Source organism: Streptomyces callyspongiae, assembly GCF_047200695.1.
Lineage (GTDB): Bacteria > Actinomycetota > Actinomycetes > Streptomycetales > Streptomycetaceae > Streptomyces.
Map to the genome: position 1 here is coordinate 1 of NZ_JBJZOM010000014.1, position 54,404 is coordinate 54,404.

At 68.0% G+C, this 54,404-nt stretch carries 68 protein-coding genes (1 of these 68 running past the window's edge); 54 read left to right on the plus strand and 14 right to left on the minus strand.

Annotated features, from left to right (window positions below):
- The 14 genes from ACL06G_RS14885 to ACL06G_RS14950 all read left to right on the plus strand — a co-directional run.
- Positions 1-597, plus strand: a 597-nt coding sequence (locus tag ACL06G_RS14885) for a hypothetical protein (RefSeq protein ID WP_412836023.1), incomplete at its 5' end; no start/stop codon positions are given.
- Positions 594-995 carry a hypothetical protein gene (locus ACL06G_RS14890; RefSeq protein ID WP_412836024.1) on the plus strand — a complete coding sequence of 134 codons (402 nt, stop codon included), beginning with the start codon at positions 594-596 and terminating at the stop codon, positions 993-995. The genes ACL06G_RS14885 and ACL06G_RS14890, both read left to right, overlap by 4 nt.
- Positions 996-1,166: 171 nt before the next feature.
- On the plus strand, positions 1,167-1,412 hold the full coding sequence (locus tag ACL06G_RS14895) for a hypothetical protein (RefSeq protein WP_412836025.1): 246 nt from the start codon (positions 1,167-1,169) through the stop codon (positions 1,410-1,412).
- On the plus strand, positions 1,409-1,987 hold the full coding sequence (locus ACL06G_RS14900; RefSeq protein ID WP_412836026.1) for a hypothetical protein: 579 nt from the start codon (positions 1,409-1,411) through the stop codon (positions 1,985-1,987). Before ACL06G_RS14895 ends, ACL06G_RS14900 begins: the two co-directional genes overlap by 4 nt.
- Positions 1,984-2,301: a hypothetical protein gene (locus tag ACL06G_RS14905; protein WP_412836027.1), complete on the plus strand. Its 318-nt coding sequence runs from the start codon at positions 1,984-1,986 to the stop codon at positions 2,299-2,301. The genes ACL06G_RS14900 and ACL06G_RS14905 overlap by 4 nt, the downstream gene beginning before the upstream one ends.
- Positions 2,302-2,431: 130 nt before the next feature.
- Positions 2,432-3,283: a ParA family protein gene (locus ACL06G_RS14910; protein WP_412836028.1), complete on the plus strand. Its 852-nt coding sequence runs from the start codon at positions 2,432-2,434 to the stop codon at positions 3,281-3,283.
- Positions 3,273-4,286, plus strand: coding sequence for a hypothetical protein (locus ACL06G_RS14915; protein ID WP_412836029.1), 1,014 nt, complete (start codon positions 3,273-3,275; stop codon positions 4,284-4,286). The genes ACL06G_RS14910 and ACL06G_RS14915 overlap by 11 nt, the downstream gene beginning before the upstream one ends.
- A gap of 167 nt (positions 4,287-4,453) precedes the next feature.
- The gene (locus tag ACL06G_RS14920) at positions 4,454-4,771 is read left to right on the plus strand and encodes a hypothetical protein (protein ID WP_412836030.1); all 318 of its coding nucleotides are present in this window, start codon (positions 4,454-4,456) and stop codon (positions 4,769-4,771) included.
- 74 nt (positions 4,772-4,845) lie between these two features.
- The gene (locus ACL06G_RS14925) at positions 4,846-5,370 is read left to right on the plus strand and encodes a hypothetical protein (protein ID WP_412836031.1); all 525 of its coding nucleotides are present in this window, start codon (positions 4,846-4,848) and stop codon (positions 5,368-5,370) included.
- Positions 5,371-5,446: 76 nt separating this feature from the next.
- Positions 5,447-6,526, plus strand: a complete 1,080-nt coding sequence (locus ACL06G_RS14930; RefSeq protein ID WP_503167850.1) for a tetratricopeptide repeat protein — start codon at positions 5,447-5,449, stop codon at positions 6,524-6,526.
- A 98-nt stretch (positions 6,527-6,624) separates the two neighbouring features.
- On the plus strand, positions 6,625-7,611 hold the full coding sequence (locus ACL06G_RS14935) for a hypothetical protein (RefSeq protein ID WP_412836033.1): 987 nt from the start codon (positions 6,625-6,627) through the stop codon (positions 7,609-7,611).
- Positions 7,612-7,645: 34 nt separating this feature from the next.
- On the plus strand, positions 7,646-8,029 hold the full coding sequence (locus ACL06G_RS14940; RefSeq protein ID WP_412836034.1) for a hypothetical protein: 384 nt from the start codon (positions 7,646-7,648) through the stop codon (positions 8,027-8,029).
- Between the two features lie 100 nt (positions 8,030-8,129).
- The gene (locus tag ACL06G_RS14945; protein ID WP_412836035.1) at positions 8,130-8,396 is read left to right on the plus strand and encodes a toxin-antitoxin system HicB family antitoxin; all 267 of its coding nucleotides are present in this window, start codon (positions 8,130-8,132) and stop codon (positions 8,394-8,396) included.
- The gene (locus ACL06G_RS14950) at positions 8,393-8,761 is read left to right on the plus strand and encodes a fic family toxin-antitoxin system, toxin component (RefSeq protein WP_412836036.1); all 369 of its coding nucleotides are present in this window, start codon (positions 8,393-8,395) and stop codon (positions 8,759-8,761) included. Before ACL06G_RS14945 ends, ACL06G_RS14950 begins: the two co-directional genes overlap by 4 nt.
- Before the next feature lie 124 nt (positions 8,762-8,885).
- On the opposite strand, the gene ACL06G_RS14955 is transcribed toward ACL06G_RS14950, so the two are convergent.
- Positions 8,886-9,833, minus strand: coding sequence for an LAETG motif-containing sortase-dependent surface protein (locus ACL06G_RS14955; RefSeq protein ID WP_412836037.1), 948 nt, complete (start codon positions 9,831-9,833; stop codon positions 8,886-8,888).
- Positions 9,834-10,514: 681 nt separating this feature from the next.
- On the opposite strand from ACL06G_RS14955, the gene ACL06G_RS14960 reads away from it, so the two are divergent.
- The 7 genes from ACL06G_RS14960 (at position 10,515) to ACL06G_RS14990 (ending at position 16,359) form a co-directional block, all read left to right on the plus strand.
- Positions 10,515-11,420 (plus strand): site-specific integrase, encoded by a 906-nt coding sequence (locus tag ACL06G_RS14960; protein ID WP_412836038.1) that lies wholly within the window; start codon positions 10,515-10,517, stop codon positions 11,418-11,420.
- Between the two features lie 13 nt (positions 11,421-11,433).
- The gene (locus tag ACL06G_RS14965; RefSeq protein ID WP_412836039.1) at positions 11,434-11,700 is read left to right on the plus strand and encodes a hypothetical protein; all 267 of its coding nucleotides are present in this window, start codon (positions 11,434-11,436) and stop codon (positions 11,698-11,700) included.
- 228 nt (positions 11,701-11,928) lie between these two features.
- Positions 11,929-12,399 carry a hypothetical protein gene (locus tag ACL06G_RS14970; RefSeq protein WP_412836040.1) on the plus strand — a complete coding sequence of 157 codons (471 nt, stop codon included), beginning with the start codon at positions 11,929-11,931 and terminating at the stop codon, positions 12,397-12,399.
- A 3-nt stretch (positions 12,400-12,402) separates the two neighbouring features.
- Positions 12,403-12,960 (plus strand): hypothetical protein, encoded by a 558-nt coding sequence (locus ACL06G_RS14975; protein ID WP_412836041.1) that lies wholly within the window; start codon positions 12,403-12,405, stop codon positions 12,958-12,960.
- 1,244 nt (positions 12,961-14,204) lie between these two features.
- Complete coding sequence (locus tag ACL06G_RS14980; protein WP_412836042.1) at positions 14,205-14,744, plus strand: hypothetical protein; 540 nt, start codon at positions 14,205-14,207, stop codon at positions 14,742-14,744.
- Positions 14,745-15,158: 414 nt separating this feature from the next.
- The gene (locus ACL06G_RS14985) at positions 15,159-15,875 is read left to right on the plus strand and encodes a hypothetical protein (protein WP_412836043.1); all 717 of its coding nucleotides are present in this window, start codon (positions 15,159-15,161) and stop codon (positions 15,873-15,875) included.
- Between the two features lie 136 nt (positions 15,876-16,011).
- Positions 16,012-16,359 carry a hypothetical protein gene (locus ACL06G_RS14990; RefSeq protein ID WP_412836044.1) on the plus strand — a complete coding sequence of 116 codons (348 nt, stop codon included), beginning with the start codon at positions 16,012-16,014 and terminating at the stop codon, positions 16,357-16,359.
- A 63-nt stretch (positions 16,360-16,422) separates the two neighbouring features.
- On the opposite strand, the gene ACL06G_RS14995 is transcribed toward ACL06G_RS14990, so the two are convergent.
- Both ACL06G_RS14995 and ACL06G_RS15000 read right to left on the minus strand, forming a co-directional pair.
- A complete protein-coding gene (locus ACL06G_RS14995; protein WP_412836045.1) occupies positions 16,423-17,580 on the minus strand; it encodes a protein-L-isoaspartate O-methyltransferase family protein in 1,158 nt (385 codons plus the stop codon).
- 224 nt (positions 17,581-17,804) lie between these two features.
- Positions 17,805-19,412, minus strand: a complete 1,608-nt coding sequence (locus ACL06G_RS15000) for an amidase (protein WP_412836046.1) — start codon at positions 19,410-19,412, stop codon at positions 17,805-17,807.
- Positions 19,413-19,603: 191 nt separating this feature from the next.
- Between ACL06G_RS15000 and ACL06G_RS15005 the strand changes: the two genes are divergently transcribed.
- Positions 19,604-20,269, plus strand: a complete 666-nt coding sequence (locus ACL06G_RS15005; protein WP_412836047.1) for an HNH endonuclease family protein — start codon at positions 19,604-19,606, stop codon at positions 20,267-20,269.
- A gap of 20 nt (positions 20,270-20,289) precedes the next feature.
- On the opposite strand, the gene ACL06G_RS15010 is transcribed toward ACL06G_RS15005, so the two are convergent.
- Positions 20,290-20,424 carry a hypothetical protein gene (locus ACL06G_RS15010; protein WP_412836048.1) on the minus strand — a complete coding sequence of 45 codons (135 nt, stop codon included), beginning with the start codon at positions 20,422-20,424 and terminating at the stop codon, positions 20,290-20,292.
- Positions 20,425-20,559: 135 nt separating this feature from the next.
- Between ACL06G_RS15010 and ACL06G_RS15015 the strand changes: the two genes are divergently transcribed.
- Positions 20,560-21,399 carry a hypothetical protein gene (locus ACL06G_RS15015; protein WP_412836049.1) on the plus strand — a complete coding sequence of 280 codons (840 nt, stop codon included), beginning with the start codon at positions 20,560-20,562 and terminating at the stop codon, positions 21,397-21,399.
- 86 nt (positions 21,400-21,485) lie between these two features.
- Here the strand turns inward: ACL06G_RS15015 and fxlM are convergent, their stop codons facing one another.
- Positions 21,486-22,715 carry a methyltransferase, FxLD system gene (gene fxlM, locus ACL06G_RS15020; protein WP_412836050.1) on the minus strand — a complete coding sequence of 410 codons (1,230 nt, stop codon included), beginning with the start codon at positions 22,713-22,715 and terminating at the stop codon, positions 21,486-21,488.
- Positions 22,716-23,068: 353 nt separating this feature from the next.
- Here fxlM and ACL06G_RS15025 point away from each other — a divergent pair, with 353 nt between their 5' ends.
- From ACL06G_RS15025 to ACL06G_RS15040, 4 genes are all read left to right on the plus strand, one after another.
- Complete coding sequence (locus tag ACL06G_RS15025; RefSeq protein WP_412836051.1) at positions 23,069-23,383, plus strand: hypothetical protein; 315 nt, start codon at positions 23,069-23,071, stop codon at positions 23,381-23,383.
- Between the two features lie 331 nt (positions 23,384-23,714).
- The gene (locus ACL06G_RS15030) at positions 23,715-24,116 is read left to right on the plus strand and encodes a hypothetical protein (protein WP_412836052.1); all 402 of its coding nucleotides are present in this window, start codon (positions 23,715-23,717) and stop codon (positions 24,114-24,116) included.
- The gene (locus ACL06G_RS15035; protein WP_412836053.1) at positions 24,106-24,699 is read left to right on the plus strand and encodes a bifunctional DNA primase/polymerase; all 594 of its coding nucleotides are present in this window, start codon (positions 24,106-24,108) and stop codon (positions 24,697-24,699) included. Before ACL06G_RS15030 ends, ACL06G_RS15035 begins: the two co-directional genes overlap by 11 nt.
- Positions 24,689-24,838 (plus strand): hypothetical protein, encoded by a 150-nt coding sequence (locus tag ACL06G_RS15040; RefSeq protein ID WP_412836054.1) that lies wholly within the window; start codon positions 24,689-24,691, stop codon positions 24,836-24,838. Before ACL06G_RS15035 ends, ACL06G_RS15040 begins: the two co-directional genes overlap by 11 nt.
- Before the next feature lie 664 nt (positions 24,839-25,502).
- Here ACL06G_RS15040 and ACL06G_RS15045 read toward each other — a convergent pair.
- The gene (locus ACL06G_RS15045) at positions 25,503-25,892 is read right to left on the minus strand and encodes a hypothetical protein (protein WP_412836055.1); all 390 of its coding nucleotides are present in this window, start codon (positions 25,890-25,892) and stop codon (positions 25,503-25,505) included.
- Between the two features lie 88 nt (positions 25,893-25,980).
- On the opposite strand from ACL06G_RS15045, the gene ACL06G_RS15050 reads away from it, so the two are divergent.
- Complete coding sequence (locus ACL06G_RS15050) at positions 25,981-26,259, plus strand: hypothetical protein (RefSeq protein WP_412836056.1); 279 nt, start codon at positions 25,981-25,983, stop codon at positions 26,257-26,259.
- Between the two features lie 70 nt (positions 26,260-26,329).
- On the opposite strand, the gene ACL06G_RS15055 is transcribed toward ACL06G_RS15050, so the two are convergent.
- Positions 26,330-27,223, minus strand: coding sequence for a terpene synthase family protein (locus ACL06G_RS15055; protein ID WP_412836057.1), 894 nt, complete (start codon positions 27,221-27,223; stop codon positions 26,330-26,332).
- 502 nt (positions 27,224-27,725) lie between these two features.
- Here ACL06G_RS15055 and ACL06G_RS15060 point away from each other — a divergent pair.
- The 3 genes from ACL06G_RS15060 (at position 27,726) to ACL06G_RS15070 (ending at position 29,739) form a co-directional block, all read left to right on the plus strand.
- A complete protein-coding gene (locus tag ACL06G_RS15060; protein WP_412836058.1) occupies positions 27,726-28,841 on the plus strand; it encodes a tyrosine-type recombinase/integrase in 1,116 nt (371 codons plus the stop codon).
- Between the two features lie 9 nt (positions 28,842-28,850).
- The gene (locus ACL06G_RS15065; protein WP_412836059.1) at positions 28,851-29,384 is read left to right on the plus strand and encodes a hypothetical protein; all 534 of its coding nucleotides are present in this window, start codon (positions 28,851-28,853) and stop codon (positions 29,382-29,384) included.
- A gap of 97 nt (positions 29,385-29,481) precedes the next feature.
- Positions 29,482-29,739: a hypothetical protein gene (locus ACL06G_RS15070; RefSeq protein WP_412836060.1), complete on the plus strand. Its 258-nt coding sequence runs from the start codon at positions 29,482-29,484 to the stop codon at positions 29,737-29,739.
- 62 nt (positions 29,740-29,801) lie between these two features.
- On the opposite strand, the gene ACL06G_RS15075 is transcribed toward ACL06G_RS15070, so the two are convergent.
- The 3 genes from ACL06G_RS15075 to ACL06G_RS15085 all read right to left on the minus strand — a co-directional run bounded on the left by ACL06G_RS15075 (position 29,802) and on the right by ACL06G_RS15085 (position 31,813).
- On the minus strand, positions 29,802-30,194 hold the full coding sequence (locus ACL06G_RS15075) for a helix-turn-helix domain-containing protein (protein WP_412836061.1): 393 nt from the start codon (positions 30,192-30,194) through the stop codon (positions 29,802-29,804).
- A gap of 200 nt (positions 30,195-30,394) precedes the next feature.
- A complete protein-coding gene (locus ACL06G_RS15080) occupies positions 30,395-30,868 on the minus strand; it encodes a nuclear transport factor 2 family protein (RefSeq protein ID WP_412836062.1) in 474 nt (157 codons plus the stop codon).
- Between the two features lie 138 nt (positions 30,869-31,006).
- Entirely contained in the window at positions 31,007-31,813 is an 807-nt protein-coding gene (locus ACL06G_RS15085) for a peptidoglycan-binding protein (protein WP_412836063.1), read from the minus strand.
- A 231-nt stretch (positions 31,814-32,044) separates the two neighbouring features.
- Between ACL06G_RS15085 and ACL06G_RS15090 the strand changes: the two genes are divergently transcribed.
- On the plus strand, positions 32,045-33,541 hold the full coding sequence (locus tag ACL06G_RS15090; RefSeq protein WP_412836064.1) for a ParB/RepB/Spo0J family partition protein: 1,497 nt from the start codon (positions 32,045-32,047) through the stop codon (positions 33,539-33,541).
- Between the two features lie 208 nt (positions 33,542-33,749).
- On the opposite strand, the gene ACL06G_RS15095 is transcribed toward ACL06G_RS15090, so the two are convergent.
- Positions 33,750-34,157, minus strand: coding sequence for a DUF6372 family protein (locus ACL06G_RS15095; protein WP_412836065.1), 408 nt, complete (start codon positions 34,155-34,157; stop codon positions 33,750-33,752).
- Positions 34,158-34,319: 162 nt separating this feature from the next.
- On the opposite strand from ACL06G_RS15095, the gene ACL06G_RS15100 reads away from it, so the two are divergent.
- The 22 genes from ACL06G_RS15100 (at position 34,320) to ACL06G_RS15205 (ending at position 52,664) form a co-directional block, all read left to right on the plus strand.
- Positions 34,320-34,955 (plus strand): hypothetical protein, encoded by a 636-nt coding sequence (locus tag ACL06G_RS15100; protein WP_412836066.1) that lies wholly within the window; start codon positions 34,320-34,322, stop codon positions 34,953-34,955.
- A complete protein-coding gene (locus ACL06G_RS15105; protein ID WP_412836067.1) occupies positions 34,955-35,188 on the plus strand; it encodes a hypothetical protein in 234 nt (77 codons plus the stop codon). Before ACL06G_RS15100 ends, ACL06G_RS15105 begins: the two co-directional genes overlap by 1 nt.
- Positions 35,182-35,703 carry a hypothetical protein gene (locus tag ACL06G_RS15110; protein ID WP_412836068.1) on the plus strand — a complete coding sequence of 174 codons (522 nt, stop codon included), beginning with the start codon at positions 35,182-35,184 and terminating at the stop codon, positions 35,701-35,703. The genes ACL06G_RS15105 and ACL06G_RS15110 overlap by 7 nt, the downstream gene beginning before the upstream one ends.
- 95 nt (positions 35,704-35,798) lie before the next feature.
- Entirely contained in the window at positions 35,799-36,074 is a 276-nt protein-coding gene (locus tag ACL06G_RS15115; RefSeq protein WP_412836069.1) for a hypothetical protein, read from the plus strand.
- A complete protein-coding gene (locus ACL06G_RS15120) occupies positions 36,071-36,490 on the plus strand; it encodes a hypothetical protein (RefSeq protein ID WP_412836070.1) in 420 nt (139 codons plus the stop codon). The genes ACL06G_RS15115 and ACL06G_RS15120 overlap by 4 nt, the downstream gene beginning before the upstream one ends.
- Positions 36,491-37,301: 811 nt before the next feature.
- A complete protein-coding gene (locus ACL06G_RS15125) occupies positions 37,302-37,724 on the plus strand; it encodes a hypothetical protein (RefSeq protein ID WP_412836071.1) in 423 nt (140 codons plus the stop codon).
- Between the two features lie 89 nt (positions 37,725-37,813).
- Positions 37,814-38,137 carry a hypothetical protein gene (locus ACL06G_RS15130; RefSeq protein ID WP_412836072.1) on the plus strand — a complete coding sequence of 108 codons (324 nt, stop codon included), beginning with the start codon at positions 37,814-37,816 and terminating at the stop codon, positions 38,135-38,137.
- Positions 38,134-39,372 carry a hypothetical protein gene (locus tag ACL06G_RS15135; protein ID WP_412836073.1) on the plus strand — a complete coding sequence of 413 codons (1,239 nt, stop codon included), beginning with the start codon at positions 38,134-38,136 and terminating at the stop codon, positions 39,370-39,372. The genes ACL06G_RS15130 and ACL06G_RS15135 overlap by 4 nt, the downstream gene beginning before the upstream one ends.
- Positions 39,373-39,503: 131 nt before the next feature.
- Positions 39,504-41,093 (plus strand): hypothetical protein, encoded by a 1,590-nt coding sequence (locus ACL06G_RS15140; protein WP_412836074.1) that lies wholly within the window; start codon positions 39,504-39,506, stop codon positions 41,091-41,093.
- A gap of 242 nt (positions 41,094-41,335) precedes the next feature.
- Entirely contained in the window at positions 41,336-42,676 is a 1,341-nt protein-coding gene (locus tag ACL06G_RS15145; protein ID WP_412836075.1) for a putative antirestriction adenine methyltransferase, read from the plus strand.
- Complete coding sequence (locus ACL06G_RS15150; RefSeq protein ID WP_412836076.1) at positions 42,666-43,580, plus strand: ParB N-terminal domain-containing protein; 915 nt, start codon at positions 42,666-42,668, stop codon at positions 43,578-43,580. The genes ACL06G_RS15145 and ACL06G_RS15150 overlap by 11 nt, the downstream gene beginning before the upstream one ends.
- An 80-nt stretch (positions 43,581-43,660) precedes the next feature.
- The gene (locus tag ACL06G_RS15155) at positions 43,661-44,257 is read left to right on the plus strand and encodes a hypothetical protein (RefSeq protein WP_412836077.1); all 597 of its coding nucleotides are present in this window, start codon (positions 43,661-43,663) and stop codon (positions 44,255-44,257) included.
- Positions 44,254-47,427: an LAGLIDADG family homing endonuclease gene (locus ACL06G_RS15160; RefSeq protein WP_412836078.1), complete on the plus strand. Its 3,174-nt coding sequence runs from the start codon at positions 44,254-44,256 to the stop codon at positions 47,425-47,427. The genes ACL06G_RS15155 and ACL06G_RS15160 overlap by 4 nt, the downstream gene beginning before the upstream one ends.
- A gap of 126 nt (positions 47,428-47,553) precedes the next feature.
- Positions 47,554-47,841 carry a hypothetical protein gene (locus ACL06G_RS15165; protein WP_412836079.1) on the plus strand — a complete coding sequence of 96 codons (288 nt, stop codon included), beginning with the start codon at positions 47,554-47,556 and terminating at the stop codon, positions 47,839-47,841.
- A gap of 309 nt (positions 47,842-48,150) precedes the next feature.
- On the plus strand, positions 48,151-48,372 hold the full coding sequence (locus ACL06G_RS15170; protein ID WP_412836080.1) for a hypothetical protein: 222 nt from the start codon (positions 48,151-48,153) through the stop codon (positions 48,370-48,372).
- A 70-nt stretch (positions 48,373-48,442) separates the two neighbouring features.
- Positions 48,443-49,333 (plus strand): GNAT family N-acetyltransferase, encoded by an 891-nt coding sequence (locus tag ACL06G_RS15175; RefSeq protein ID WP_412836081.1) that lies wholly within the window; start codon positions 48,443-48,445, stop codon positions 49,331-49,333.
- Positions 49,330-49,740: a hypothetical protein gene (locus ACL06G_RS15180; RefSeq protein WP_412836082.1), complete on the plus strand. Its 411-nt coding sequence runs from the start codon at positions 49,330-49,332 to the stop codon at positions 49,738-49,740. The genes ACL06G_RS15175 and ACL06G_RS15180 overlap by 4 nt, the downstream gene beginning before the upstream one ends.
- A gap of 140 nt (positions 49,741-49,880) precedes the next feature.
- Positions 49,881-50,252, plus strand: coding sequence for a hypothetical protein (locus ACL06G_RS15185; protein WP_412836083.1), 372 nt, complete (start codon positions 49,881-49,883; stop codon positions 50,250-50,252).
- 85 nt (positions 50,253-50,337) lie between these two features.
- Positions 50,338-50,598 carry a hypothetical protein gene (locus ACL06G_RS15190; protein ID WP_412836084.1) on the plus strand — a complete coding sequence of 87 codons (261 nt, stop codon included), beginning with the start codon at positions 50,338-50,340 and terminating at the stop codon, positions 50,596-50,598.
- Positions 50,595-51,395, plus strand: a complete 801-nt coding sequence (locus tag ACL06G_RS15195) for a hypothetical protein (protein WP_412836085.1) — start codon at positions 50,595-50,597, stop codon at positions 51,393-51,395. Before ACL06G_RS15190 ends, ACL06G_RS15195 begins: the two co-directional genes overlap by 4 nt.
- Positions 51,396-51,741: 346 nt before the next feature.
- Entirely contained in the window at positions 51,742-52,443 is a 702-nt protein-coding gene (locus ACL06G_RS15200) for a DUF5753 domain-containing protein (RefSeq protein WP_412836086.1), read from the plus strand.
- A complete protein-coding gene (locus ACL06G_RS15205; RefSeq protein ID WP_412836087.1) occupies positions 52,440-52,664 on the plus strand; it encodes a DUF397 domain-containing protein in 225 nt (74 codons plus the stop codon). The genes ACL06G_RS15200 and ACL06G_RS15205 overlap by 4 nt, the downstream gene beginning before the upstream one ends.
- Before the next feature lie 79 nt (positions 52,665-52,743).
- On the opposite strand, the gene ACL06G_RS15210 is transcribed toward ACL06G_RS15205, so the two are convergent.
- The 3 genes from ACL06G_RS15210 to ACL06G_RS15220 all read right to left on the minus strand — a co-directional run.
- Positions 52,744-52,938, minus strand: a complete 195-nt coding sequence (locus tag ACL06G_RS15210; RefSeq protein ID WP_412836088.1) for a DUF5999 family protein — start codon at positions 52,936-52,938, stop codon at positions 52,744-52,746.
- A 200-nt stretch (positions 52,939-53,138) separates the two neighbouring features.
- Entirely contained in the window at positions 53,139-53,663 is a 525-nt protein-coding gene (locus ACL06G_RS15215) for an NUDIX domain-containing protein (protein WP_412836089.1), read from the minus strand.
- Positions 53,664-53,682: 19 nt separating this feature from the next.
- Positions 53,683-54,404: the 3' portion of an acyl-CoA dehydrogenase family protein gene (locus ACL06G_RS15220; protein ID WP_412836090.1), read on the minus strand. The gene runs 472 nt beyond the window's last position; the window shows 722 of its 1,194 coding nt (coding positions 473-1,194); its start codon lies beyond the right edge, outside the window; its stop codon occupies positions 53,683-53,685.

Genomic DNA, 54,404 nt, shown 5'->3' on the forward strand with positions numbered 1-54,404 from the left:
CCCCGGCAGGCGCCGCGACCGGCCAGCCCACCCGACACCACCACCGAGAAAGGCACCACGGTGACCACCACCGACACCACCACCAGCACCACAGGCGACGAGGAGCAGACCTACTGGGACGACATCTCCGCCCACGCCATCACCTACGCCCACCTCGCCAACCAGCGCGTCGACCTCCACGCCGCAGCCCGCTCCGCCGTCGACCTCCACCGCCAGCACGGCACCGGCGGACTGGTCGACGCCGCCGCCGTCATGCTCTCCATGGCCAGCGTCGGATGCCCCGACCAGCTCCGCGGTTCCGACGGCCTCCCCGACTCCGACCGGCTCACCGCCGAGGCCCACGCAGACCTGACCAGCTCCGCCATGCGCTCCACCCGCACCGGAGCCCGCCGCGCCGCCGACGCAGGCCGGCTCACCGGCCTGCGCCCCGCCATCAGCAGGGCGCTCGCCGCTCACGGCCCCCGCGCCGCGGCCGCCGCCCTCCGCGAAGCCGCCGTCGACAAGGCCACCGTCCTCGTCCTCCTCGCCACAGCCTCCTTCGTGCTCCGTACCGTCGCCCACCACGCACACACCGCCACCCAGGAAGAGAACCCGTGACCACCACCCACCCTCCCGGCACCGACCACTGGCCGCCCGTCATCGACACCGGCACCGTCACCTACCGTCCGCCCACCGGCATCCCCGCGACCCGGATGATGACCGCCTTCCGCACCGGCCACCGCCACGTCACCTGCGTCGTCACCGAGCTCGGGGACGGCATGAGCATCACCAACGCCCACGCCGAGCTGCGGGTCGCCCTCGAGGAGATGTGGCCCAGCGAGCACGTGCGGATCATCGAGCACTACCCGCCCGAATCCGGCTGCGGCCCTGAGCACTACGACCAGGCCGACGCCTCCCGGGACGGCCAGTGGCGCGGCCTGCGCCTGCACACGCCCACCCTCCAGGAAGAGATGGGCCCGAACCTTCCCACCAGCAGCCCGGCCACGTCCTCCTGACCGGCACTCAAGGGCCTGCCCCGGACCGCCCATTGGCGCCGGGGCGGGCCCGTCGTCCTGTCCAGCTCACGTAAACACCCCCGCTGAACATTGAGGAAAGGCAATGCATCACATAGAGTGATGACACAAGGAAACGGACAGCACCCCACCGACCAGGAGAAACACACACCCATGCTGGCAACCATCGACCTCAACACGGTCCCCCTCGACCGCGTCCCGCTCCTGCTGCGCCCCACCAAGAAGAAACTCACCACCACCGGACGCGCCCACTGCATCCACGACAACTACGCCCGCTCCACCTACGGCCGATGGCTCCCCCGCCGCTGCACCCGCGACGACCCTGGCACCCTGTTCAACCGGCTCCGCGAACCGCGTCCCACCCGCGCCCTGACGCTCCCGGGGGAGGCTCCGGCATGACGCGCCACCCCGAGCCACCCCAGTCCGCTACCGCCCTCGGGCACACGATGGCGCACAACCCGTCCCACGGCCTCGCGAACCGCTGGACGTGCACCGCGCACGACTGCGGCGCCTGGGCCGAACAGACCGCAGGCGTCCTGACCGGCTCCAGCCTCACCGCACCATGCCCCGCCCTCGAACCGCCCCCCGAGCCCACGGACCCGCGCCCCGCCCGGCCGCCGCTGATCCCCGTCCACCGAGCTGGCCACGACTCCGTGCCCGCACCTGACGTCCTCCTCGGCCTCTGGTACGCGCCCACCTGCCGCTCCTGCTGCCGTGGCGTCGGCCAGCTCCACGACTGCACGTGCGACGTCCCTCTGTGCAGCCGGACGGGCCTGGCCTGCCCGGACCCCGAGGACGACCCCGGCCACATCTGCGACACCCCCGAGTGGGACGGCTACTGGCCCGGCGAACGCGAGTGCGCCGCACACCGCCTCGCCTACCGTGCGGACGGCACCTGGTTCCCCGACCTCAACCGGCTCCACCGCGAAGGCCGCTGGAACCCGGACCTCCGAACGTGGGAGGTGCCCGGATGAGTACCGACGCCGTATACCGGATCGGAGACGACAGTTGGCGACCCTCCGACCTGGCACGACCCGGAACCGCCGTCATCCGCCCAGCCGTCCTGCACCGCCGCCGCGACAGCGACAGGGCCATCACCAGCACACCGTGCTGCGGTACCGTCCGCCACATCCCCGCCCGCTTCCTCACCCTGGAGAGCGGCGACCTGCCAGGCTGGCCCGAGCAGTGCCCCGGGTGCCGCTGGCACTACAGGCTGGAGCCCGTCCAGACCCGCCCCGGCGGAATGGACACGCTCTACGGCGTGAAGTGGACCTCCCAGGGCTACTGAACGCACGGCGCCCGCCGGGGGGAGTCACCATCCCCGACGGGCGCCAACCGAACCCGACCCTCAACCAACGGCAAGGAGAGCAAAGAGCCGTGACCACCCACAATATCCACCACAGCGGAGGGGGCAACGCATGAGCCACGAGACGATGGATACCTTCTCCGACGAGGACACCCAGGTCCCCTCGGCCCGCCACCACGGCGACGAGCTCCTTCACCAGACGCCTCAGGACGTCGCGGAGGAATCCTCCTCCTCCTACGTCCCTCCGGAGCAAGAACCGGACATCGTCGCCACGGCCGGCTTCAAGGGCGGGATCGGCAAGAGCCGTACTGCCAAGGAGCTCTCCGCCCTCTTCCAGGCAGTTCTCACCGACCTGGAATGGGACTGGGGCGGCGTGACCCGCGGATGGGGGTACTTCGAGGAGAACAGGGTCAAGTCCCCGCTCATCGAAGCCTTCCGCACCGGGAAGACTCCCCGCCCGCTGTCCGGCGGCGGCCGGAAGCCCGACCTGATCCCCGGCCACACCGACTTCGAGCGCAACCAGCCCCGCGCCGAAGTGGTGGCTGAACACCTCAACCGCTGGTCCCACGACCTCAAGCGCCGCCTGGTGGTCGACACCCACCCCGGTGGCAGCGAGTCCACCTACGGCGCCATGGCAGCCGCCCGCGTCACCGTCGTCCCCGCCGTCCTCGGCCGCGACGAGATGCGCGCTCTGGAGGGACTGTTGCAGAACGTCGCGGACTACCCGCTGCTCGTCATCCCCTACAAGATCGGCCGAAGCCCCGCCGCCTGGGCCCTGGACGAACTCGTCAAGTTCAAGGGCAAGTACGGCATCACCATCGGCCCTCCGGTGAGCAACTACACCTGGATCCCCGACCGGAAGAACCGGGTCCCGATCTGCGCGTCGGCCGAGTCCAAGCGCACGTCCCCGTTCATCGAGGAGATGCGGGCCGTGGCCGAGGCGGTGGACAGCTATGGCCGGTGACGGACTCGATGCCCTGAACGCCAAGAGGGCGAAGAACGCGAGGAAGAAGCCCAGCACCAGCAGCTCCCAGAACGCCTCTGGCGACGGTGGGCAGGACAGCGGCAGCTCCGGCACGCAGCAGGACCGCGTACGCCGTCAGCCGCCCCGGCCTCTGCACCGCAAGGCCGAACCGGCTCCCGCTGCGGCCGAGCCTCAGCAGGCTCCGGTGGCCGAGGAGAAGCCTCCGCCGGCACCGGAGCCCGCCCGCCCGGCCGCTCCTCCGGCCCCCGGCCCGGCTCCCGTCACGGAACCGCCGCCCTCCGCACCCAGCGGCCGTACGGCGGAAGCTCCACCGGCACCACCCCGGCCGGAGCCCGAACCGGCTCCCGCTGCGGCCGAGCCTCAGCAGGCTCCGGTGGCCGAGGAGAAGCCTCCGCCGGCACCGGAGCCCGCCCGCCCGGCCTCCGAGCCGTCGGTGACCGGGGCCGAGCTGGCACGCCACATGGCCTCGGCGGCTCCGGCACCCGCGGCGGAGGGCGCCCCGCAGTGGGACCAGTACACGCCGCCTCCGGTGCCGGAAGGGTTCCCCCGCGCGGAGAACGTGCTGCTGCAGCGCTTCATCGACCGGGAACCGCTGAACGCCTCGGTGCCCGAGCCGCTGCAGATCGCTCACCGGTTGCAGCTGCTCAAGGTCGTCTCCCGCATAAACCACATCCCGCAGGGCGACCTTGTGACCGTCGCCCTGGACTGGTGGCTGCGCGGAGGCAAGCCGACCACGTCGGACATCGACCCTCCGTGGAACAGCTACACCGGCCCCGGCACCCCCGGGGACGTCCCCCACGCCGAGGACGTGCTCCAGCAGCGCTTCATCAACCGGGAAACCCTCAAGGCGTCGGTGCCGAAGCCGCTGGAGCTGAACCACCGGCTGACGACGTACAAGGTCCTCAACCGGCTCCACAAGGTGCCCGTCGGGGATGTTGTAGCGGTCGCCATGGACCGGTGGCTGCGCATCATGGGCTTCTGACCAGCACAGAAGTCTCAAGGTGAGCCCGCCGCACTCTGGTGCGGCGGGCTCTTCCCGACGCGTGTCACTAGAAGCACGTCCATTGACATGACTAGAGTTCTAGGTAGTGACATGCGCGTGTCTCTAGTGACACGCGCGCTTCCCCCACCACTCCACAGGAGGACACCGTGCGCACCGGCGCCGACTACGCCCGCAGCCTCCGCGAGATCGCGGACGCCCTCGAGAACGAAGACCGCAGCAGGACACAACCCGACTGGTCCGCCCCCCACCCCGACACCGCCCGCGTCCTGGACTCCCGTCGCGCCACAAAGGAGCAGCTCAACTACTCCGTGCCGCAGGCCCTCGACCTCAAGCGCCGCCTGTTCGCCCTCAACGCCGACCAGGGCAGCCCCGGCGCCGGAACCCTCGTCGCCTCACTCCTGGACACCGCCCTGCGCTCCCTGGGCTACCCCCCGGACCCCGCCCGCCTCCACCAAGAGCATTGAACCGCCCACACGCCCACAGCGCCGCTCCTACGCTCCCTGGGAGTACCGCCCGACGCATCGAGGAGGAACCCCGCATGTACGAACCCGCCGACAGCAACACCCGCCCCGACGCGGAAGATGATGCGACCTGCCACGACGAATCCGGCGCCCGCCGGCCGGGAGAGCAGGCCACCTCACCCGGCCGGACCGGCACGCCGGACGCCGACGACCCGAGCTCCGACACCTCACCCCACACGGCAGATGTTGCGACCAGGGCCGAGGCGACCAGCCGCGATCTGGAGGCGGTCTCCGTTGCCGCCGAGTCACTTCCCTACCTCTCGCACCGCCTGTCCGGCAGCGACCTGAGCAGCGACGAGGCGTTCCTGATGCTCCGCCTCGGGCGCCTGGCGCAGCAAGCCGCGTTGGCGTACCTCACCGCCGCATCCGGCTCGCACGACGCCCATCACGCGTACGCCCTGCGCCTGCTGGGGGAGCGCCGTCTTCGCACCGCCTTGCTGCAGCTCGACCACGGCCACGCCCAACACGGCGACCTGATGCCACCTCACCCGTGCAACGGACGGCCGGAACCCCACGAAAACCCACCCTCTGAATCTATGTAATAAGGTTGGTAAAAGTGCTAGAATGGGTATTGCAAGGCACAACTGGACACCTCACCCTGATGAGGAGAACAGCGCAATGCCCAACAGCCCAGACCCCTCCCTGCCGCGCCGAACTCCCGTACACACACGGCTCCTCGGCGCCCAGACCCAAGGACGTGAGAACTCCATGGAACGACGGAAGCTCCTGAACGCCTTCCTCGCGACCGCCAGCCTCCCCGCCGCCCTCACCCTCACCAACGCGGCCACCGCCCACGCCTCCACCCTGGAAGCCGCCGGCACCACCACCAAGGCGCTGGAACGCCTCCGCACCACCCTGGACCGCATCGCCTCCGACCACATGACCCCCCACTGCAACCCCACCGACCTCACCTCCCGCGCACTCGCCGCCTGGCGCGACGCCACGGCCCTCACCCGCACCCGCCACGACAACATCGCCCGCGTCGCCCAAGCACACGCCGCCGGACTCCTCGCCGGATTCCACACCGACGCCGGCAACTCCTACGAAGCAGCCGCCTGGTTCCGCCACGCCTTCCGCGCATCCCCCGACACCGACACCTCCGCCTGGGTCCGCGCCTGCGCCACCTGGGCACCCCTCTACCGCGGCGACCACGAACGCTCCATCGCCTGCGCCGAATCAGCAGCCGGACTCGCCTCCCGCCGCACCCCCACCGGCGCCTTCGCCTACGACCAACTCGCCCGCGCCCGCGCCGCCGCCGGAGACCACGCCGGCGCCCGCACCGCCCTCGGCACCGCCGAGAACGCACTCGTCACCACACGCGACGAAGCCGACGCACCCCCCAGCCTCATCCACTACACCCACCGCCAGCACGCCACGTACGCCGCGGACACCTGCGCCCGCATCGGAGACACCGACATCGCCCGCGCCTGGCTCGGCGCCGTCCGCAGCACCGAACACAACGCGATGAACCGCGCGCTTGCCGACCTCACCGAAGCCGAGTGCTTCCACCGCGACGGCCGCACCGACGAGGCAGCCTCCTACGCCCGCGCCTGCCTCCAATCCGTCAGCCCCGAACACCGCAACGACGTCATCACTGGCCGAGCACGCGAGCTTGCCACCCTCTTCCGCGACACCGCCGACACCGCCAGCACCCGCGAACTCCGCGACTACGCCGCCACCTACAGCGCAGCCGCCTGACCACCGCGGAGGCCGGGGCACACCCCGGCCTCCGCACCACCCCGCCCGCAGCTGACCGCAACCAGGCCCTTGTACGTCTGGCGGGTGAGAATCGCTTCATGCCCAATTCGCCCCGCCCGACCACACCCGACTTCATCCGGGAAGCAGCCAACCGCGCCCAGAGCATCTCCGCCAACGCCCGACGCGCACTCTCCATCGCCGCCACCAGCCAGCTCGCGCAACAAGCTGCCCTCTACCCCCGCTCCATCGCCGCCGCAGAAGCTGCCCAGCGTGCGCTGGACACCCACCGCACCGCCTTCCAAGCCGGACACCTTGCCCGCTCAGCCCAGACGGCCGCGCAGTGGCAACAGCAGATCTCCGCCATCCAGCGCCGACTCACCATCTCCCGCAGCCTCTACGAACGCGTCGCGCGCGCCTCCCGTGACCTCCTCCCGGACAACCTGTCCGGCCTCGAGGCAGACGACATCGAAAGCGTCCTGAAGATCAGCCACTCCGACGGGCTCTCCCTCGCCTGGGCACCGCACCCGGATACCGTCCTCGCCGTCCTGGCCGCCACCACCCCCGAGCAGCGCTCCACCACGCTGACCGACCACCGCGACACCGTCCTGCAGGACGTATCCGCCAGCCTCGACCAGATCACGGCATCCGACCTCGCAGAGCTCCGAGATCTCCTCGACGCCGCCGTGGCGGCGGCAGACGCCGGTCACGACGAAGCCGCCCAGGCCCTCGCCGGCAACGTCCTCGACACCACGATGACCGATCACGGCAGTGCCCTGGTCCGCTCCACATTCCCTGCGGCCAACTACGCCGACAAGCAGGTCGGGAAGTCCCACGGTTTCACCCTCAACGCGGCCTTGCAGCAGTACCCGCTCAGCCAGGACCTAACGCTGTTCCAGTACGTCCGCTACCTCGTCCTCGCGGGCCTGAGCGAAGCCTTCGCCCCTTCCTGGAACGCTCACGACGGGTTCAACCGCCACCGCACCGCCCACGAGGTATCCCGAGCCACCTACCGTCCCGGCTTCGTCCTCCCCGCCCTTCTCCTGGCCCAGGCCCTGCTCCGCCTCATCGACCAGGACATGACCTGACCCGTCCAGAGCAGCACCGTCGTACGCTGGAGACATGGCCGGGCGGATACGCCTCTGCGCGTACATCCACTGCACCGAGCCGCTGCCGGCGACTTCCCGCAGCGACAAGCAGTTCTGCTCCGCGGCGTGCAAGGCTGCCGCGCGCCGGTGGCGCCGGCATTACGAGGAAGCCGTCGAAATCGGGTTGTGGCTGACTCTCGGCGCCGAGACCGCGCACGTCGTCCGCTGCCCGGCCTGCGGCCGTCGGTTCGCTCTCGGCCACGGGCACCGCCGGGACTCCGTGTACTGCTGCCACGCCTGCAGGCAGGCCGCCTACCGTTCCCGGAAGGCCTCCGAGCGGGTACGCGAATCCGTCACCCCGCCCCACCCGGTGACGGCTCCCCGTACCCGCTACGCGCCCGTGACCAGCGAAACGTAGTTCAAGGCCCGCGTTCGTGACGGAGAGCCGCAGGCCACCGCTCTCCGCCCGACCCTCGCGCACCTCTCCACGTAATGACGCCATTGGTAGCATTGACGTCATGGAGACGAAGCCGATCACCCTCCGCGTCCCCGCCGACGACGCCGACCGCATCACCCGAGAAGCCGCCGAGCACGGCCTCTCCGTAAACGCCTACGTCCACCAGACCGTCATGGCCGACGTGAACAAGGACATCGCCCGCTTCATCGCCCCCCTGCGCGGCTACGCCGCCGCCCTCAACGCCGACCCCTCCGCCAGCGCAGCATTCGACGAGCTCGACTCCCGGATCGACCCCAAACCGCGCACCGCCGGAAGGGCCGCCGCGTGAGCGACCGCCTCACCCCTTCCCACCTGTCCGCCGCCGCCGGAACCCTCCCCGGCGACCCCGGCGTAGACGACTGGGGCGTCCCCGCCGCCGTCGCAGGCCGCTGCGAAGCCGCCATCTCCGGCAGCCCCGTCTACCAGGGCGCCAGAGCCCAAGCCGCCGCCGCCTTCCACACCCTCATCCGCCTGCCGATGCTGGAGCACTCCAACGCCCGCTTCGCCACCCTCATCGCCATCGGGATCCTCGACCACCACGCCGTCACCCCTCCCACCGACTGGAGCGCCTGGGCCAAACTCGCCAGCACCGTCGAAGCCGGCACCGCCCGCGTCAGCGACGTCCACCAGGCCATCACCGACTGGACCAGCTGAACCGGGCCCTCACCTGCCGCTCAACGCGGTGAGTCCCGGCCTGTCACAGACAGACCGGGACTCACCAAGCACAACAACCTGGTCGCCTGGCTCCCACGCGCGAGGTGTCCAGCGACCCGGTGATTCAGCCTCCCTGGGCGGCGCTACGGCGCCGCATCAAGAACAACGTGGCTCCTCCAGCGAAAAGAACTGCGGCACCGATCCCACCGACGAGAACGGTGGCTGATCCAGCACCCGTCTCAGCGAGGTCGGTCCCTTCACCAGTCTGCGGAGTTGCCCCGCCACCGGAAGAGGACCCGGAGTCCGACCCCTCAGAGCCACCCGTTCCCGCAGCCCCTCCCGCACCGCTCGTTCCTCCGCTCTCTCCGCCGCTCGAACCCTCCGAGCCTCCGGTCGTCCCTCCGCTGGTCTCCTCCCCAGCGGTCGGCATGGCACAGGTCGCCTCAGCGAGGGTGATCTCACCAGAAGCCTTCACCACTCCCAGGTTGAGCGGGTTCACGGCGTACGACAGACTCAGGGCCGTCGCTGCGCCCTCCTCCTCGGTCGTCGTGACCTGCTCCAGTTCCAGATCGACGTTGCCGACACCGGGGACCTTGACCTCCTGGCCCTGCGAGGACTTCAGCGCCTCGACATCGACGGGCTCTCCGAGCACCTCGATGTCCTCCAGCTCGGCGGAAGCGGCCGGCTTCTGTCCCCTGACGCAGGATGCCTCCGCCTCCAAGAGGTCGGCCTTCACCAGCGGCTTGAGGGTCAGTCCGGGCGCGAAGGCGCGGACACCGACGAGCTTCACGGCACCGGTCGCCCGCGACGCGTCCGCCTTGGCGCTGGAGTGGGCGACCTCTGCCTTCACCAGGCGAACCGGCTGGCCGTCAGCCACTCCCTGCACGTCAGCGGTCAGGAGCGTCCTGTCCGCGTCCTCCGGCGCCTCGACAGCGTTGAGCGAGGCGGTGACGGGCACCTTGACTCCGCCCAGCACGGATACCTCAAGGTCCGTGGTGGCGCTGACGGCAGTCGCCTCTCCAGGAGACCCCGTTCCTCCGTCAGAAGGCTCGGCGTGGGCGGGGATGGTCATGAGCGCCGTGCTGAACGCGAGCCCGGCGCCTGCCAGGAGAGCAGTCGGGCGTGCGGATATGCGAAGAGACAACAGGATGAACCTCAAAATGAAATGGGTGGACAGTTCCCGTGCAAGCGGCTGCCGCAGCACGGGTCCCCCGTTAACTCGGCATGGGAAGCGGGGCGGCGCGATGCGCTCGCCCGTCACAAACTGATACTACGTCAATCCGAAGAGTGGCTGCGCGCGAAGTTCCCGAGAGGCTGGCTCCCTGCGCACCGCATCCGACCTGCACAAGCAGTGCGGCGCGCGGCCCCCACAGCCGCGCGCCGACCCCGGGACATGCGCTTCCCACCCCAGACTTCGGCCACCAGCAGTCCGAACCTTGAGCACCAACCGCCGTACGAGTGACACGGCTAGGCCAACAGGGTGAGCCCGGAGCGTCGCAGTTTGGGCACGCTGCTCCATACGCGATCTCATGGCACCCGGATGGAGCAGCGAACTCCCTGCCCGGCAACCTCTTTTTCCGATCCGGAAACACCACTAAACCTATGTGTCGTAACAGACCGGTACCCCAGCCCACCACCGTCCTGTGGGCGCGGGGGCGCCGCCCCGCCTCGTTCACCGCACCACGGACCTCAGCCACCGGGTGAGAATGGCTGAGGTATCGTTCTGTTACGACACATAGCGTAGAGTGTGGGAATGCTCCGGATGCCGGCACCCCTGGCCGTGGTCCGCTCCTGGATCAACGGCCCGAACAGTGAAGCAGGCGCCTTCTTCTCCGAAGCGGCGCGCTACCACTACCCGCGCGACGTCGCTGACTGGTTGTCCTTCTCCGGCGATCTTCTGTGGCAGCCCACTCCGATGACGCTGCAGAACTGGGTCATCGGTTACCGCACCTCCCCCCGATCCCGCGACCGCGCCACCGCTGCGGTGCGGTCCTTCTACCGGTACGCCGAGCGGCACCGGCTGTGCCGCCACTGCGGTCACGGCTACGGCACCACGACGCCGGAAGGTGAAGCGGGTATCAGCCCCGGTCGTGCGGAGTGCGCGCACCCACACTCGATCACCCTCGTTCCGCACGGCACGTACGCCGAACTGCGGCAGAATCACCACCGGTTCTCCGACGGCAGGCCCGGCCGCGACTACCTGGAGCCCGGCCAGGCGCGGGCCCTGATGCTCGCGGCTGCCTCCTTCGCCGGGCAGTACGCCGAGCGGACCCGGGTGATCGTGTACCTGCTGCTGTCGAACCTTCGGCCAGGGCAGGTGACCGCGATGCGGCTGGAGGGCCGACGGGACGAGCAGCACCGGGTGACGTGGGCGGTGCCGCAGAAGAACGCGTCCCGGAACGCCACGGTGCGGCAGGAGATCCCGCGTGAGGCGGTGCTGGCGATCGACGCCTACCTTCCGGTGCGGGCGGTGCGGCCTCCGCACTCCTACCCGGAATCCGGGCCACTGCTGACCTCCCGCTACGGTAAGCCGCTGGACCGGATGAACTCCGTCCTGCGTGGCCTGCGGGCCGTGGCTGTCACGCACCCCGATCTCAGGCACCTGGCGCCGGAGCTGTCGGCCGACGCCGTTGCGCACTCGCCTTCTCCGTTCGAGTAAGGAGCCCTGCCTGATGATCGAAGTCCTCCCTGTGCGTGGCCGCGGCCACCTCGAGGGCGACACCGTGCTCCTGGTGGTGCGCGGGGCCCACCATCCCGAGGTGAAGGCGCCAATGCTGGACCAGGTGCTTCCCACCGGCACGGTGGTGCGGTTGGTCGGCGTGCGGTACCTGATCTCCTCGGTGGAGGTCGACCTCGGCGGCGTCGACTCGGCTCAGGCGGCGGTGTACTACCGGGCGCGGGTGCTGGCCGACGCCGAGCTCGGTTCCCCGGACTTCTGATGCGGGGGCTGCTCGCCATCGCGGGACGCTGATGTGCTGGATCCGATGTTGCCTGCTCGGTGGGGTCGGTAGCCTTCCCGTGCCGTCCCTGCGAAGGGGCGATGCTTCCCAGACCCCTTCACGAGATGGTGAGTTGCTGTGCCTATCCCTGAGAGCCCGTTCTCCCGTCCGGTAGATGCCGACGGTCCTCCTGGGGCTGATGCCCTGGACGTCCTTGCCCAGCTCCCTGTGAGTGATCTGCTGCAGTTCGGCATCGCGGCCGCGTGCGACGACCCCGAACGTGCTGGAGGACTGCTCCATGCCCTCGTCGCGGACGTGGGTTCGCGGGAGGACCTTCCGGAGGCGGCGCTGCTGCTGGCGCAGCTCATCGCGCACTGCCACCAGATCTCCAGCGGCCTCGAGGACGGCCGACGCGCAGCCGTGGCGTACCGGAAGGTGCAGGGCGGCAACCACGAGCGGCCTGTGCAGGTGGCGCACTGGGTGATTGAGGCGATGATGCGGGACGGCAGGGAGTCGGCCCGCGCGGTGTGGTGTGAGCACATCGCGGATACAGGCGTGCAGGCGAGGGAGTTGGCCCACGAGACGGTGCGGTGGCTGCTGGTGCTCGCGGTGCCGTACGGCGGTTTCGACCTGGCGTACACCGGCGCGATGCTGCGGGGCATGAACCTGGTTCCCTCTTCTGAAAAGGACGGTGAGTGAGGTATGGAGGAGGGGACGTTCGGTGGTCGCAACCGGTTTCTGACGGTGAAGCAGCTGCACGCGATGCTTCGTGCGGGTGGCGTCGGTGTAGGAGAGGACGATGCGGTCTCTCGGGCGCAGTCGCTCGGGTTCCTGCTCGCGATGATCGAGTATGTGGCGCTCTTTGACACCGACCGGCTCGACCACGAGGAGATTCTCTCGGGCTACACGTCGATGCTGGCGTCGGTGCCCCAGGCCGGCTCGGAAGAGGAACGAGCGAGGATGATGGCCTTCGCGTGGGGACGGCTGATGCAGGACCGGCTGGCTCGTACCTCCTTGGGCCTGCAGTCTCTCCTCGCTCCTGCGGAGGAAGGAACGTACTCTCCGGGGCCGGCGGTGAACTACGCGGTGTCGGCGGCAGAGGCGCTGCTGTCGGTGTGCAACCCTCCCGAGGGCGAAGGCATGGAGGACTACCTGGAGTTGCTGCGCGGTGCGCTGGAGGTGTCACAGCGTCACCTTCGCGAGTCTCTGACGCAGGTCGAGGAGGGGTTGAAGGCTGTACGGGACGTGGAGGAGCAGTAGGTATGCCGTAGGCTTCCCCTTGTGTGACCTTTGCCATGGCGTACTCCGTCGGTTGCTACACCCTTGAAGATCCCGGGGCTGCTCTTGGTGGCACGGTCTCGTTCCGCCGTACCTCCAAGGCAGCTTTCCTGGTCCCCGCGTAAGCGGTGTAACGGTAGGCCAGCTTGCTCCCCGCATTCGCGGGGATGTTCCTGCCCCGTCAGCTTGGCGGTAGGAGCCTTCTCCCACGCCAGTGGGACTGCTCCCCTCGCGTGAGGGGATGTCTCCGTGACCCCGATCGCTGTCGAAGGGACTTCAGCATGGCTCGCACCAGTACGCTTCCTCACCCCCTGTCTGCGCACGCGGACAAGATCGACCCGCATGCGGTCTACAGCGTGAGGCAGCTCGCTGCGCTGATGGGCATGGCCAGGACGAGTCTCAACGCCCTCATCGCCCACGGATACTTTCCTGGCAGCCGCTTCCTCCCTCACGTCCGCGGAGGCAGGGAGCACGTGTGGTCCGGCGAGCAGTTGGCCAGGATGGCGAAGCGGAATATCCGGATCTCCTTCGACCACGACGTCTTCTCTCCGTCCACGCTGTATCGCGTCGGCTGCCGCTGTTCTGTCTGCACCGCTGCTCACGGCGCGGATAGCCAGGAGCGCCGGCGTGCACTCGCTGAATCCTTCTTCTCGCAGGGGCAGCGGGAACGGTTGCTTGCTCAGGTACGAGCCGGAGTGTCGGTCCACGAGGCTGCTCGGGAGGTTGGGGTGTCCCTCCACCAGGTCTATGGCCGCGCGAACTGGGACTCTGCCTTCGGTGAAGCGTTGGACGAGGCCGCATGGTCCTTGTGCGTGCTGGGTGCAGAGGATGCTCGATGTGGCACAGCTGTCGGCTATAGAGGCAACCCGCGCAGTGCTGATCCTCGTCCGGCTTGCCGGGGAACTGGGTGCAGGAAGTGGAAGCGCGAGGCGACAAACCGAGAGCGGTCCATGGGTTGATCGTGACGTGGCTGTGCTCCGCTCTCCGGAGGGGGTGGGAGAGCGGAGCAGGGCGTCCAGTATCGGCCCTGAACTGGACGAACCTCATCATGCCTGCTGGAAGTGACGATGGGGCTGACGCTGCGCCACTCCACGATCAATACTTGCCCATGGCCCAATACCTGGGCAATGGGCAAACTTGCTTTCACGGCGGTCGCCCTCTTAGGATCAACCCAATGAGAGCCCAATACAAGGGTATTGGGCTCTAGATTCCTATGAGGAGGTCACGTGCTGCACATCAAGCTGCGCGAGCCGAAAGAACTCGACCCCACTACCTGCCCGATGGGCCGCCACTACAACGGCTGGCACAAGGACATGAGCGAGCAGGACGTCTACGACATCAACCGCGGCCGCTGGGTCCTCGGAGAGCGGGCTGACTCCGAGCGCTATGCCCTCTTCGCCGCCGAGGGCGTCGTCCGTGCCGCCGTGGAGATCCACAACATCTCCTCCTCCGACGGCACCGGGTACGCAGACAAGGACGGCCGCCGCATCCTCACCGGCCGCGTGCTGACCTCCGACCACCCGGTCCACTCCACCTACGTCGGTAAGCCGAGCCCGGCTGACGCCTGGGACAAGCGCAACCCGATCTTCTACTTCAACGGGGAGCACGACGTCCGCCTGTGCGCCTGCGGGTGCGGCGAGTCCGTCACCCACCCGTCCAACAACTTCATGGTCGGCCACGACCAGCGAGCAATCCGCCAGCGGGTCAACTCTGTCGGCGGGCCTGTCGCCTTCATGAAGTGGTTCGACGCGGCCTGGAAGTCGTAGCCGTCGCCGCACGCTCGTGTGTGCCCCGGCCAGATGAGGTGGCCGGGGCACACTCCCTGAGCCTATCCAAGTGCCTGTACGCGACTGTGCCCCGCTCTCCGGGGGGGCGGGATAGCGGGGCACAGTGTCCAGTATCGGCCCTGAACTGGACAGGCACCATGATGCCTCTTTTCACCTCCGATGCGGGCACCCGACTGGCCGAGCGCCGGTATGATCGACCGCGCGGCGTGCACGTACGCCAGCTTCCGCAGCGGGACCACAGACCCACGCCCGGCCCCGGCACCGGACAAGGTTCTCCGAATCGCGTGCCTGCGCAGACTCCGCCCGCTCTCAGCGCGGCGTGAGCGTGGGCATGCCGCCGAGGGAGCAGCAGTGACGAAGAACCGTGCCCGGAAGCAGGCCGTCCGCGCCCGCATGGACGGGGATGAGCGCTACACCCGCGCCCGCCGGCACAGCGAGTCCGGCGATAAGCTCCCGTACCGGGTGGTCGACGCGCACGACCAGGGCTGGCACGTCACGGTCATGCCCAACCGCGAGGAAGCGGTCTACAGTGCCGACTACGGGTGGAAGCGTGGCCTTGGTCCGATGACCCGGGACGAACTCGAGGCCGAGCGTGGCCCGCTGCGGCCCGTCGTCCCTCCGGACGGCGAGGAGTGTGAACGCATCACTGCGGCGCTGACGTCGGCCGGCAACCGGGCCGCCGCCTCCGTCCTCGTCTCTCTGTACCGTATCGCCTGTCTCCATGCTGATGAGGAGGCTGAGCGTTCCGGGTGTCGGGTGAGCGGACGTTTGTACGCCGGACGTGAGGGGTCGTGGGAGAGCGCGGCTGTCCGGTCTCTGGCGTGGGGCCTGGGTGCGAAGCTGTCGGAGCGGCCGAAGCGGTACGACGCGCAATCGGTCGGGACGCTGGTGGCGGTCCTTGACGGGTGGACCTCGTCCCCGGGCCGGTTCGTGGAGGTGGCCGCGAATCTGTCCGATCTGTTCTCCGAGGTCGCAGACCGGTCTGGTGGGTGGCCGGCAGTGTCCGACCGGTATCTGCAGGTGGGTAGCGCAGTTGGGCACCCGCTGGATGTGGTCGAGTCCGTCCGTGGGTACCTGTTGGCGACCTCACGCGTGGAACACGGCTGGTAGGTGGCCTCACTGCATTCCGTTCATGTGGTCCACATCACACTAAATACCCCCCTTGTATATTGCATTAGGGGTGGCCATCTCCTAGGGTTAAAGCGTCACGAAGCACAACACAACCCACCAGAAAGGACTTTGAGTGATGGCTGCGATCCTCACCGAGAACCCCGCCCGCGACAACCTCAACACCCGCATCCAGGAGCTGATGGACACCGCGCTCGGCAACGAGGAGCTCGCCCGCACCGGCGAGCCCGACCCCGCCGCTGTCCGCGACGCCGAGCCCTGGCACATGGTCGAGGAGACCTCCTACCTCGACGGCACCGACCTGGCCGACGCGGTCATGGTCATCCGCGCCCTCTACCTGGGCCGCGCGGTCGAGCGCGGCCGCAAGATGCGCGCCGGCATCCGCATGACCGAGAACGACGCCTCCGACGCCCTCACCGCCAAGAGGTTCATCGAGGACACCGCGCCGATCGCGCACGCGATCTGACCGCAACGCACGAAGGGCCGGACGCACCCCAGCGTCCGGCCCTCGACGTGTGGCACTCCCTGCTTACGCCCCGGCTCTACTCAGATCCTCGCCGTGGTCCTGGTCCCTCCACACGTACTGCTCTCCAGCGGGCTCCACAGTGATTCCGTACCGGGTCACGTCCGGCTGACCGGCCGACCTCCACTCCGTGTACGCCTCCACCAGCTCCGCCCACAAGTCACGCGGCCCGTAGCACGTCACTGACGTCGCCTCCCACCAGCGGGAGTAGTTGACCAGCGTCACCGACGTTCCCGTCTGGTCCCACAACTGCGCCTGCCGCATCTCTCGCTCGCCGCGGTGCGCGACGGCGACATCCGGCACCCGGAGCCCGAGCGTGAAGTCCTGCCGCCACGATGCTCCCAGCACCTGGCCCGGGTGCAGCGGCGAAGAAGCCTTCCTCGCCCCTTCCGAAGGATTCAGCTCACGACCCGGCCTCTGCTCTCTCACCCACATGTAGTGCGCCGTGCCGGTGAAGCGTCCCGAGGCTCCTCCGTCTTCCCGAGCCTCCAGGCGCAGCAGCCCGCCGTTGGCGTAGCACGTTCCGAACGGCGCCAGGAGCACGCCTCCGCGCCGGGTCATCTGGCCTGTCAGTTCCGCCGGTACCCGGCGCAGCGCAGCCGTCGCCACGATCCGGTCGTACGGGCCTCCGGGCTGCCACCCCTTCGTCCCGTCCCCGTGGACCAGGTGCGGCCGGTAGCCGGCGGACTCGAGGTTTCTGGCGGCCTGGTCCGCGAGGGTCTTGTCGACCTCGACGCTGGTGACGTTGCCGGCTCCGACGCGCTCGCACAACAGAGCCGTGAAGTGCCCTGATCCGGTGCCGATTTCCAGCACGTTGTGTCCCGGACGGAGGCGGAGCTGGCACAACATCTCGCACTGCGTGTCTGGGGCGGACACGGAGCTTGTGAAGTCCCCGCGTGCTGGGGCCTCGGGGTGGCGGTGGTCGTCCAGCTGCGTGATGGCGCTGCGGTGCGGGTCCCACGCGGCCCGATGCCACTCGTGCGGGTCTTGTTCACGATCGAGTAGCGGGTAGAGGCCGTCCGGCCCGGCGGTCTGCGACCAGATCCGGGCCGGGACGAATTGCGCGCGGTCGACGGCGGTGAAGGCTTCTTTCACCCACGGGTCGCGGAATCCGCCCTTGGCGGCGACCGCGCGCGCACACACCTCCCGGAAGTTCTCGGCCACGCCGCTACTTCTGATCAGGATTGTCGCCGTCCGGGGACGGCGGTTCTGGAGGAGGCTGCCATGGCTTGTCCGACGGCCCACCGCGGTGCTTGTCGTCCACGTGGAGACCTCCCAGTCTCGTGAATCAGCGCCGGTTTCCGGAGCACAGCCTCTCCCGGTGCCTCTGCCTCTGCAATGCTCTCCCGCGAGATCCGGCCACCGTCGGACGCGCCAGGACAGATACGTCAGAACGGGTGCTGCGTGTGGCGTGGGTAGCTGCCGTACCAGGGCCGCAGCTTCTCGAACGCTGCGGCTGCCGCCACCACTGCGTCGTCTCCCCAGCGGGGGCCGATGATCTGCATGCCGACCGGCAGCCCATCGAGGAATCCCGCCGGCACATTTGCCACCGGGTGCCCGCTGAAGTTGCAGGGCGTGGTCATGCACCATCCGATGGTGCGTTCCACCTTCTCTCCGCGAATCTCCTCAGGTCCCAGAGTCGATCCGTCTCCCGCGTTGGGCAACGCCGATGGTGCGCAGGCCAGCGTCGGTGTGATGAGCAGGTCCACGCCCTCGTCCGTGAACAGCTTGTTGAGTGCCATCATGATCCTGCTCTGGAGGGATTCCAGGTTCCGTACGCGCCGTCCGCTTACCGTGTCGGAGAGCTCGATCAGATCCCGGAACTCCGGTGTCATCTTCTCTGCGTGGCGCATCATGTCGATGCCGTGGCTGGCGAAGTAGTCGACGACCGCACCGGCGTAGAGCACGCTCATCAGCTCGCGCCACATGGACGACAGGTCGCCGTGGGTGAGCAAGTGCCCCTCATCGTGGTTGATGCCTACGAGCACCTCATTCAGCCCGATCTTGGCTTGCTCGACGTGCGCGCCCGCCTCCTGGAAGGCGTTGGCGGCGTTGCGAACGGTGCGCACCACGCTGTGATCGGTGGGGTAGAGGTCGAGGTCGGGCGAGAAGGCGATGCGCTTGCCCTTGACTCCGAGGCGGAGCGCGGCTGTCAGGTCGGTACTGGTGCCGCGCGAGGTGGGATCTGCTGCGAACGGCTGTGCCATCTCATCCGCCAGCAGCGCAGCATCCTCGACGGTGCGGGTGATCGGTCCGGTGAACAGATACGGGTTGACCGACACCGGAGGGATGTCAGTGGGCACCTGTCCGTATGTCAGCTTGAGCGAGACGGTGGCGGTCTGTGCGGCGGGGATGCGCAGCGAGCCGCCGGCGTCCGACCCTTCGGCTGCCGCGGTCATGAACGAAGCCACGGCCGCGCACGATCCGCCCGAGGATCCTCCGGAGTTGATTCCGGGCCGGAACGGTGTGCTGGTGTCCCCGTAGGCGGGTGAGGCACAGGTGCCCTTGTGCCCGAACTCCGGAGTTGCGGTCTTCCCCAGAGAGATCGCTCCGGCGTCGAGGAGCCGGTTGACGTGCTGGGAAGAGGCGGGCGGAATGAACGCGACGTCTTCGGTGAAGATGCGGCTGCCGAAGGTGTTGCGCACTCCTCTCTCGAAGTCGAACAGGTCCTTGGTGGCGATCGGCAGGCCCTCCAAGCGTCGGGCCGTACCTTCCGCGTACCGCTGAGCTGCCACCTTCGCTGCCTCGCGTGCTGCCTCGAACTCGGTGCGCACGAACGCGTTGACCGTCCCGTTCGCGTCTTCGATACGGGAGATGCAGGCTTCGACCGCTTGATCCGGAGTGAGGGTTCCGCTGCGGAACCGGTGCAGCATCTCACCAGCAGTCAGAAATGCCACTTCCGAGGTTGTCTGATCGTTTGTGTGCTGACTTGTGCGAATCACGGGGGTAACGCTAGGTAAGGTGACTGACAAAGAGGCGGGACGGGCGGCCGCCACGACACCGTCTCAACGCTCCTCCGCCGGCTTCGTGTCGCCTGCAGGTTCCCGCGAGGTCATCTACCTGGACGGGGGTGGGGTCCCTGCATCTCCTCTCCCTGCGAGCGTCCTCCCGCTGCTCCTTCGCTCTGTCGTGTACGGTCCGACCTCTTGCGGCATACCTCCTCCGCGCACGGGCCAGGACACCGGCCATGAGCGCACTCACCACGCCGCGCGCCTTCGCGGCCTTCTTGGTCCTCCTGCTCTTTCCCTTCGCCAACTCTCCGGCCTATGCCGGGACCGGCGGGCGGACGCTTCCGCTGCGCGATGCCGTGGCCGCGCTGCCGCTCTCCGCTGAGGACCGCACCGGGTATGACCGGGTGTCCTCGTACGGCAGGTGGATCGACATCGACAAGGACGGGTGTCGGACCAGGTCGGAGGTATTGCTGGAGGAGGCCGTGGTCGCCCCGTCCCGCACGGGCCGGTGCCGGCTGTCCGGGGGCCGCTGGTTCTCCTGGTACGACGGCTCTGTGGTCGACGGCCCCCGCGGGCTGGACATCGATCACGTCGTTCCGCTCGCGGAAAGCTGGGACAGCGGGGCGTCCGCCTGGACGCGGGAGCGGCGCAGCGCGTACGCGAACTACCTGGACGATCCTCGGCACCTGGTGGCCGTCACCGCCCGGTCCAACCGGCAAAAAGCCGACCGTGACCCAGCCGACTGGATGCCGGCTGATCCGGTGCAGTGCCGGTACGCGGCGGACTGGACGGCGGTGAAACTGTCGTGGGGTCTGTCCGCCGACATGGCCGAGCGGGAGGCCCTGGCCGGTGTCGCAGCGTCGTGCCCGAACCTGCCCGTGCGCTACGCGCCGGCTCCGTAGCCTGCGGCGGCTGCCGCCGACTACGCGAGCGCCTCCAGGTCGTCGGACAGGTGCCCGCCTGGGCGGACGGCGCCGGAGGTCGTGCCTTCGGTGCCGTCCGGCGCCTCCATCGTCACGGTCTCCTCGTAGAAGAGGGCGTCGTCGGCGTCGGACACTTCGGCTCCTGCGTGCAGGTCGACGTGGAGTGTCCCCCCTCCATTTAATACCCCCCTTGTATATTGCTTTTTAGGCTGTAATCATCTAGGATTTAAGTACAAGGAAAGGCACAAACCACCACCCAGGAGGACGACATGGCCGCCCCCGCCTACGCGCTCACCGAACGCCTCACCGGCGCCACCCGGAGCACGACGCGCGCCACGTTCCCCACCCTCTACGCCGCCCGCGACGCCCTGGTCAACGAGCTCACCCGCCACCGCGACGTCGCGGCCGAGGCCAACTGCACCTCCGGCCACGCCCCCTGCTGCTACTGCCCCTTCTTCGATGACCTGATCCGCAAGGTCCGCCTGTGGGCCCGCCCCGGCAGCGTCACCGTCACGAACACCGTGCTCACCATCGAGATCGCCCCCGAGGAGCCGTCCGGGCAGCAGGAGTCCTCCTCTCCCGCGGTGACCACGATCGAGGCCCGGCACCCCGACCTCAAGGCCGTCGCCCGCGAGCACCGCCTGTCCCCGGTGATGATGGCCGCCCTCGGCAACGCCGTCCCCTCCGAAGGGGTCACCGCCTGGCCCAACACCCTCGACGCACTCGCCGCCCGCGGCCTGTCCGAAGGCACACAGCTCACCAGTTCCGGCCAGGACATCGGATTTCACGTCCGCATCATCGTGGAGATGAAGCGCTCCAAGGCAGCCGACGCCGAGCGCAAGCGCCAGGACCGCGCCTACTCCAAGCAGTTCGCCTTCTCCGAGACCTGCCGGGCTGCCTTCCACGCGGTGTCCGACTACCAGCAGAACGCCGACGACACCGAGACGGAAAGCGGTCGGCGCTTCACCGACGAGGAGATCTGGTGCCAGATCGGAGACGCCCTCGGCGCCTACGGCGACCACAGCGAGTACGAGGAGAACGACGGCCGCGTCTACAGCGCCGATGAGCTGCGGAAGATGTGGGAGGACATCGACACCGCCCACGCCTGACATCCCAGGTGTTGAGGTGGTGCCGGACCGCACGGTCCTGCACCACCTTCCTGCGTCCCGCCCCCTCCTCGGCGGGCACCTCTCCCTCAGTCCTCTGCCAGCACCAGGCGGGCGAGAGGCTTGTCGATGACCCTCCCCCGGTAGAGCTCAGCGTCTGGTGTTCCTGCGGGGTAGACGCGGATCACCGGTTCCGGTCCCGGCCGCAGCGCCCGGTCCCAGTGCCTCACGCGATCGGCCAGCTGCTGCGCCAGCTCCTCCCTTCTGGGCCCGTGAGCGATGACTCCGAGCTCGCACTCCCAGCTCTCCTCCGGCTCCGTGGTGGAGCGGCGCAGCGCTACGTAGGCGAAGGAGTCTGCAGTCCATGTGGCGGTGGTGCCCGCGCCGAGCACCCATCCGGTCAGGTCCTCGTCCCTGGCTGTCTTCGAGGCGTGGAAGCGGCCGTACGGCGCGATGTCGCCGGCGAGCCACATGTCCAGCACGGGCAGGGCGGGTTCGCCCTTGGCCAGCGGCACCCCTGTCCACAGCTCGTGTCGTGCTTCGGTGAAGGCGGTCTGCAGTGCTTCGTCGTCCACGTCCTGGTCTTCGTCCACGTTGAGCTGTACGTGGGGCGGGCAGTCGAAGCGGAGCGTGTGCAGCGCGCTGGCGGTGGTGCCCTGCATCTGCACGAACCCGCAGTACGTCGTCTGGCGGCTGACGAGGTGTCCGTCCTCGCGGTCGAAGCGGACTGCGCGCGTCATGCCGCGCAGGCGGAGCGGCACGACCAGTCTCCCGTGCGGGGCGAGCTGGTCGATCCAGGCCGGCGGGATGTCCGCGGCCTCGACGGTTACGAGGATGGCGTCGAACCCGCCGTTGGGTGTCCGGTCGGGTGCGCCGTAGGCTCCATCGGCCTCGAGGATGGTGACCTGCTCGTACCCGGCCTCCTTCAAGAAGCGGCGTGCCCGCTCTGTGACGAACGGGTCGATGTCGACGGTGACGACCTCGCCCGAGGTTCCGACGACTTCGGCCATGAGCGCTGCGTTGTACCCGCCGGAGCCGATTTCAAGGGCGCGCATCCCGGGGCGGAGTCCGGACTGCTCCAGCATCTCGGCTTGCAGCCAGGGAGCGGAGACGGAGCTGGTTGTCTCGCCGTGTTCGTTGTCCTTGGTGCAGACGACGTCGTCGGCGTACGCCTCCTCCACGGTGGCCTCGGGAGCGAAGAGGTGGCGGGGTACTGAGAGCATCGCTCTCTCGACGGCCTTGCTGCGGAGGTTTCCTTTCTCTCGGATCTTGTCTACCAGGGCTGTCCGAAATGTGGTGGGGTCTGGTGTGGTTTTCACCGTCGAGAGGGTAGCGGTCTTCTGCTCTCATCGTGGGGCGTGCGGTTCTTTTCGGCCGGTTAGGTGCGTCCCTGTTCGCGCAGGGTCGCCGTGCGGTGGAGTGAGCTCCCTGCTCCCAGGGGCGGGCGACGCGGCCGAGAGTTGCCTGGTGGGCGCCCTAGCGTGGCACGGTGGCGTCGGGGTCCCGGCGGGCGAGAATACGGGCGGGAAATCAATCTGAATTCACCCTTAAATTCGGGGATTTGCACTGGATTTCGCCACTGGTCAAGTATAGAATTAAAGTAGTTCAAAACGAACACCCCACCAAATAGGGGTCGTTCGGGAATTGTAAAATGAATAGGGGAGGCCCGATCGTGGAATTCCACTCGGCTCGTGCGCTCATCGACGTCCTGCAGAAGCAGCTCGCCATCGAGGAGGAGGCCCGGAAGCGCGCCGGACAGGAGAACTCGGCGGTCGACTTCGACATCCGCATCGCCTACGAACCGGCCACCGAAGCCACTCGGAAGGAGTGCACGCCGGTCGCCCTCAAGGGGCCGGACGGCACCCTGTGGATCACCGCCTTCAACGCGGACGGCGAAGTCCCCCAGGTCGTGGAAGACGACCTGGGGGTGTCCTCGGAGGTTCTGGTCGACATGGACGAGATCGCTGAGCAGGCACGGTACAGCTAACGGGCCACACGAAGCAGGGGCCGCGCTCGGTCTGCCAGCACGGCAGACCGAGCGCGGCCCCTCCCCTATGTCGCGCCCAGCCGGGAAGGTCCTGGCCAGGCTCCGACCCCTCGTCCACACCGTCGCCTACCGGCGGAACGCTGCGCTATGCTGACCATGCGCCGAGAGGCGTGGGCCCGGCTCAAGGCCCGGCGGTGCGCGAGGCCCGTGACCTCGCGTCAGCCGAGGGTGCGCCGCGCCGAGCCCCCTTCATTCCTCACCGCTTCGTCTGCTTCACCGGCCGACGCCTCTGTTCGCGGCGAGTCACGGGGTCGCTGCCGGAAGAGGTCGCATGCCGAAGCAGCACGCCCGCAAGAAGCAGCTCGCCGCCATCAAGGCCGAGTGCGGGGTGAAGCACCACGAAGCCGCGAAGATCCTCGACGAGCTGGACGCCGAGGAGATGAACGAAGTCTGCGAAGCCCTTCGCGAGTACGAAGACATCACCACCCTGGACGAGGCCCTGGCGTTCGTGCGCGACCCGCGGCGTCAGGTGATGTGCGACGTGTGCGGGTGGACGTGGGGGATGGTGTGCCCGGAGTGCCCCGGCTGCGGCTGCTACTCCGGTGAGTGCACCGGGTGGCGGCACCACGAGTACGCGGAGGAGGACCCGGACTTCGAGCCCGAGGACGAGTGCGAGTGCGGGTTCGTGGGTGACCTGGAGAATCCCGCGCACGTCTACAACTGTGTCTGCTGAGGCTGACTCCGGGGCGGTGGCCGCGCTGGTGGAGCGGTACGGCCTGGCCGTGTTCCCGCTGCCGCCCGGCGGCCGCCGCCCGCAGGCCTCCGGCTGGCAGCACGCCTGCTGCACCACCGCCGACGAGGTGCGCCGCCACTGGCGGCCGGGCGCCAACATCGGGATCGGCTGCCGCGCCAGCCGGATCGTGGGCCTGGACCTCGACCAGGAGGACGACGGCACGCGCCGGTTCGCCACCCTGTGCGCGGCCCGGGGGCGGCCGTGGCCCCACACGTTCACCGTCGCCACGCCCTCCGGCGGCCGGCACCTGTACTTCCGCGCCCCGCCCGGCCGTACAGTCGTCTCCAGCTCCGGAGGCATCACCCGGCTCGGCCCCGGAATCGACGTGCGCGCCCCCGGACGGCGCAGCGGCGGCTACCTCATTGGCCCCGGCTCCGTAGTCTCCGGCGTGCCCTACACCGTGGTACGTGACACCAAGATCGCTCCGCTCCCCTCCTGGCTCCGGGAGCTTCTCAATCCGTCCCACCGGTTGACGAAGAGGACCACATCGATGCGTCGGGTACCGTCCGACCATGAGCGATAACGCGACGATGGTGTGGCTGGCCGCCCTGTTCCTCGGCGGCCTGGTCGCGGTCATGGGTATCGTGGCGCGCGTCGTAGTCCAGTGGGCTCCGGCTGCACGACGCCAAGGCCAAGATCGCCCTCGGGAGCCGAAGCTGTGACCCCCACCCCTCATCCCGGTGACGACTCCCTACCGAGCCCGGTGCCGCAGACCGGCATGATGCACTACTTGGCGTGGGAGCCGGATCTTCCCGAGGCCGGAGACCTTCCACCGGCTCCGGAGGTCACGGTGGAAGAGGCGTCGCGTAAGCTCTCCCGCGCCCTGGCCGCACACGGAATCCGTCACGTTCTCCTCGGAGACGAAGACGACGGCGAGGTCACGCTGCGCCTCGGCCACGCCGACGCGCACTGGCTCGCGGAAGCAGCCCGGTGCCATGCGTCTCCTGCTGATCAACAGTCCGCCTGATCGGCCCTCGGCGGGCACTCGCATCCCGGGTCCTGGAGAGCCCCTACTCCTCCTCACCGTCGGTACAGGGCTGGAGCGCCCGGAGATCATCGGGGTCGAAAACCTACGGCGATCCGGGTGTTCCGTCTCCGATGAAGCGCATGTCTGGCAGGCCGACGCGGATGCTCTTTACCACTCCGAGCAGGGCCTGGGGCATCAGCGTTCCGTAGTCGGCAAGTTCCAGTCCCTGCGCGTACTGGCATTCCGGGTCCTGGCAAGCGTGCTGGTCCTCCGCTGGTGAGTACCACAGCTCCGTTCCGTGGATCTGGCAGAGGCAGCCGTCATGACAGCGGTGCGGGGTTTGGTCCATACCGCCGAGCCTACCGGCGGAGGCTCATCACCGTGTCCCGGTCGTGATCTCCCCGGTCTCCAAATCGGCCGGCCACGACCACGTGCCCGCACTCGCCGTAGGCCACGTAGAGATACGTCCCGCCCGGCGACTCCTGCGACGTCATGCCCTGGTCCATCTCCGGACACAGAGTGCAGCACCTCGTGGCCTCGGCCCGGGTCCGGTTCGCCAGCGTGTCGGCCGGGATCACCAGCGTGCCGCAGTCCACCAACTCCCCGCCGCTTCTCTTCGACAGGATGACCTCCCGGCCCTTCTCGGTGTCCAGAACGGTCGGCTGCACCTCCTGGCCGCGCGCCCCCGCGGCCAGGGCAGCGAGAAAGGACTCCTGGAAGGCGTCGACGCTCGAGGATTCGTCGGTCATGGGCCCCACGGTACGCCGCACGGCACCGAGCCCGCGCCGGAACGGCCGGGCCCACAGAACACACGCGGAGCCGGGTACGCTCAATCGCATGACGAACCAGCCTTCAGGCGGCCCTGGTCCCTCACCCCATAGGAACTACGGCGACAACGACACCTACGGAGACCCGAGTGCGCTCGTCGACCGCCTGTCCACTCTGCTGGACACACACGGCATCTCCGCCTACGTGAAGGACGAGAACGCCTACGACCTCAGCATGACCTTCACAGGCCATGGTGCGGCACGACTCGTGCACATCCTGGAACAGGCGTCCCTGGTAGGGAAGGACGATGAAGCGCGAGTCATCGCCCAACTGGTCCGCTTCCACTAGCAACGCCTCGTAGAAGCGAGCTTCCTCAAGAGCACCCCTCCCTCACCGCCTCGCATGGCGCCACGAGTGGCTATTGGTAGCGCTGGGAGACCGAGCAGAACTCGTAGCCGCCGCGCATCAGCGAACGCAGATCGTGGGCATACCGATAGATCGGAGCCCGATTCTCGACCGGTACGGACTGGGCGTCCAAGAAGCGGGGAAGGCCACTTTCCCGGGCGAGGAAGGAATCGGTGTAGTTGCGAACGCAGGCGTGAGCCCGCCGGAGGGCCTGCTCCCGGGTGAGGCCGTCCTGGTGTTCCAAGGCGAGCACGAAGTTGTGCTGGTCGCCAGCGGCTTCTTCCTTGGCGAGGGACTGGACGTCTTGAGTGATGCAGACCACGCGCGTGGTGCACAGGCGCATGGCGCGGAGTGGGTCGCACTCCAGCAGGGCGGCGGGGACTTCGTAGCCGCCGACCCGCTCCACGGCGTCCATCTCCAGCCGAACCGCTCCGGTCAGGTCTCGCAGAGCCAGGTAGGCGTCAACCCCAAGGGTGTGACCGACCCGACGCTGTTTGCAGCGTGTGCGGTAGGAGTCGAACCAGTCAGCCCAGTTGCTTCGGGTGCGGGCGATGAAGTGGGGGGACATGCCTAGGCACCAGCGGTGCCACAGGTCGGTGAACGCGGCGATGTGTGGGTCGTTCCGGTTGTTCGTGGACCCGGTGAGGACGCCGGTGAGGGAGGCGAAAAAGGCTTCCGCCCGACCCGACTGGTGGAGGAACTCCGGGTCGTCAGGATAATCACTCCAAATCGCCCACCAAGACACCCAGTCTCCGATGAGATTCAGGCCCTCGCGCGTGGCTTCGGGGTAGTTCATGCAAGCGAAGAGGCTCATGCCGTGACGGTCATGACGGCGCAGGTCCGAGTCATCCACAACCAGACGTACCTGCTGGACCCACTCCCGACTGTGCGCGGCGACTTCGTCCACGAAGGGGCTACACCGGGAGAGGAAGGGCATATCGAAGGGCCACTCCCGAAGACTGGAGGGCAACTGCTCCGGTTGCGTCACTCTCGCGTCGGCTTCCGTAGCGCTTCTTGGGCTGGGCTGAGCGGTGCGCGCGTCGCTGATCAACGTGCCCTCCCTGTCGTTTGACGTCCTCCCGGCCGTGAAGGACTGGGATTCCGAGGGTGTCCATGCGACAAGTCAGCCACTTCCTGAGCATCGTGGACGAGAGGTTGAGGGGAGCAGGGCGTTGAAAGCGTTGAAAGCTGACCTCCAAAGCCTGAGGCGACCACGGCGCCGGGCGCCCCGGCGACCGCGCGCGGGGGCCGCTCAGACCGATCCTGCGCACACCCGCCCCGAGCCTCCCCGCAGGAGAATCGCTCTCACAGCAGAATCGAACGTATGGATCACTTACCCTAATTGGCCTTAGGGGAAGTGATACCCGATAGTGTGAGTCGCGGACACTCCTCGGCCCCTTGGGAGACCCGTGACCCCTTCACCCAGCCCTCGCCTGCCTCAACTCGCCGCTGGCACCGAGGTCCTGACCGGCGACGTCGTTGAAGACCTAGCGCCGCAGCTTCCCGAACTGCTCGCCATCGATGAGCAGCTGACCGACGCCGCCGCCGAGTACCTGGCCAACTCCGGCCGCGCCCGCACCCGGCAGACGTACAGAGAGCGGTTCGCCGCCTTCGCGAACTGGTGCGCGCAGAACGGGCGCGTCCCTGGTCCTCCTACCACGGCGGCGAACCTCACGTCCTACGTGGCCGAGCTGCGCCGCCGCGGTGTGGACTTCGGCACGATCCGATTGACGATCGCCGCCGTCCGGCACACCAACGCTCGTGCCGGATACGAGAACTGGCCGGACCAGAAAGCTGCGCTGCAAATCTATGCAGATGCCCGTCATGAACAGCGGGAAGCGGGTCGTACACAGAAATCGGCACCGCCGATCGACATGGTCCGCCTGTCGCTAATGGTTTCCGCCTGCCCGGATACGATGGAAGGCATCAGGGATCGCGCCATGTTCTACCTTGGCTACTACTGCCGGGCGCGCCGATCCGAACTCGCACGCTTTCGCGTGGGGAGCGTTGAATTCACGACGGAAGAACTGCTCACCGTCACGAAAATCACGTCGAAGAACGACAAGAACGACTCCGGGCGTGACTACGACATTGACGACCCGGCAGCGATCCGCGCCATCCGTGCCTGGGTGTCCGCGCTGTCCGAACGCAATCAGGGAGCACGCCACCTTCCGCTGCTGCGCCGCGTGGATCAGTGGGGAAACATCGGCCCGATCAGCTCCAAGGGCTGGGGGCTGACCCCGCACTCGATCAACGAGATCGTGAAGAAGGCTGCTCGTCGCGCCAACGTGGACGTCGCCGCCGCCGTCACCTCCCAGGGGCTGCGCGCGGGGGTTCCTACCGACCTGGGCGCCCTCGGCTACTCCTCCGGCGAGATTCGGGAAATGACCGGAGATTGGTCGAGCACGGAGATGGTGGAGAGATACCGGAAGATCGGGAGAAGACGCGCGGGGAATCGCGCTGACGACGGAAACAAGGCACATGCCCTCAGCATGCTGCACACCCACAACTTCAACGGCGAGTAAGAGAGGTTCATGGACGAGGGTGTTGCTGGTCTTCTCGGCGCCTCGATCGGCGCGTTCTTCGGGGCCGGAGGAGCTATCGGTGCAGCATTTCTAGCGCGTGGCGCCATGCTGCGGCAGACAGAAAGACAGGTCGACGCCGCACACGCTCAATGGCGCCGGACAATGCGACGGGATACTTGTGTGGCCTTCATCCGGGCCGCACAGGATTTCAGCCTTGCCGCAGAGAAAGCGGCCCGCAAGGGCACGCAGATCATCCACGCAGACGACGTTCTCACACAGGACCGGGAGGAGTTCGAGAATCTGTGCTCGCTCATGGACACGGCGCACAAGGAAATGAGCACGGCAGGAATCACAATGGACCTCGAAAGCGCGGGAGACCTCACGTTCAGGTCCTTCCTCGACCTGCGAGTCGATGCCTTCCTGGTGAGCTCCTCTCTCGCTCGCGAAACCTCCAGCGCCTCCGAGGCGTACCGCAAGGCTATGCTCCTGGAGGCGAAGGTCGCTGATTTCGCCCGCGATGCCCGGCACTACCTGAACACCTGAGTCATCGCTCCCTGGGTGGCCCGGCGTTCCCGTGGAGGCAACGCCCGCGTTGCCCGCAGATGCAATGCAGGCGTTGCGCATCGGATAACGTCGGGGCATGTCACAGGCACCACGGTTGTCGCAGGTTCGCACCGGGCGCGGCGTCCGGCAGCGCGATGTCGCTTCCGCGCTCGCCGTCTCCCGGCAGCGCGTGAGCACGGTCGAGTCCACCCCCGTTCCCGCCCTCCAGGTCGGTACTCTCGCTTCTTACGTACGCGCGGTCGGCGGTCGCCTCATGGTGGGGGTAGAGCTGCCGGGCGCCGTGGTGCCGTTGTGGTGGGATGCGTCGGCCGCGTCCAGGCGACGGGAACGCTGACGCTGTTCGGCTATCCCACCGATGTCGCTTGGTAGGTCCGCGGCAAGGTCAGTGGACTGACTCTAAGACCTCGTGTCGCGGAGGCGGTTGACGAACGCCACGAAGAGGGACACGTCCTCACGAGGAATCTCCAGCAGCCGCGCCGCGTCTTCAGGGGTGTAGGTCGTGGGCCCTGTAGCGGCGGACGCAGTGTCCGTGGTGTCGTGGGAGAGAACTCCGGTCTCCACGATCAGGTCGAGCACGGGAACGTTCAACGCGGTTGCCAGGGCCTGGAGGTTCTTCAGCCCTGGAATATTGATTCCGTTGAGCGTGCGACTCAGAGTGGATTGTGTAAGGCCACTGGCTTCCGCGAGGTTTTTCAATCCTCCGCTTCGTGGCGTGTCGGTGTCGTAGCCGGCCTCGCGGGCCGCACGGCGCAGATATACAGCGAGGCGCGCCGGATTCGGTTCGGGCATGAGGCTGAGCGTAGCCGGAACGGGCGTGCGTTCGGAGGCGTCTTCGAGACACCTGTTGCGGGCTCGCACGGTCGGCGGCGGGTTCGTGCTGGAGCGGGGCTCCGAGCGTTGTGGTGGTCGAGAGGGAGCACGCGACGGGGCGCGGTGACCGCCGTCGCGTGCTCCCGTAGTTCAGGCGGAGTCTTCTCCGCGCGCTGGGGTCAGAGGGGCCAGGGGCCGCCTTCGGGGTATCCGCCTTCGAGGGGTTCCACGAACAGGCGGGTGAGGACGGTGCTGGAGATGCGCCAGTCCCCGTCCTGGTAGCGGTACTTGTCGTGGTAGTGGCCTGCTCCGTGGATGCCCGGGGCGGGGTCTCCGGGGAATTCGAGCCGGTCCTCCAGCGCCCACACGCCTTCCGCGGTGTGCCACCCGGTCATCGTGACCTCGGGCATGTGGCCGTGGTGCGTCGTGACGACGTCGGGTCCGAGGAGTCGGGAGACGGTGTTGACGAAGGCGTCGCGGTCATCGAACACGGAGCCGTCGGCCTCCGCGTGCAGGTCCGGGGTGAACAGCTCGCGCCACTCCTCCCACTGCTTCCCGTCCATCAGGCGGAAGTAGCGGGCCTTGAGTTGCTGAATCCCGTCCGGGATGCACCCGTTTTCAGCTCTGTTGAGTGCTTTCTTGAGTTTTGCCATGAAAGCACGGTAGGAGTGATTGACACCCATTTGGCGGACACGCGCCGGTCGGCGTACTGGGTCAGCAGGTCGAGTGACCAGGTCAGCCGGACGGGAAGACATCAGCCGCACCCGCCCCTGGAGCGCGGTGGCGGACTCTCAGCCGGGAGGCTCGCCGTCGAACAGCCGGCTGAGCGACCACAGTCCGGGTACGCCGTCCGCGTCTCCTCCGTACAGTCCGAGGCTGGCCTGGTAGTCGGCGTAGTTGCGGGTGTCCTCGTCGTGCCACCGCGGGCCGGGTCCGATCCGGTAGTGACTGCCGAATCCCCGTCGCTGGAGGGCTCGTCCGACCGCGGTGACGTGATCTCCGTAGGCCCCGTACCCGTATGCGAGGCCGTTGAGTGTGACCTGGTAGCGCGGTGGGGTTCTGCTTCTTGCCGGAGCGCCGCCGTGCCGTCGCGCCCCTTCGTTGATCCAGCGATAGAGGCGGTCTCCGGGGCAGGCGGTGGGGTATCCGTCCCGGTGTCCCGCCACGTCGTCTCCGGCGCCTCCGGACCGACGCAGATGCTCGATGGCCTCGAGGAGTCCGTCGAGCATCGCTGGGGTCGGCTTGGTCAGGCCGGAGCTGCCGAGGATGGCCATGACGGCGTAGTGGCGGGTGTTGAGCTGGTGGCTTCCGTTGGCGCCGGGTCGCATGTGCAGTCCCCTGCCTTCGTAGACCGAGCCGTGCGGACAGACGACGAAGTTGTAGGCGATGTCGCTGTAGTCCTCGCTGCGGTTGGCTAGGTGACTCGCCTGGATGGCGCGGACTCGGCCCGCGCACTTGTGATGGTTTCTTGCTCGGGCGAGGGTCTTGGGCACGCGCGTGCCCTCGTAGTGGATCTTCACGCCCTCGGTGCTGTTGAGGGCTTCCAAGGGGTACCGGGATGGCTCGGCTCCCCAGCGTGACCGGCTTACGAGCTTCATGTTCTGCACCCTGAGTCGGCGGAGGGGTCGGGCGCGCGTTCGGGTGATCACCACCTTCACACTTCCGGCACGCAATGCGGGAATTCGGCTCGCGCGTTGACGGTGTGAAATTCTTTGAACTTTTTCCGAATTAGAGCCGCTTGAATTGGAATCAGATTCCGAAATACCCTATGATTTAAGTACAAGGAAAGGCAGCACTCCACTACCTCACCGAATTGGGAGATACAGGAAATGAGCGAGACCGCGATGAACGAGGCAGAGCAGACCGCCATCGACGTGCCCTCCTCCACGACCGAGTCCGCCCCGGCCGTCCCCGAGCAGTCCACCACCGAGACCGCGCCGGAGCAGGACGGCAGCGACAGCGTCTCCGGGCCTGTCTCTCCGACCTCCGTCACCACGTCCTCCGAGCTGCAGCAGCAGGAGGACGACGCCAAGGAGTCCGCCGACGCGGAGTCCGAGGCCCCGCACGTCCCCACTCGGCTCGTTGAGGTCGGCCTGATCGACCGGAACACCAGCCAGCCCCGGAAGCACTTCGACCAGGGCAAACTGCAGGGACTCGCGAACTCGATCAACCGACTCGGCCTTCTGCAGCCCATCGTCGTGCGCGACATGGGCGACGGCCGGTACGAGATCGTGGTGGGCGAGCGGCGGTGGCGCGCGATGCAGCTCATCTCCGCGAGCCACATCGAGGCTAAGGTCATCGCAGCCGGCGACGAGGACTCCTACACCGCGGCCGTCGCGGAGAACGCGGCCCGCGCGAACATGACCCCGACGGAGGAGGCCAGCGCGTTCGACGAGCTGATCGGGTTCGGCAAGACGCCGGAGGAGATCGCGGAGATCGTCGGACAGACCACCTTCTACGTCCAGTGGCGCGTGCAGCTGGTCCACCTGACCACGTACGCGGCGAAGGCGCTGGACGAGGGCCGGATCGGCGTCGAGTACGCCTACTACGTCTCGAAGCTGAACGACAAGTTCCAGAAGATCGCTGTCGACCGGTACGCGCGTGGCTTCCCGACGGAGAAGGACGCCCACTACTTCGCCAACGGGCTGCTGAGCAAGCAGCGCGCGGAGGAGACTGCCCCGGCGGTGAAGCCGGAGGACAAGAAGCCTGACCTTGGCAGCTCCAAGCAGGGTGTCAGCACCGAGCAGGGTGAGGACGACTCCACTGGTCCGTCCGGGCAGGACGAGGCCGAGGAGGACCCGGAGGTGGCCGAGGCCCGCAGGCGGGAGGCGGCCGAGCAGGAGAAGCTGCGGAACAACCGCAGGCACCTGAGCGGGTACATGCAGCAGGTCCAGAACGCGGCGGTTCTGCTGGAGCGAGTCGCCAGCCACGAGCCGGACTTCCTCGCTCCCCTGCTGGCGGGTGAGGAAGGGGTGGACTTCTCCGATCTCGACCGGCTGCGGAAGGCCGTGCTCAAGGCCCGTCAGGTACTCGGGAAGGCCAAGGGGCTCGCTGACGCTGCGGAGGCGGCCGAGGACACCGGCACCGAGGTGCCGGATGCCAAGGAGGAGCCCGGCAAGGACGAGGCGCCGTCCCAGGACGACTCCTCCGCCTCCGAGGCGGCCGAGAAGCCGAAGGACGAGGAGCCGAAGAAGGCCCCGGCCCGGAAGACGGCTGCGAAGAAGCCGACCAGCCGCTCCCGGAAGACGTCCCCCCGCAGCACCGCTGCGAAGAAGACCGGCACCACCCGCCGGTCCACGAGGAAGCCGGAGGGCGGGCAGAAGTAGCACACCCGACCGCTCCATGGCAGGCCCCGGCCGGAAACGGCCGGGGCCTGCCCGCGTGTGGCTAGCCTCCGTTCCATGAGAGATGAGCCGTTCGTGTGCCCGCGCTGCACCCGCGTCAGCCACCATCCCGAGGACGGGCGGGCCGGGTACTGCGGTGCGTGCTGCTGGTGTACCGGCGACCCTGTGCTCTCCTCGTACGGAGAGGACGTCACGTCAGGGCTGGTTCAGCAGCGGTCGCCTCGTAGCAGTCCCGGCACATCGGGACGGTGACGGCGCCCAGGAGCGCGGAGTGGACGGTCCTTGCCGTTCCCGGAGCGGCCGTGCCGACGCAGAAGCCTGTGCCTCCGTGGGTGGCCGCGCACAGGCAGTGGCACGACGGCTCGTCCTGCACCTTGCACATGGCGCGGAACGCCTCCGGGTCGCGGTTGTAGGCGTCGATGACGGGTTGGATCTGCCGGGTGAACTCCGACATCACCTGGGCGGCCTTCTGTAGGTGCGGTACGAGCGCGGCCAGTAGGGCAGCCGGGTCCGGGACGCGTGCAGGAGCGTGCTGATGTTCGTCGTGGTTCATGGTGTCCCTCAACAGTGTGGGTTCCTCGAACGGGTTTGCCTCCATTCGCTACGAGTTTCCTAGAATGAAGCAAACCGCCCCCTTCTGTCAGTGGTAAGTGCCAGTCTTACCTACGGCTCGGCGGGTCAACTCCTCCGGGCCGTGTGGACGTTGGACTACGCACGAAAGGCGTGGGGGAAGTTGACCGCACCACCGGATACGGCAGCGGTGAGCCACGAGGTTCTCCAGCAGCATGTACGCGAGCTCGGGGACCTGCTGTCGCAGGCGAGCTCCGCCTACCGCGGCCAGGTCGCCAACCCGCAGCGCTGGCCGCACCTGGTCGCGGAGCTGACGGAGATGTCGAGCCTGTTGGCGAACCGCGCGCAGTCCCTGGCACTGGGGCTGCACGCATACGCCAGTGCTCACGCTGACGAGCCGCTTGAGGGTACAGCGGTCCTGGTCCTTCACCATGACCTGCACGAGCGGTGGATGGACTCCTCGGGCAGCGATCCGTCCAGGTACGCCGAGCTGGCGCGAGAGCAGCACGGCGACGAGTTCACCTGGGCTCGGTCTCACCAGGTGGGGAGGAGGGGGCTGGCCGTGATGCTGTACGGGCCGACGGCCGCCGACCTCGACCCCTCCACCTCACAGGACGACGAACGGGCTCCGGAACTCGTCGTGTACGGCGGCGCGTCCCGGGAGGAGGTCTCCGCCGACCTGTCCCATCGGGGTATCACGGCCGCACTGCCCCGCTTCCGCCGTCCCGCGCGGGCCGGAAACGCCTTCCTCACCCTCGGCACCGGCGGCCTGTACGACGCGTACGGGCGTCTGGTGTCCCATCCGGATATGCAGGAGGACCGTTGATGACCGGGCTCTCGGACGCCGGGCTGCAGGCTGCTGACGAACTGCGGCTGGGGACTCTGGACCAGAGCAACGCGCAGCTGGTGCTCTGCGCGATGGGGACAGCCATGGGCGTGCAGCGGCCTTCCTCGCTGCTCCCCTCCCTCATCCCTTCACTCTCGCTCCCCGCCTCCCAGCGGGCCACAGGCGTCCTCGTGGAGGCTGTCGCTACGCCCTCTACGGTTGAGCAGTGGTGAGCGGTCTGCGCACGGAACTGGCGGCGCTCGCGTACTACTCGTGGGTGTCGTCCTCCTCCGGGCTTGACACGGCTGTCTTGCTGGTCGCCCACCCTCACCCGGTCGTTGAGGAGGAGCAGTCGGCGCAGCGCGTGGAGTTGCTGATGAGGGCGCTCGCGGAGGCTGTTGGTATCGACACCTCGGGTCAGGTGCTGGACTGCGGCCCGCGACTCCGGCTTCCCGAATCCGGCCGGGCTGGCGTGCGTCTGGGAGAAGGACCCGCGTGCTTGACGGCCCGCGTCAGCGACGAGTGGCAGCAGGTCGCGGCTCATCAGGGCATGGCGACGCTGGTCATGGGTCTGGACTCGATGGCCCGCGCGGCTGCTCCGCAGGAGGTCGACGCCTACGTACGCTCACGCCAGGGGGGCGGAAGACTCCTGTGGGGTCTCCTCCGTTTGGCCGAGCCGGTTCACCCGCCTGGGTGCACCGATTTCGGCAGATACTCCCTCTTTCGGCCCCATGATGTGACCGGCTGATCGCTGAAGGAGGCGTGTTGCTCTCCCGCCACGGACTCGTTCCCTGTCCTGATTGCCACCAGACGGTCCGCCGCACGATCACGGAGAAGGGCCGCGTGCAGCTGGTGGATCCCGAGCCGACCGAGCAGGGCAACACCGTTGCCCTGCTGGACGGCACCGGGACTTGGCGTTCCCGGGTTCCGACCAAGGAGCGGCCTGCGGACCCGTGGGAGAAGCCTGTGATGCCGCACGTCGCGACCTGCCGCGTGCGCACCCGCCGTGAGCGGCGTACGCCGCACTCCTCTTCTCTTCCTCCTGGAGTGGTGTCACTCGCTGAGCGCCGCCGCTCCCACACGATCGAGCACGACGAGCAGGACAAGGACCCCGCATGAACGATGACCACCAGCCCGCCGGCGGCAGCGACTCCTCGGTTACCGGTATCACCGCTGACGTCTCCTCGATCCTCGAGGGCGAGATGGAGACGGATCCGCCCGTGGCGCTGTCGTCGGCGCTGGTGGTGCGGCAGGTGCCGCACCACATCGAGCTGTGGCACGACCTTCCCGGTGTGTTGCGCCTTTCCCTTGGAGGAGCGGCGTCTGAACTTCTGGCCGCTGAGCTGGCTCCGCAAGAGCTGCGGATTCCCGGCGTTCTTGAAGTGCTTCACCGTTCGGGAGTGGAGGCGCGTCAGGTGCCGTCCGGTGACGGGATGCGGCTGGAGATGTCCTTCGCGGCGGCCGCCCTGCTGGCCGTTCTGCTGGAAGGGGAGGACGAGGAGCCGCCGCCCGGACCGGCAGCGATCGGAGCCTGACCGGGCGGCTTGCGCGTGGACGCACCTGGTGTATCGGCATACGGAGAAAGGATCTTGAGGACGATGGCTGCCTCGATGCGTGAGCCGGCGATGGTGACTGCCCCGGCGGTCGCCGCCTGGAGCGGAGAGGAGATGATCCAGCCTCCGGTGCTGATGAGACGCGGTGAGCAGGGGATGGAGGTCTCCTACCTGTGCGAGAAGGAGCAGGACCGTCGTCACGGGGTTCTGTGGGCCCGGTGGCGGGAGGCCATGGGCGAGGGTGAGCCGCTTCATGCCACCTCTCATCCGTACCGGCAGCGGCGGCTTCTGGCCTCTGGGGGGTGCCAGGCGTGCGGTGGGCGCGCGGACCGGTCCCGGGCGGGGCTGCTGTGGATGTCGCCGTCTCCGCGGGCGCGGTTCGCACGGGAGCGGGAGCTGGGGCGATGTCCGCTGGTGACCTCACCGCCGGTGTGTGTGAGCTGTGCTCGGGAGGTTCCCGAGCTGTGCCCGCGGATTCGGGAACAGAGTGAGGGGCCTCGGGACCAGCTGTTCACGCTTGCGCGGGTGCGTGACTGGCGGCTGTGGGGCGTGGAGGGCACGGCGTACACGGGTAGTGAGGGTTGCCGGGCTGAGGTTCTGGGGCCGGTGCGGGTGGCGTTGTCGGATCCTATGGCGCGGCGTGTGGTGGCGACTGCTCTGGTTGGTCAGGTGACGGCATTTTCGCTGGTCGGATGACTTGACCAGCGAAACGAAACACCCCCCTCAACTATTGCCTTTATGATCTTCAAGCACTAGGATTAAGGGGTACGATCAACAGGCCAAAGGAGCACCATTGGCAGCCACATTCGCTACTTGCAGTTACGGGGAATTCCGCCTCGAAATGGGCTACCCCGTACGCACCACGGTCGGCGCACCACGCCGGTTCGCCTTCCCGACCCCCCACCTTGAGGCGGTCACCCCACGTCCGTGGATGCTCCGGATGAAGTACCCCGAGTTCAAAGAGGCGTACCTGTCACTGCTCAACCGCACGGGTATCGACACCGTCGTTCAAGCAGCCCAGGCCATCGCGGACAACGTCGGTGAATCCGACTCCCGTCTGGTGTTCCTCTGCTTCGAGCACCTCGGAAACGGGCGCAAGTTCTGCCACCGCAGCTTCCTGCGCACCTGGTTGGAGAACGAGCACGGCATCCGCTGTCCCGAGCTCGGGGCCGTCCCCCCGCCGCCACCCGAACAGGCCCAATCCAGTTTGTGGTGACCGGCACCCGACACCACCACCCACACCCCGCGGGGCGTGACCGGACCACTTCGGCCACGCCCCGCCGTCATGAGCGAAAGGAACCCGAGATGCACTTCGCCCGCTGGTACGGCGGAGCCGCCGGTTACTCCCCTCCCACCCCGGTGGACACCGAGAAATTCCGCACACTGACCGCCATGCGCGAAGCCCTCCGCGAGCGCTACGACGAGAGCCGCTCCTACTTCCCGTACGTCCTGCGCGAGCCCTCCTGCGACCGCGTACCGACCGTCGGCCGCGACTCCCGTATGGACGTGTGGCTCAACCTCCCCGCCGGCACCGACCCGCACGAGCTCGACTGCCCCCGCGAGTCCTGGCACCTGGAGTTCGCAGACGATGAGGACGCCACCACGGGCGTGGTCAGGAGGCCGCGGTGATTCCCGACTGCATCTCCCAGCCGTGGAAGGCCCCACTCCCGGCCGAACTGCCGGACTGGCATACCCGGCAGGAGCGCTACACCCGCTCCAACATCAACCGGCAACGCCTCGCGGCAAACATCGCCGGCGATACCTGGAGCCTCGTCCCCCTGCCCGCCACCGGCAACATGCCGGTCAGCGTGATGCACCAGTTCGCCGGCGACCTGCTGTGCGCTCGCGAGTCCGACCGTCTGCGGCTGGCCCGTACCTACTCGATCGGCCCGAACGTCACGTCCCTCGCCGTCGCCTCTACCGCCGGAGGCCCACCGCAGGAAAAGTTCACCCCTTCCCGGCTGCCTTCACCACACGGGTTGATGGTGTTCTCCGACCCGATCGGCCACTTCACCGACACGATGTCCGTCTCCGGCCGCCCCATAGAGGTCCACACCCCGATCGTGGCCGCTTCCTGGTCCCTGTGGGACGAGAGCGAGGAACGCCATCCCGCACGCGGCGTGGAGGTCGACTGGGTCATCCGCGACGGCGGCGGCCCGAGCCGCATTGACCCCGGCCTCCGAGGTATCTGGCTCACCCTCTACTCACCGAACAGCCACGATCTGACCGGTGTGCCGGACGACGCGGTGATCGACATCTCCGGCGGCAACGCGACCGTCGGAGACATGCGTCGCTTCGACCGCGACAGGAACACCCACGAGAAGGAGAGCTGGGGGCCGCTGTCCTGGCACGACGAGATCCTTCTTCCCTTCGGCGGCGTTTTCAGCCCCGAAGTCGCGCCCAACAGCAACGCGCAGTGGGCCGCCGTGGTCTACAGCACTTTCCAGGCGATGCAGCAGACCCACGGCAAGAACAAGGACCCGCTGACCGAGACCCGCACAGCCGGGCTTCCCCCAGCCGTACGGAAGAAGGCGAAGAAGGAGGGGAAGCTGACCGGTGAGGGCAAGGTCCAGGTGGTCGATCTCGCCGCCTCCCTTCGTCCCTCGAAGGATGCCACCGCCCGCGACGCCGCGGACTCCGACGGGCTCCGCCAGGTCCGCTTCTCCCACCGCTGGCCCGTCCTGCCGTGGCGCCGTATGACGTGCACGAACCCTTACCTGCACAACAAGCTGCGCGACGACGACCACGAGCACCACGAGCACCGGGAGGACCTGATGCCCTTCCAGGTGCGGGGCCCGGCCGGCAAGCCGCTGCGCACCCGCCCCGGACGCACGTTCACCTTCGACGTCCCTGCCGCGGAATGACAGCGGCGGGTTCCGCCGGGCCCCAGCCTCGGCGGAACCCGCCACCACCCATCCTGCCCCGGCCGTCGGCGCGGCCGACGGCCGGGGCCCCTCTCGTACGCTCACACCACCCCTCCAGACAAGGACACACCGTGACTTCCCAGACCCCTCCCGGTGACTTCACCCAGCAGGTTCTCGCCACCGCACAGAACCGCTGGCGCCACGTCGACCCGGCGGCCAACCTCTCTCCCAGCACCACCGTTTACGCCATATCCCGGTCCGGCTCGCGCGGCCTGATATGGGCAGCCGTGCGCTCCTCGTTCTCCCGGCTCATGCACCACGGTGGTGACCCCGAGACTCTCGCGCAGCGCCTCTCCTGCGAACTCGTACTGCACACCGGACGGCGCCGCAGCTTCCTTCTCCCCGCTCCGTCCTCCCTGTCCGGCCCCTGGGACCAGGCATTCGCTGCCGTCAACGACGCCCTGAGCAAGGCCACGGGCTTCGACACGCCCCCCGCTGCTCCCGCTCGGCTGGCCAGCACCGCCGACCGACTCCTGCAGGAGCACCCGGATACTCCGCAGCACCTTCCTCCTCTCCGCGGCAAGGGCGGTGAGGTGGCGGTCGCCGCCCACCCCTACGACCTGGACGGCGTGCACGGCACGATGTCCGCCATCGCCTTTCCCGAAGGCCCGCTGTTCTTCTCCCCGAACCGGGTCAGCCCCGCGCTCAGCCGGCATGAAACCGAACTGGACGCGGCCCGCCGCGCCTTGCGGCTCGCTCGCAGCTGGGATCGTCCGGTGACGGCTCTGCTGCTGCCACCGCTCCTGGTCCTCGACGTCCACGCTGTGCTCTGCGGAGAGGCTCCTCCCGTCGTCGCGGCGATGCGCGGCATCCGCCACTCGGAGCTACTGCGGGACGTCGCCTCCGAACTGTCCGCATCCGGCGCCGAGCTGCGCACCGCCACCACGGATCGGGAAGTGGTTCTCATGCGACGAGCCTCCCGCGCAGCCTGCCTGGCGGCCTGCTTCACCCCTGCCGAGCCGTCCGAGTGCTGGCCGCTCATGGAACCGCTGATGACCGGGAGTCTGCGCGCCACCGTGTCTGCCGCACGGGCAGCGGCCCGCACACTCGGCCACGGCCGTGCCCGAGTGGTGCCCTCCCGCGACCACAGTCCGGGCACTCCCTCCAAGCCTGGCTCCCTCGCCGTGCGGAAGCTGATCGAGCAGGAGAACACGCACGGCACCACCACCAGCGGACGCCCGGTCGTCTCCGTCGACGCCAGCGTGCAAGGAAAGCATGCGACCTGCGCCGTGGTGCTCCCCGACGGAGCGGTGCTCACCGCGGACCTGACCGGGCATCTCGGGCCTGATCCGGTGCAGTGCGCCGAACACCTCGCCGTCCTACTCGGCCTCGCCCACGCCCCGTACGACGCCGTGATCGCCTGCGACAACGACCATGCCGTCCTGTCCGTGCTGCGCCAGGCGAGCCCCTCTTCCCGCGCCTCGGAGGTAGACGAACTCCGCGCCAGAGCGGCTGAGCGGAGCGACTGCTCCGTGGTCTGGCGTCGCCGCAACTCCACCCCCGGCCTGATCGCCGCCGATCACGCTTCCCGCTCCGCTCTGGAGGCCCTGCGCAACAGCCCTCCTCCTCTCTCCGCTGCCGCCGAAATCCCCACGTCTCCGGAGCGGAACACTCCGGATCTGCGCAGGTCGGCCCATGTCACACGGGCGGGTGACAACTAGCCATGCTCGCCTGCGGTTAGCCTCCATAACGTGCCGAAGGCATAGAGCGGTGGCGATTTCAGGCCCCCATTCGGAGTACACTCCGAAGCGGAGCAATCACGCTCCGCATGCGCCGGTGGTGCAAGCAGCACGCCGCCTGTTCCAGGGCGGAGATGCAGGATCACACCCTGCCCGGCGCTCCACGGCTGTCCGGACCACCGAACAGCCACCCGCAGACGAGGAACCGGAGGGGGCGGCACGACATGTTCCAGGGGACGATTCCCGCCGAAATGCGGTCCATCGTCCGCGAACACGCCCGCTCCTGGCCCGACAGCTCCCCCATCTACATCGGCTGCTCCGGCAACTTGACCATCGAGCGCACCCTGGCCGACCTCGGCCACCCGCTCCACTCCAACGACGTCAACCCCTACAGCTGCGCCCTCGGCTGGCTCTACTCCGGCAATCCCGTCCCCTTCACTCTCCGTGAAGAGTCCCGCGAGCGGCTGGAATGGATCGAGCCTTACCTGGACGACGGCACCGGCACCCTCGCCACACTCATGCTCGGCACCCGCTTCCTCGACTTCGTGAACAAGGACCGCGCCTACCACCAGCGCATGGTCGCCGCCTACCGCCAGCAGTTCCCCCGCATGCACGCCGAGACCGTCTCCAAGCTCGATGCCGTGACGCTGCGCCTGGCCGACTTCTACTCCGGCGATGTGCGCGAGCACCTCGAGAACGCCCCGCCCGACGCCCCGTGCGCGAGCTTTCCACCGTTCTGGGCCGCAGGTTACGAGCAGATGTTCAAGGGCATCTCGGATCACTTCGACTGGCCGGAACCCACGTACCCGGAGCTGGACGACGCCGGCAAGGAAGACATCATCCAGATGGTGGTCGACCGGCCTCACTGGCTGCTCGGCCTCCACTTCAAGCACCCTGACCTTGAGGAGTACCGCGTCGGCTACGTGCGCCTTTCGCCGCGTGCCATGCCGATCTGGGTCTACGCCCACCCCGGCACCTCCCGGTACGTCGGTCCGCACACGAAGTCCGAGACCATCCCAATGCGGAAGATCGGCCCTCGGGACGACCTCGGTGAACGCCTGTCCCTTCATGTGCTGACCGCCCAGCAGTTCAACGGCCTGCGGTCGATGTACCTCGACCGGCGCATCCCGCCCGGCACCCCGGCTCTCGCCGTCGGCGTCGCCTGCGACCGGCGCCTGATCGGCGCCTTCGGCTATCTGCCGCCCAAGTACGACCCCGACACCGCCTACCTGATGTCCGACTTCCCCGTCGGCTGGTCGAAGTACAAGCGGCTCTCCAAGCTCATCGTGATGGCCGCCCTCTCCCGCGAGGCGCAGATGCTCCTGCAGCGGTCGATGAACCGCCGGCTGACCGGCATGGCGACCACCGCTTTCACCGACCGGCCGATGTCCGGCAAGTACGGACGCGGCGTCCCCGGCCTCAAGCTGACGAAACGGTCCCCCTGCGAGGACGGCATGCACGAGTGGCAGCTCCAGTACGAGGGGCCGCTGGGGCAATGGACGCTGTCCGAGGCCATGTCCATGTGGGGCCGCAAGCACGGAAAGGTCCTCAAGGATGACCACTGACGGCACGCTCTCGACCACGATCGTCAAGCGCGACCCGCGCCGGCTGCGCCGCCTCCAGGTCAACGCGCAGTACATGGACCAGACGATGTACCAGCAGCTCGTGGCGAACATCCGAAGAGACGGCTGCCTGACCTCGGTCCCCCTGGTCTGGGACGGCGGCGGCCAGTATCCGGAGGGCGAGGAAATCGTGCTGTCCGGGAACCATCGCACGGACGCCGCGGTGGACGCCGACGTCGAGGAAGTCGACTGCATGCTGGTGACCGGCCCCATCAGCAAGGCCCGGTCCATCGCCATGCAGATCAGCCACAACGCTCTCGTGGGCGACTCCGACGCCTCCACGCTCGCGTCGCTGTACGAAGAGATCGACGAGGTCGACTGGCGCGGCTACGCCGGGCTGGACGACAAGACTCTCGACCTCATGGAGAAGGTGGATCTGCAGTCGCTGTCGGAGGCCAACCTCGACTTCGCGACCGTCATGCTGATGTTCCTCCCGCACGAGAAGCAGTCCGCCGAGGCTGCGTTCGACCAGGGCCGCACCAGCGCCGACGCCACGTGGCTCGCCGCGCGGGAGGACTACGAGCCCACCTTGGACGCTCTGGCGTCCGTGCACGCCGCGCACAACGTCGGCAACGTCGCGACCGCCCTCGGCATCGTCCTGCGGGTCTTCGAGAACCACCTGGAAGACCTTCGCGAGGGCTGGGTCGACGGCGACTCTCTGGAGCCCAAGCACACCGGGCACGTCGGTATCGAGACCGTCTTCGGGTCCCGCACGATGCCGGCCAAATCCGCCACCGTCCTCAACCGCGCCGTCCGCCGCGCCGAGGACTCCGGCGACGTCGAACGCGGCAAGGGCTGGCAGCTCATGGAGCGCCTGGCGGCTGACTACCTCTCCGCCGAAGGCTGACACCACCTGACGCCAAGCCTGACGCTTCGGGCTCAGTCTCGCCCACGGCAAGGACAAACGGGGATAGAAAGGACACGGGAGTGTCAGCGCTTACAGCCACCGTGCTCTCGGAGGAGGTCAACCTCTGGGACCGCCAGCCAGGGGAAACGGCGCGCCAGTACAACCAGTTCCGCGTCTACCTCGATCTTGGACGCACTCGTAGCCTGACAAAAGCTGCGGAAACCCTGACAATCAGCTACGGCCAGGTCCGCAACATCGCTTCCGCCCGTCGCTGGACCACCCGCGCCGAAGCATGGGACGCGCACAAGAGTGCCGAGTTCGAGGCTCAGTGGACCGAGGAACGCCTTCGCGCCGCCGAGGACGACGCCCGCGTCCTCAAGGTCGTGATGGGCAAGGTCGCCTCGAAACTGCAGGGAGTTGACGCGGCCAAGATGTCGCTGGCCGAGCTCGCCCGCTTCACCGACCTCGCTTTGAAGTACCGGCGATTGCTGTACGGCGACCCCGCCCAAGCACTCAGCACCGACGAGACTCCGGCTGGTGACGCCGGCGCCGAACGGTCCGTCCGGCACAAGTTCGAGCAGCTGCCCGCCGACGTCCGCCGCGCGCAGATCCTCGACCTCTCCGACAAGCTCCGCCACCGAACGGCCGCGGTCTCCGGGACCGACGACGACGAGTGACACCTGCCCGCCAGACGGCCGCCTACGACCGCCACGTCCTCGGCCCCAGCCCTGCGGAACGGGCCCGCCACGCGGCCCGTGAGCTGACCGAGGCCGAGCTGTATGCCCAGTTGCAGGCGGAGCTCCGCGCCTCCGCGCAGGAGCTGCTGCGTGACCCGGCGACCCTGGCGCGCGGCCTGGACAGCAAGTTCCGCATGCGCCCGCACGTGCGGGCGATCAGCGACGCCTTCGTGGACGTGGCCAACGGCCACACACAGAAGGTCATGCTCCTGACGCCGCCTCAGGTGGGCAAGAGCACGGTTGCTGCGGTGTGGGCGCCGTTCTGGTGGCTGGCGAAGAACCCTGACCACCGGATCATCGTCGCCTGCTACGGGTCATCGCTGGCGAACGCGCGTGGGCGCAGCGTGCGGAAGCTGGTGCGCGAGCACGGGTCTGAATACGACCTGGAGATGGACCCCGGCAGCGGTGCGGTGAACGACTGGTTGCTGAACAGCGGGGGCGGCATGCGGTCCGTCGGTATCGGTGGCAGCATCACTGGTCACAGCGCGGACTGCGTGACGGGTGAGACGGAGCTGGTGACCACGCGGGGACGTGTGACGGTTGGCCGGTTCGTCCGGAGTGGCGCCCATGTTCCGGTACTGGCGTGGGACCACGAGGCCGGACGCGCGGTGTTCCGGCGCGTGGAGGCCACCCGCGTTCTGCGGGCCCGGCCGGTGATGCGGCTGGAGACTGTGCGTGGGCGGGTATTGCGCTGCACACCGGATCACCTTGTGTGGGCTCCTGGGCGTGGCTATGTGGCTGCTGGGCGCCTGCGGTCCAGGGACGTGCTCCAGGGCGTGCAGGTGGGCGGCCACGAGCGTCTGGTGCCGGAGTGGGACGTGATCACGTCTGTTCGGTACAGCCGGGACGCGGAGCGGGTGTACGACCTGCAGGTGGCTGGCACCCGGAACTTCTTCGCGGGCGGGCTGCTGGTGCACAACTGCTTGATCATCGATGACCCGCACAAGAACCGGCAGGAGGCGGACAGTCACGCGATGCGTGAGGCGGTGCACGACTCCTACAGCGCGGACCTGACGTCGCGTCTGGCGCCGGGCGCGCCAACGGTTTTGATCCAATGCATCGTGGCATCTATGCGAGTTCTTCGAGGTGACGGCCGTTGGGTTGCCGTGGAAAAGATGAAGGCAGGCGACACCGTGGTCTCCCTCGCAGAGGACCGGAAGTCGCTGCGCACAGCCAAGGTGCTCGGTCAGCGCCTGTCCGGGTACGACGAGACGGTGACGGTGCGCACCGGCCGGCTGGCGCTCAAGGTCAACAAGGCGCACCCGTTCGCCGTGCTGAACCGTGAGCGGAAGACTCCCGGCCCTGCGAGCATCGAGTGGGTCAAGGCCGGAGAGCTCCGAGAGGGCGACCGTGTCGTGACGGCGAAGTGCCTGCCGGACGACTACGTGGGCACCGACGTACTGCCCGACGGCAGCGAGGTGACGGAGGAACTGGCCTGGCTCCTGGGCTACATGCTCGGGGACGGCTGGGTGGCCGCTCATCGTCGGAAGAACCAGCGTGGGAACCCCACGAGCTTCGCCGTGTGCGCCTCCGTAGGCAAGAGCAGCGCCCCGGAGAAGCAGGGCCTCAACGAGCGCGTCAAAGCGGCCCTGGAGGCGTTCAGCCCGAACCGCGTATACGAGACCTCCGGTCGGTACCTGCGCACCGACTGGAACGCTGGTGGGCGCCTCCTGCGTGAGATGGGGTACGGCCTCGGCGCGCGCGGGAAGCGCGTTCCGGACTGTGTGTGGGGATGGTCCCCTCACCTGCGCCGCTCGCTGATCCGCGGCTACGCCATGGCGGATGGCTCCAAGCGGCGCGCGAATGGCTCCAAGGCGTGGCGGGTCGGCTCGGTCAGCCGGGATCTACTCCAGGACATCCGGGACCTGGCACTCACCTGCGGGGTACGGCCGACGACGATCTTCACGGACAGAGAGCGCTTCTACCAGCCTCCGAACAGCCCCGAGCCGGTTCGGAGCATCGGGCATTCCCTCGGCCTGACGTTCAACCCCGATCAGGCGGAGGGCACCACGCACCTTGCCGACCGCAAGCACCCCGACCCCTCCCATCTGCGGTACGAGCGGGTCACTGCGATCGAGGAAGGTCCGGTGCTGCCGGTATACGACCTGGCTGTGGAAGGCAGCGAGACGTTCATCGCAGAGGGCTACGCGGTGCACAACACGCGTTGGCACCCGGATGATCTGGCGGGACGTCTGCTGGAGGAGGAGGGCGACGACCGTGAGGGCGGGGAGTGGCGGGTTGTGCACATGCCGGCGCTCGCGGACCTGTCGCTGACGGGCGGCTCCGATCCGCTTGGGCGTGCGACTGGGGATCCGCTTCCGCATCCGAAGATCCCGACGCGGGAGAAGGCGCGGCTGCGGACGCACTGGGAGAAGAAGAAGGCTGGGTCGAAGGCCCGGGACTGGGGCGCGCTGTACCAGGGTGATCCGCAGCCGGGCGAGGGGGCTCTTGCGGACGAGGAGTTGATGCGGCAGATCCTCGACCTGCGGCCGGAGGCGGAGCCGGTGAAGGTCGCGGTGGCGGTGGACCCGTCTGGTGGGGGCGAGGACAACGCGGGCATCATCGGCGGGTTCCTGGGCGACGATCAGCGGGTGTACTGGACTCACGACCGGTCGGCGGTGATGTCGTCGGATGACTGGTCGCGGACGGCGTGCCGGTTGGCGTGGGAGACGGATGCGTCGGTGATCGTGTGCGAGACGAACTTCGGTGGGGACATGTGTCTGCTGGCGATCCGTACGGCGTGGGATGCGCTGCAGCGTGAGGGTGTGATCCCGGAGGAGAAGCTGCCTCCTCAGGTGAAGGCGGTGCAGGCGAAGGTGGGGAAGCTGCTGCGGGCCGAGCCGATCTTGCAGCAGATGGTGGAGGACCGGGTGCGGTTGGCGGCGAGGCTGCAGTCGCTTATTCACCAGTGGACGCATTGGCAGCCGACGAATCCGGATTCGCCGGGGGAGCTGGATGCGGCGGTGTATCTGGTGTATGCGCTGCTGCGGGTGCCGGGTGCGGGTGCGGTGATGTCGTCTCCGGCTCAGGTGCATCAGCGGCAGGTGGCTGCTGGTGGGTGGACGGGGATGCCGGCTCAGCGTCCGTTGCCGCAGGGTCCGATTCCGTAGGCAGAACCCCTCAGGTTCTGTGGTCCACATCACACTAAATACCCCCCTCGTATATTGCATTAGGGGTGGTCATGCCCTAGGGTATAAGTACAACGAAACGGCACAGAATATCACTTGGAGGACATTATGACGAACGTGCTCGGCTACACGGTCACCCACCGGGTCGGCGCATCGGTCCACGCCAGCCACATCGGCTCCGGCGACGACTTCGCTGCTGCCCGCGACGTCCTCGTCGGCAACCTGGCACTGCGCCTCGCGCGGTTCTCGAAGTTCTGCACCGGCGGCACCCACGTGCCGGCCTGCGACTGCAGCGTTCTGCGGAACGCGATCAGCACGGCGCAGAACATGAACGGCCCCGGCAGCGTCACCGCGAACGACGGCGTGATCCTGGCGATCAAGCCCGTCGTCCTCTGAACCCGTCCACCCCGCGCCCGCCCGGCACCGCCCGAGCGGGCGCACACGCACGCCGAGCACCCCTCCCCCAGCAGCCCACACACCACCACCCACCCCGCATGCCGTATCGTTCTCAGCAGGCGCCCGGCCGGCGTCCTCTGGTTGGTGGTCTGTCCTTTCCTTGTACCGATGGTCCTCCCTTCCGGTGGTCGGCCGGGCGTTCTTTCCGTGGCCATTAATACCCCCTCTCTATATTGCTTTTCGACCTGCATTCAAGTAGGATGAAAGCACAAGGAAAGGGCAATTCCGGCCACCATTGAGAGGGGTCACATGACCATCCAGCTCACCGGCTCCCGCGTCACCGCCGACGCGGGCCGGATCGGGGACTACCTGCGCGCCTGCCTTGCCGTGGACGACGGCCCGGCGCTGCCGCGCGTCCTGGCCGCCACCGTGGTCGAGGAGACCCCGACGGGCTCCATCGTGCTCGCCTCCTTCGACAGCCCCGGCGACTCCGCGGAGACCTTCGAGATCACCGTCAATCGCATCTTCTGACACCCGCTCCGGGTGAGCACCACCTCTTGGTGGTGCTCACCCGGAACCGACTCAGCGGAAGGAGCCCGATGTGGGCACCCACAACACCGCCTGGGCGGAGCGCGTGGCTCAGGACCTGCGCACCCGCCACTTGGATCTCAGTCTTATCCTCGAACCCGACGATGCCGGGAACGTCGCCATCTCCCGGATCGTGCTCCCCGTCAACGAGCGCGGCCAAGGGCTCGGCACCGTGCTGATGCGCGAGCTCATCGACGCCGCTGACGCCTACGGCACACAACTCGTCCTCGACCCGTCCACCGAATTCGGTGGAGACGTCGGTCGCCTGACGCGCTGGTACCTCGGCCTGGGCTTCATTTCCGGCACCCGTGGCCCACTTCACGCGCGCCGCACGTCTCACGCTTTGCGGCGGGAGCCTGACCCGCGGCTCCGCGTCTCGAACCCCGACCGCAAGACGGGGCACGTCGTGGAGTCCGGCCGCCCGCACCTGCTGCCCGACGGCACCTGCGTGTGCTCACGCCCGTGCTGCATGGCCACCACCGGCGGCCGCACCGTCTGCGTGTGCCGCATCTGCACGTCCTCGCACGACGAGCACGTCATCAGCAGTGCTCACCCTCTCCTTCCTCCCGGGTATCCGTGGCTGCCGGCGGCCGCTCTGCGGGCTCTGGAGGACGTCGCCTGGCGCTCCGCCTACGGCGGCGGAACCCGGTCGGAACGGGAGGCGATGTTCCGTATCGCCTTCACCGATTCCCTGGAGCGGTACCTCGGGTTCGGCGGGATGGCCCTGGAGGCGGTGGTCGACGCGTGGAAAGCGGGCCGTACTCACGTAGACCTGACCGACGTACCGCCCGGCTCCCCGATTCCCTGGCCAGAGATTGTTGCTGACCTGCGTAAGTCTGGGATGGCCGACTTCGTCGGCACCATGCACGGCGTGCTGATGCTGGGTCAGGAGGGGTCGTCGTGACGTACAGGAGAATGCCTAGCTGGCATGAGCCCGGGAGGGCTGTTCCAAAGCTGTCTCTGGAGAAGTTCGCCGCTCTGCGTCCGGAGGAGGTTCCCGAGGGAGAGCTGCGGCTGGTGACGCTGGCGCGTGCCGGCTGCGGGGCGAGAGGTCTGCAGTGGGTGTTGCCCCGCATTCTCCCGCCGGACCGGTACGGCGGTGGGTGCTACCTGCGGGTGGCTCTGGTGACCGACCCGGAGCGGGCGCCGTTTGAGCTGGCTGACGCCGCTCTACTGCGACACGGCTGGCAGGTGTTCGTTCCCTGGTTCTCGCTGGAGGAGGTCCCGGCGGAAGGACCGTGGCGCGGGCACCGACTCTACAGGGGGATGTGGGACGCGTTCGTGTGCCGCTCGGGGGCCGTTCGGGAGTAGCGGCGTGGGCCGGAGGGAGTGTGCTCTCCGGCCTGCACCACACCCAATAAATACCCCCCTTGAATATTGCTTATATTCCAGCCTTCAAGTAGGATGAAGTCACAAGGAAACGGACATCACCGACAGAAGGGGATCCCGCGATGCGCGGCCACGACACCGAACTGATCACTCGTCTCATCCACACCGGCATCAACATCCAGTGCGACCGGCTCAAGGCCGAGTGGACCAACGACGAAAACGGTCTCGTCATGACCGACCTCGACACCCTGCACCGCTACCGCCTCGACCTCACCCCTCTGCACACCCCGCAGGAGGGCGAGCCCACCTTCGGCACCGACCACCAGGCGGCCTACCGGCACATCACCCTCCGCCCCTGGGACGTCCCCGGAGTCGTCAGCGGCCTGTGCGGCGCCCACCTGACCCTCAAGGTCAGCCCGGACGCCAACGGCATGACGAACTGCCCCTCCTGCTATGACCCCGGCCTCACCGACGGCGAACCCTCCCGCTCCTGAACCGGCACCCGGTGGCGCGGCCTCCCCAGCAGGCCGCGCCACCGGCCCCACCCTCACCACCAACCGAGAAAGGACACCTCGAACCATGAACCGCCGCAGAAGCCGACTCTTCCCGCTCCTCGCCCGAGCGGCCGCCTCCATGGCCCTGGCCGCCATACGGCATTGGCAGAAGCGCAACCCCAACGTGGCCGACTACCGCGCCACTGAATCCCTCGACGGCCTGCGCACTGCCACCACCCACCTCGGCCACCTGCACCGCGGCACCCACACCGACTACTGGCACCACGCCCACGCCCGCTTCGTGGCCACCTTCGGCCTCCCCGACAAGGACGGAGTCCCCTCGTGAGCACCTCCACCGAACCTCCCGTCACCCCCGAACAGGTCACCTCTCCCTGGTACCTGCTGGAAGGGAACGGAACCAGCATCGTCACATCCGGCCCGGATCTGCGGCGCATGGTCGACTCTCTCGGCCCCGACCGCGCCCGGCACTCCCGCGACGGCCGTATCGCCCTGTGGCACCAGCGCGGCGGCGTCTCCTACTACCGGGCCCTCACCCAAGAGCAGGCCGACGCCCAGAAGGACGCCAACCGCAGCGCTCTCCAGGCCCGGCAGGACCTCGCCCGCTCCGTGACGGCATACCTGCGCACCCACGGGCTTCTCTACTCCTACGACCGCACCACTCAGACCCTCACCGACGGCGCCGAGGTCTACGAGGGCGGCCACGGCGTACGGGTGTGGCATCGGGACACCGCGTGGCTCCAGGCCCGCGACCCACAGTCCTCCGAACGAGACGCGCGCCGCACCGCGGTCTCCCGCTACCAGGACGTCCTCAACTCCGTCGGCGCATCAAGCGAAGTGGTCGGTACCGACCTGCACGTCCGGTCCTTCCCTCTCCCTCCCGAACTCGCCGCCGCCGTCCTGGCGCACCACACCGAAGACGGCAGCTGGACGGTGTCGGCCGGCGGCACACGCCACCTGGTACTCCGTCACTCCGACGGGTACACGCTCGGCTTCCACGGCCCCCGCCACTCCACGCTGGCCCTGGCGCTCCTGGAGGTCGCCCACGTGTCCGGCTCCTTGGACTCCTACCAGGCTGCAGCCCTTCGGCAGCAGCTCACCGGGGCCGGTGATTCCGGCTCCTGACACTCCTCCCCCGGACTTGCCGCATGGCATAGCCCGGGGGTCTACCACAGCCCCAGCCACTGACGCTGCGATTATCCGCTCATAGGCCCGGAAGGATTCATCCTCCTCCCATACGGCGAGGTGCCCCTTCTATGCTGTGGCCGTACGCGAGACGGTGAACTCGCGTTGTGGAGGCCCCGGCTGCGCGATGCGCGGCCCGGGGCCTTCACGCATATGGGGGAACGTTCCCCCACACGGCAGAAATGCCCCCGTGACCCTGGCAGAATCCAGCGTCATACCCCAGCAGGGCCGCACTTCGGCCCACCACGAGAACGGTCAACGAAATGACGTCAGGAGCTGACCCCCCATGACCGTCCGCGAGCACGACGTGCCTGGGATCATGGAACGCTGCCGCAGCCTGGAGACCAACGGCAAGAACGGCGGCACCGCCAACGGAGAGCCTCCCGCTCCTCCCAACGAGCCGGCAGAGGTGCCCGAAGGCGTCCGCCTCTACAGCGACCTCTTCTCTGCGAGCCACCGCGTCCAGATGTATACGGGCAACCTCGTGCCCGGTGTCCTGCAGACCGTCGAGTACGCCTGCGCGCTGCTGACGGCTCTCACTCCGAGCGTCATGCCGCACATGACGCAGGATCAGGCTTACTACCGCGTCAACCAGGGCAGGGAACTGCGTTCTGACTACCGGCGAGGCGTCCGGATGGTCCTCAACGAGTCCGTCCTGCACCAGCAGATGGGCGCCCCGGTGAACGTCCTCTCCGGCCAGCTGGAGTACCTGGTCACCGCGATCTCGGGTAACCCGCAGTGGTCGGTACAGCTACTGCCCTCCTCCAGTCCCCTGAACGCGATGCAGCAGTTCACCACGTTTCATCTGGTCGGCGGACAGACCGTGGTACACGCCGAGCCGTTCGGGGAATGCGCCTTCTCCAACGATCCTCCACTTCTCGCGCGACGTCTTGACGCCTTCGAGCGACTGCAGGCCGCCGCATTGGGGCCCGCCGAGTCGATGGAGCGAATCATCCAGCGATTGAGAGAAACCTGGTGCGTGCGATGAGACTCAAGCAGGACGGCTGGTTCACCTCCAGCCACAGCGGAACGGCCAACGGCGAGTGCATCTCCGTTGCCTTCCTCTCAGACGACCTCTACGGAGTACGCGACTCCAAGACCCCTGGCCCCGAGCTTCGCCTCTCCCAGGAAGCGTTCACCAGCCTGGTGGACTACGCACGGAACACGCCTCGGCTCCTCGGGAAGGAAAGAGGAAGACCTTTCATGTAAATGCTCATATTCCGTGGCCTTTCCATCACAATACCGGGAAGGCCACGGAACATGAGCATTCTGGGAAGAACTGAAGATTTCAAGCCGCCTTCTCAAGCGGCGTGGGGCGTGTCGGCCCGACCGGGCTGCCGTCGGGCAGCAGCCGTCCGGTGTCATCGAATTCCAGTGTGCCGTCGCTGCGCTTCCACCAGCCCTGTCCCGGGTGGAAGGCGGTCACCGGTGCGTCCTCTGCCTGGTCCTGTACCTGGGCAGAGGTGTTGGGCTGGCGATGCACGGGTCCTCCGTGAGCGTGATTGGTCGTCGGGTGAGTGGTTCTGCGAGGTGCTGGGGCTCTGGTGGTCAGGTGGCAAGGGGTGGCGCTGTCCGCCCCATGGTCGGCGCCACCCCTTGCCGTCCCCGCCTTGCGATGGGCCCTTGGGAGGAGGACACCAACACCGGGCCTCACGCGGGTGCGGGGAGCTTGGGAGAGGGCTGCTACGTCGCCGTGACCTGCTTCACGGAGCAGCTTGCGGTTCCGACCGGTTGTGGACCGGCCATCATGGTGGGTCGCCGGTGAGGTGAGAGGTAGGGCGCTCCGGCGGCCAGGCTCCTGACGGCGTGGACGATGCGCTGCCGTACACGCTCGGCCAGTCCGTCGAGGTCGTGTGGACCGGCCCACCGGAAGGTTCTTTCCTCTTCCGGCGTCGGTTGCTGGACTTTCTCCTCCGCTACTCCGCAGTCGAACACGAGGTACAGGGCTGCGGTGGTGTCCAAGGCGCGGGCGGGGAGGTATTGCGCCGCGAGAACGCGGCTCGGCGCGACGCTGAGTCCCGTCGTCTGCTGGACGGCGCTTGCGCAGGCTCCCGCCGGGTCTTCTCCTCGCTGAGCGTGTCCAGCGACCAGGTCCCATCCGTCGGCGTTGTCAGGGGCCTGTGCCAGGAGGATGCTCTGGTCCGGACGGCGGATCATTGCCAGCGCCGCGATCCGGTATTCGTGGTCGTCAGTGTGGTGCTCGGGCATCGGCGTTCCTCGTGGTAAGTCAGGCGGCAGTAAGAAGGTGGGCCAAGCGGCTGGACCATGGCTCGTACTTGGTGCGGCGGGACTTCTGGCCGAGGCGGTGCAGCTGGACATCGGAGGTGCCGGCGGGCGGTTCGATGCAGGGGAGGTCGCGCCAGATCCGCTCGATCGAGTGGTTGGAGAACAGGCCGGCGGCTCCGTAGGTCCTCATCGCGTCCCAGGCGGAGTGGATGCCGCTCTGGACGGCCCCGTACTTCGCGGACATGAGCTTGACGTCGCACTCTTGCCCGGTGTCGAGCATGTGGGCAGCCTCGTAGACCGCGGTGCGGGAGGTCTCCAGGCGGTGTCGCATCTCGCCCATCCGGGCATTGACGACGGCGAGGTCCCCGAGGTCGCTTCCGTAGCGCTGCCGGTCGTTGCAGAAGGCGACGGTCTCCTCGTAGGCGGCCCGGTGAAGTCCCAGAGCGACGGCGGCGAGGTTGAGTCGGCCGTAGAGGACGCTGGAGGAGTCGGCTATGTCCCGGCCGTCTCCCTCCTCACCCAGGAGGTTCTCGTCGGGGACCACGCAGTTGTCGAAGATGAGCTCTCCGAAAGAGAAGCCGTGCATGCCTATCGCCGGCTTGTGGGGCGCGAGGCTCAGTCCGGGGGTGTCGGCCTGGACCAGGAAGCAGGACAGGTCGCGGCTTCTGTTGCCTCTGCCCGTGCGGACGACGACGCCGTGCACGTCACCGACGTGGCTGTTGC

Bases quoted from the DNA above. Each gene is read 5' to 3' on its own strand.
- ACL06G_RS14895 (WP_412836025.1), top strand. From the start codon at position 1,167: ATGCTGGCAACCATCGACCTCAACACGGTCCCCCTCGACCGCGTCCCG.
- ACL06G_RS14900 (WP_412836026.1), top strand. From the start codon at position 1,409: ATGACGCGCCACCCCGAGCCACCCCAGTCCGCTACCGCCCTCGGGCAC.
- ACL06G_RS14905 (WP_412836027.1), top strand. From the start codon at position 1,984: ATGAGTACCGACGCCGTATACCGGATCGGAGACGACAGTTGGCGACCC.
- ACL06G_RS14910 (WP_412836028.1), top strand. From the start codon at position 2,432: ATGAGCCACGAGACGATGGATACCTTCTCCGACGAGGACACCCAGGTC.
- ACL06G_RS14915 (WP_412836029.1), top strand. From the start codon at position 3,273: ATGGCCGGTGACGGACTCGATGCCCTGAACGCCAAGAGGGCGAAGAAC.
- ACL06G_RS14925 (WP_412836031.1), top strand. From the start codon at position 4,846: ATGTACGAACCCGCCGACAGCAACACCCGCCCCGACGCGGAAGATGAT.
- ACL06G_RS14930 (WP_503167850.1), top strand. From the start codon at position 5,447: ATGCCCAACAGCCCAGACCCCTCCCTGCCGCGCCGAACTCCCGTACAC.
- ACL06G_RS14935 (WP_412836033.1), top strand. From the start codon at position 6,625: ATGCCCAATTCGCCCCGCCCGACCACACCCGACTTCATCCGGGAAGCA.
- ACL06G_RS14940 (WP_412836034.1), top strand. From the start codon at position 7,646: ATGGCCGGGCGGATACGCCTCTGCGCGTACATCCACTGCACCGAGCCG.
- ACL06G_RS14945 (WP_412836035.1), top strand. From the start codon at position 8,130: ATGGAGACGAAGCCGATCACCCTCCGCGTCCCCGCCGACGACGCCGAC.
- ACL06G_RS14955 (WP_412836037.1), bottom strand. From the start codon at position 9,833: ATGACCATCCCCGCCCACGCCGAGCCTTCTGACGGAGGAACGGGGTCT.
- ACL06G_RS14960 (WP_412836038.1), top strand. From the start codon at position 10,515: ATGCTCCGGATGCCGGCACCCCTGGCCGTGGTCCGCTCCTGGATCAAC.
- ACL06G_RS14965 (WP_412836039.1), top strand. From the start codon at position 11,434: ATGATCGAAGTCCTCCCTGTGCGTGGCCGCGGCCACCTCGAGGGCGAC.
- ACL06G_RS14975 (WP_412836041.1), top strand. From the start codon at position 12,403: ATGGAGGAGGGGACGTTCGGTGGTCGCAACCGGTTTCTGACGGTGAAG.
- ACL06G_RS14985 (WP_412836043.1), top strand. From the start codon at position 15,159: ATGGACGGGGATGAGCGCTACACCCGCGCCCGCCGGCACAGCGAGTCC.
- ACL06G_RS14990 (WP_412836044.1), top strand. From the start codon at position 16,012: ATGGCTGCGATCCTCACCGAGAACCCCGCCCGCGACAACCTCAACACC.
- ACL06G_RS15005 (WP_412836047.1), top strand. From the start codon at position 19,604: ATGAGCGCACTCACCACGCCGCGCGCCTTCGCGGCCTTCTTGGTCCTC.
- ACL06G_RS15015 (WP_412836049.1), top strand. From the start codon at position 20,560: ATGGCCGCCCCCGCCTACGCGCTCACCGAACGCCTCACCGGCGCCACC.
- ACL06G_RS15030 (WP_412836052.1), top strand. From the start codon at position 23,715: ATGCCGAAGCAGCACGCCCGCAAGAAGCAGCTCGCCGCCATCAAGGCC.
- ACL06G_RS15040 (WP_412836054.1), top strand. From the start codon at position 24,689: ATGAGCGATAACGCGACGATGGTGTGGCTGGCCGCCCTGTTCCTCGGC.
- ACL06G_RS15045 (WP_412836055.1), bottom strand. From the start codon at position 25,892: ATGACCGACGAATCCTCGAGCGTCGACGCCTTCCAGGAGTCCTTTCTC.
- ACL06G_RS15050 (WP_412836056.1), top strand. From the start codon at position 25,981: ATGACGAACCAGCCTTCAGGCGGCCCTGGTCCCTCACCCCATAGGAAC.
- ACL06G_RS15065 (WP_412836059.1), top strand. From the start codon at position 28,851: ATGGACGAGGGTGTTGCTGGTCTTCTCGGCGCCTCGATCGGCGCGTTC.
- ACL06G_RS15070 (WP_412836060.1), top strand. From the start codon at position 29,482: ATGTCACAGGCACCACGGTTGTCGCAGGTTCGCACCGGGCGCGGCGTC.
- ACL06G_RS15075 (WP_412836061.1), bottom strand. From the start codon at position 30,194: ATGCCCGAACCGAATCCGGCGCGCCTCGCTGTATATCTGCGCCGTGCG.
- ACL06G_RS15080 (WP_412836062.1), bottom strand. From the start codon at position 30,868: ATGGCAAAACTCAAGAAAGCACTCAACAGAGCTGAAAACGGGTGCATC.
- ACL06G_RS15085 (WP_412836063.1), bottom strand. From the start codon at position 31,813: ATGAAGCTCGTAAGCCGGTCACGCTGGGGAGCCGAGCCATCCCGGTAC.
- ACL06G_RS15090 (WP_412836064.1), top strand. From the start codon at position 32,045: ATGAGCGAGACCGCGATGAACGAGGCAGAGCAGACCGCCATCGACGTG.
- ACL06G_RS15095 (WP_412836065.1), bottom strand. From the start codon at position 34,157: ATGGAGGCAAACCCGTTCGAGGAACCCACACTGTTGAGGGACACCATG.
- ACL06G_RS15105 (WP_412836067.1), top strand. From the start codon at position 34,955: ATGACCGGGCTCTCGGACGCCGGGCTGCAGGCTGCTGACGAACTGCGG.
- ACL06G_RS15120 (WP_412836070.1), top strand. From the start codon at position 36,071: ATGAACGATGACCACCAGCCCGCCGGCGGCAGCGACTCCTCGGTTACC.
- ACL06G_RS15130 (WP_412836072.1), top strand. From the start codon at position 37,814: ATGCACTTCGCCCGCTGGTACGGCGGAGCCGCCGGTTACTCCCCTCCC.
- ACL06G_RS15145 (WP_412836075.1), top strand. From the start codon at position 41,336: ATGTTCCAGGGGACGATTCCCGCCGAAATGCGGTCCATCGTCCGCGAA.
- ACL06G_RS15150 (WP_412836076.1), top strand. From the start codon at position 42,666: ATGACCACTGACGGCACGCTCTCGACCACGATCGTCAAGCGCGACCCG.
- ACL06G_RS15165 (WP_412836079.1), top strand. From the start codon at position 47,554: ATGACGAACGTGCTCGGCTACACGGTCACCCACCGGGTCGGCGCATCG.
- ACL06G_RS15170 (WP_412836080.1), top strand. From the start codon at position 48,151: ATGACCATCCAGCTCACCGGCTCCCGCGTCACCGCCGACGCGGGCCGG.
- ACL06G_RS15185 (WP_412836083.1), top strand. From the start codon at position 49,881: ATGCGCGGCCACGACACCGAACTGATCACTCGTCTCATCCACACCGGC.
- ACL06G_RS15190 (WP_412836084.1), top strand. From the start codon at position 50,338: ATGAACCGCCGCAGAAGCCGACTCTTCCCGCTCCTCGCCCGAGCGGCC.
- ACL06G_RS15200 (WP_412836086.1), top strand. From the start codon at position 51,742: ATGACCGTCCGCGAGCACGACGTGCCTGGGATCATGGAACGCTGCCGC.
- ACL06G_RS15205 (WP_412836087.1), top strand. From the start codon at position 52,440: ATGAGACTCAAGCAGGACGGCTGGTTCACCTCCAGCCACAGCGGAACG.
- ACL06G_RS15215 (WP_412836089.1), bottom strand. From the start codon at position 53,663: ATGCCCGAGCACCACACTGACGACCACGAATACCGGATCGCGGCGCTG.